61 protein-coding genes and 1 tRNA gene (1 of these 62 only partly in view) are annotated in these 54723 nt (G+C 73.8%); 34 read left to right on the top strand and 28 right to left on the bottom strand.

Annotation, left to right across the window (positions count from 1 at the left end; translation table 11 throughout):
- The 7 genes from KIK08_RS06365 to KIK08_RS06335 form a co-directional block, all read left to right on the top strand.
- Positions 1-732 carry the 3' portion of a lipopolysaccharide biosynthesis protein gene (locus KIK08_RS06365; RefSeq protein WP_214402055.1) on the top strand. Its footprint begins 567 nt before the window's first position, so only the last 732 of its 1299 coding nucleotides appear in the window; its start codon lies off the left edge, out of view; it ends in the stop codon at positions 730-732.
- Positions 722-1864 (top strand): glycosyltransferase family 4 protein, encoded by a 1143-nt coding sequence (locus KIK08_RS06360; RefSeq protein ID WP_308257445.1) that lies wholly within the window; start codon positions 722-724, stop codon positions 1862-1864. Before KIK08_RS06365 ends, KIK08_RS06360 begins: the two co-directional genes overlap by 11 nt.
- Positions 1861-2601, top strand: a complete 741-nt coding sequence (locus KIK08_RS06355; protein WP_214402054.1) for a class I SAM-dependent methyltransferase — start codon at positions 1861-1863, stop codon at positions 2599-2601. Before KIK08_RS06360 ends, KIK08_RS06355 begins: the two co-directional genes overlap by 4 nt.
- A 149-nt stretch (positions 2602-2750) precedes the next feature.
- Positions 2751-4412, top strand: coding sequence for an arabinofuranosyltransferase AftB family protein (locus KIK08_RS06350; protein ID WP_308257444.1), 1662 nt, complete (start codon positions 2751-2753; stop codon positions 4410-4412).
- Between the two features lie 58 nt (positions 4413-4470).
- Positions 4471-5319, top strand: a complete 849-nt coding sequence (locus KIK08_RS06345; RefSeq protein WP_214402053.1) for an ATP-grasp domain-containing protein — start codon at positions 4471-4473, stop codon at positions 5317-5319.
- A 44-nt stretch (positions 5320-5363) separates the two neighbouring features.
- Positions 5364-6017, top strand: a complete 654-nt coding sequence (locus KIK08_RS06340; RefSeq protein ID WP_214402052.1) for a nitroreductase family protein — start codon at positions 5364-5366, stop codon at positions 6015-6017.
- Positions 6018-6179: 162 nt separating this feature from the next.
- A complete protein-coding gene (locus KIK08_RS06335; RefSeq protein WP_214402051.1) occupies positions 6180-7619 on the top strand; it encodes an acyltransferase family protein in 1440 nt (479 codons plus the stop codon).
- A 104-nt stretch (positions 7620-7723) separates the two neighbouring features.
- On the opposite strand, the gene dprE2 is transcribed toward KIK08_RS06335, so the two are convergent.
- Together dprE2 and dprE1 are read right to left on the bottom strand one after the other, a co-directional pair.
- Positions 7724-8479 carry a decaprenylphospho-beta-D-erythro-pentofuranosid-2-ulose 2-reductase gene (gene dprE2 / locus KIK08_RS06330; RefSeq protein WP_214402050.1) on the bottom strand — a complete coding sequence of 252 codons (756 nt, stop codon included), beginning with the start codon at positions 8477-8479 and terminating at the stop codon, positions 7724-7726.
- Positions 8480-8516: 37 nt separating this feature from the next.
- Positions 8517-9875 carry a decaprenylphosphoryl-beta-D-ribose oxidase gene (gene dprE1, locus KIK08_RS06325; RefSeq protein ID WP_214402049.1) on the bottom strand — a complete coding sequence of 453 codons (1359 nt, stop codon included), beginning with the start codon at positions 9873-9875 and terminating at the stop codon, positions 8517-8519.
- A gap of 71 nt (positions 9876-9946) precedes the next feature.
- Between dprE1 and KIK08_RS06320 the strand changes: the two genes are divergently transcribed.
- Together KIK08_RS06320 and KIK08_RS06315 are read left to right on the top strand one after the other, a co-directional pair.
- Entirely contained in the window at positions 9947-10369 is a 423-nt protein-coding gene (locus tag KIK08_RS06320) for an uL11 family ribosomal protein (protein ID WP_214402048.1), read from the top strand.
- Between the two features lie 121 nt (positions 10370-10490).
- Positions 10491-11093, top strand: a complete 603-nt coding sequence (locus tag KIK08_RS06315; protein ID WP_214402047.1) for a DUF1707 SHOCT-like domain-containing protein — start codon at positions 10491-10493, stop codon at positions 11091-11093.
- A 22-nt stretch (positions 11094-11115) separates the two neighbouring features.
- Here the strand turns inward: KIK08_RS06315 and KIK08_RS06310 are convergent, their stop codons facing one another.
- Positions 11116-12792 (bottom strand): DUF885 domain-containing protein, encoded by a 1677-nt coding sequence (locus tag KIK08_RS06310; RefSeq protein ID WP_214402046.1) that lies wholly within the window; start codon positions 12790-12792, stop codon positions 11116-11118.
- Positions 12793-12886: 94 nt separating this feature from the next.
- On the opposite strand from KIK08_RS06310, the gene KIK08_RS06305 reads away from it, so the two are divergent.
- From KIK08_RS06305 to KIK08_RS06285, 5 genes are all read left to right on the top strand, one after another.
- Positions 12887-13270, top strand: a complete 384-nt coding sequence (locus KIK08_RS06305) for a GtrA family protein (RefSeq protein ID WP_214402068.1) — start codon at positions 12887-12889, stop codon at positions 13268-13270.
- A gap of 150 nt (positions 13271-13420) precedes the next feature.
- Positions 13421-14065 (top strand): ABC transporter permease, encoded by a 645-nt coding sequence (locus tag KIK08_RS06300; protein WP_214402045.1) that lies wholly within the window; start codon positions 13421-13423, stop codon positions 14063-14065.
- A complete protein-coding gene (locus KIK08_RS06295; RefSeq protein WP_214402044.1) occupies positions 14062-15249 on the top strand; it encodes an ABC transporter ATP-binding protein in 1188 nt (395 codons plus the stop codon). Before KIK08_RS06300 ends, KIK08_RS06295 begins: the two co-directional genes overlap by 4 nt.
- Positions 15246-16010 (top strand): ABC transporter permease, encoded by a 765-nt coding sequence (locus KIK08_RS06290; protein WP_214402043.1) that lies wholly within the window; start codon positions 15246-15248, stop codon positions 16008-16010. The genes KIK08_RS06295 and KIK08_RS06290 overlap by 4 nt, the downstream gene beginning before the upstream one ends.
- A gap of 20 nt (positions 16011-16030) precedes the next feature.
- Positions 16031-17026 carry a glycine betaine ABC transporter substrate-binding protein gene (locus KIK08_RS06285; protein WP_214402042.1) on the top strand — a complete coding sequence of 332 codons (996 nt, stop codon included), beginning with the start codon at positions 16031-16033 and terminating at the stop codon, positions 17024-17026.
- Positions 17027-17101: 75 nt separating this feature from the next.
- Here KIK08_RS06285 and glfT1 read toward each other — a convergent pair whose 3' ends face one another.
- The 3 genes from glfT1 to wzm are packed head-to-tail and all read right to left on the bottom strand — an operon-like array spanning position 17102 to position 19677.
- The gene (gene glfT1, locus KIK08_RS06280) at positions 17102-18034 is read right to left on the bottom strand and encodes a galactofuranosyltransferase GlfT1 (protein WP_308257442.1); all 933 of its coding nucleotides are present in this window, start codon (positions 18032-18034) and stop codon (positions 17102-17104) included.
- Positions 18031-18795 (bottom strand): galactan export ABC transporter ATP-binding subunit Wzt/RfbE, encoded by a 765-nt coding sequence (gene wzt, locus KIK08_RS06275; protein WP_214402041.1) that lies wholly within the window; start codon positions 18793-18795, stop codon positions 18031-18033. The genes glfT1 and wzt overlap by 4 nt, the downstream gene beginning before the upstream one ends.
- Before the next feature lie 18 nt (positions 18796-18813).
- On the bottom strand, positions 18814-19677 hold the full coding sequence (wzm, locus tag KIK08_RS06270) for a galactan export ABC transporter permease subunit Wzm/RfbD (RefSeq protein ID WP_214402066.1): 864 nt from the start codon (positions 19675-19677) through the stop codon (positions 18814-18816).
- Positions 19678-19887: 210 nt separating this feature from the next.
- Here wzm and KIK08_RS06265 point away from each other — a divergent pair, with 210 nt between their 5' ends.
- Positions 19888-21642 (top strand): bifunctional metallophosphatase/5'-nucleotidase, encoded by a 1755-nt coding sequence (locus KIK08_RS06265; protein WP_214402040.1) that lies wholly within the window; start codon positions 19888-19890, stop codon positions 21640-21642.
- A 100-nt stretch (positions 21643-21742) separates the two neighbouring features.
- On the opposite strand, the gene KIK08_RS06260 is transcribed toward KIK08_RS06265, so the two are convergent.
- Together KIK08_RS06260 and KIK08_RS06255 are read right to left on the bottom strand one after the other, a co-directional pair.
- Positions 21743-22309, bottom strand: a complete 567-nt coding sequence (locus tag KIK08_RS06260; protein WP_305849568.1) for a bacterial proteasome activator family protein — start codon at positions 22307-22309, stop codon at positions 21743-21745.
- Between the two features lie 112 nt (positions 22310-22421).
- Complete coding sequence (locus tag KIK08_RS06255; RefSeq protein ID WP_214402039.1) at positions 22422-23405, bottom strand: NAD(P)H-quinone oxidoreductase; 984 nt, start codon at positions 23403-23405, stop codon at positions 22422-22424.
- A gap of 139 nt (positions 23406-23544) precedes the next feature.
- Between KIK08_RS06255 and KIK08_RS06250 the strand changes: the two genes are divergently transcribed.
- From KIK08_RS06250 to KIK08_RS06240, 3 genes are all read left to right on the top strand, one after another.
- Complete coding sequence (locus KIK08_RS06250; protein ID WP_214402038.1) at positions 23545-24093, top strand: NfeD C-terminal domain-containing protein; 549 nt, start codon at positions 23545-23547, stop codon at positions 24091-24093.
- Positions 24094-24135: 42 nt separating this feature from the next.
- Positions 24136-25602 carry a flotillin family protein gene (locus KIK08_RS06245; protein WP_214402037.1) on the top strand — a complete coding sequence of 489 codons (1467 nt, stop codon included), beginning with the start codon at positions 24136-24138 and terminating at the stop codon, positions 25600-25602.
- Positions 25603-25709: 107 nt separating this feature from the next.
- Positions 25710-26354, top strand: coding sequence for a GNAT family N-acetyltransferase (locus KIK08_RS06240; protein ID WP_214402036.1), 645 nt, complete (start codon positions 25710-25712; stop codon positions 26352-26354).
- A 7-nt stretch (positions 26355-26361) separates the two neighbouring features.
- Here KIK08_RS06240 and ypfJ read toward each other — a convergent pair whose 3' ends face one another.
- Positions 26362-27300 (bottom strand): KPN_02809 family neutral zinc metallopeptidase, encoded by a 939-nt coding sequence (gene ypfJ / locus KIK08_RS06235; RefSeq protein ID WP_214402035.1) that lies wholly within the window; start codon positions 27298-27300, stop codon positions 26362-26364.
- A gap of 209 nt (positions 27301-27509) precedes the next feature.
- Between ypfJ and KIK08_RS06230 the strand changes: the two genes are divergently transcribed.
- Together KIK08_RS06230 and KIK08_RS06225 are read left to right on the top strand one after the other, a co-directional pair.
- Complete coding sequence (locus tag KIK08_RS06230) at positions 27510-27926, top strand: hypothetical protein (protein WP_214402034.1); 417 nt, start codon at positions 27510-27512, stop codon at positions 27924-27926.
- Positions 27927-27998: 72 nt separating this feature from the next.
- A tRNA-Ser gene (locus KIK08_RS06225) sits at positions 27999-28083 on the top strand.
- Between the two features lie 121 nt (positions 28084-28204).
- Here the strand turns inward: KIK08_RS06225 and KIK08_RS06220 are convergent.
- Together KIK08_RS06220 and KIK08_RS06215 are read right to left on the bottom strand one after the other, a co-directional pair.
- The gene (locus KIK08_RS06220) at positions 28205-28504 is read right to left on the bottom strand and encodes a hypothetical protein (protein WP_214402033.1); all 300 of its coding nucleotides are present in this window, start codon (positions 28502-28504) and stop codon (positions 28205-28207) included.
- 259 nt (positions 28505-28763) lie between these two features.
- Positions 28764-28952 carry a MerR family transcriptional regulator gene (locus KIK08_RS06215; protein WP_250556413.1) on the bottom strand — a complete coding sequence of 63 codons (189 nt, stop codon included), beginning with the start codon at positions 28950-28952 and terminating at the stop codon, positions 28764-28766.
- A gap of 126 nt (positions 28953-29078) precedes the next feature.
- On the opposite strand from KIK08_RS06215, the gene KIK08_RS06210 reads away from it, so the two are divergent.
- From KIK08_RS06210 to KIK08_RS06195, 4 genes are all read left to right on the top strand, one after another.
- Complete coding sequence (locus KIK08_RS06210; RefSeq protein WP_214402032.1) at positions 29079-29237, top strand: hypothetical protein; 159 nt, start codon at positions 29079-29081, stop codon at positions 29235-29237.
- A gap of 271 nt (positions 29238-29508) precedes the next feature.
- The gene (locus KIK08_RS06205; protein WP_214402031.1) at positions 29509-29703 is read left to right on the top strand and encodes a DUF4926 domain-containing protein; all 195 of its coding nucleotides are present in this window, start codon (positions 29509-29511) and stop codon (positions 29701-29703) included.
- Between the two features lie 16 nt (positions 29704-29719).
- On the top strand, positions 29720-30160 hold the full coding sequence (locus KIK08_RS06200) for a pyridoxamine 5'-phosphate oxidase family protein (protein WP_214402030.1): 441 nt from the start codon (positions 29720-29722) through the stop codon (positions 30158-30160).
- 152 nt (positions 30161-30312) lie between these two features.
- Complete coding sequence (locus KIK08_RS06195; protein ID WP_214402029.1) at positions 30313-30885, top strand: GNAT family N-acetyltransferase; 573 nt, start codon at positions 30313-30315, stop codon at positions 30883-30885.
- Here the strand turns inward: KIK08_RS06195 and KIK08_RS06190 are convergent.
- From KIK08_RS06190 to KIK08_RS06165, 6 genes are all read right to left on the bottom strand, one after another.
- Positions 30872-31174, bottom strand: coding sequence for a nucleoside triphosphate pyrophosphohydrolase family protein (locus KIK08_RS06190; RefSeq protein WP_214402028.1), 303 nt, complete (start codon positions 31172-31174; stop codon positions 30872-30874). The genes KIK08_RS06195 and KIK08_RS06190 overlap by 14 nt on opposite strands.
- Entirely contained in the window at positions 31161-32531 is a 1371-nt protein-coding gene (locus KIK08_RS06185; RefSeq protein WP_214402027.1) for a DJ-1/PfpI family protein, read from the bottom strand. Before KIK08_RS06185 ends, KIK08_RS06190 begins: the two co-directional genes overlap by 14 nt.
- A gap of 3 nt (positions 32532-32534) precedes the next feature.
- Positions 32535-32936: a hypothetical protein gene (locus tag KIK08_RS06180; protein ID WP_214402026.1), complete on the bottom strand. Its 402-nt coding sequence runs from the start codon at positions 32934-32936 to the stop codon at positions 32535-32537.
- Positions 32937-33048: 112 nt separating this feature from the next.
- Positions 33049-33708 carry a response regulator gene (locus KIK08_RS06175; protein WP_214402025.1) on the bottom strand — a complete coding sequence of 220 codons (660 nt, stop codon included), beginning with the start codon at positions 33706-33708 and terminating at the stop codon, positions 33049-33051.
- Complete coding sequence (locus tag KIK08_RS06170) at positions 33705-34799, bottom strand: sensor histidine kinase (RefSeq protein WP_214402024.1); 1095 nt, start codon at positions 34797-34799, stop codon at positions 33705-33707. Before KIK08_RS06170 ends, KIK08_RS06175 begins: the two co-directional genes overlap by 4 nt.
- A 33-nt stretch (positions 34800-34832) precedes the next feature.
- Positions 34833-35399: a CGNR zinc finger domain-containing protein gene (locus KIK08_RS06165; protein ID WP_214402023.1), complete on the bottom strand. Its 567-nt coding sequence runs from the start codon at positions 35397-35399 to the stop codon at positions 34833-34835.
- Between the two features lie 66 nt (positions 35400-35465).
- Here KIK08_RS06165 and KIK08_RS06160 point away from each other — a divergent pair, with 66 nt between their 5' ends.
- A complete protein-coding gene (locus KIK08_RS06160; protein ID WP_214402022.1) occupies positions 35466-36668 on the top strand; it encodes an MFS transporter in 1203 nt (400 codons plus the stop codon).
- On the opposite strand, the gene KIK08_RS06155 is transcribed toward KIK08_RS06160, so the two are convergent.
- Positions 36646-37017: a nuclear transport factor 2 family protein gene (locus tag KIK08_RS06155; RefSeq protein ID WP_214402021.1), complete on the bottom strand. Its 372-nt coding sequence runs from the start codon at positions 37015-37017 to the stop codon at positions 36646-36648. The two genes, KIK08_RS06160 and KIK08_RS06155, sit on opposite strands and share 23 nt — an antisense overlap.
- 116 nt (positions 37018-37133) lie before the next feature.
- Between KIK08_RS06155 and KIK08_RS06150 the strand changes: the two genes are divergently transcribed.
- Positions 37134-37520, top strand: coding sequence for a VOC family protein (locus KIK08_RS06150; protein ID WP_308257440.1), 387 nt, complete (start codon positions 37134-37136; stop codon positions 37518-37520).
- A gap of 131 nt (positions 37521-37651) precedes the next feature.
- Entirely contained in the window at positions 37652-38629 is a 978-nt protein-coding gene (locus KIK08_RS06145; protein ID WP_214402019.1) for an NAD(P)/FAD-dependent oxidoreductase, read from the top strand.
- Positions 38630-38631: 2 nt separating this feature from the next.
- On the opposite strand, the gene KIK08_RS06140 is transcribed toward KIK08_RS06145, so the two are convergent.
- On the bottom strand, positions 38632-39027 hold the full coding sequence (locus KIK08_RS06140; protein WP_214402018.1) for a group I truncated hemoglobin: 396 nt from the start codon (positions 39025-39027) through the stop codon (positions 38632-38634).
- A gap of 295 nt (positions 39028-39322) precedes the next feature.
- Between KIK08_RS06140 and KIK08_RS06135 the strand changes: the two genes are divergently transcribed.
- Positions 39323-40468 carry an MFS transporter gene (locus KIK08_RS06135; RefSeq protein WP_308257439.1) on the top strand — a complete coding sequence of 382 codons (1146 nt, stop codon included), beginning with the start codon at positions 39323-39325 and terminating at the stop codon, positions 40466-40468.
- A gap of 36 nt (positions 40469-40504) precedes the next feature.
- On the opposite strand, the gene KIK08_RS06130 is transcribed toward KIK08_RS06135, so the two are convergent.
- From KIK08_RS06130 to KIK08_RS06120, 3 genes are all read right to left on the bottom strand, one after another.
- Complete coding sequence (locus KIK08_RS06130) at positions 40505-41347, bottom strand: oxygenase MpaB family protein (RefSeq protein WP_308257438.1); 843 nt, start codon at positions 41345-41347, stop codon at positions 40505-40507.
- A 65-nt stretch (positions 41348-41412) separates the two neighbouring features.
- Positions 41413-41676, bottom strand: a complete 264-nt coding sequence (locus tag KIK08_RS06125) for a DUF8847 domain-containing protein (protein ID WP_250556438.1) — start codon at positions 41674-41676, stop codon at positions 41413-41415.
- A gap of 84 nt (positions 41677-41760) precedes the next feature.
- Positions 41761-43020, bottom strand: a complete 1260-nt coding sequence (locus KIK08_RS06120) for a M18 family aminopeptidase (protein ID WP_214402016.1) — start codon at positions 43018-43020, stop codon at positions 41761-41763.
- A 20-nt stretch (positions 43021-43040) separates the two neighbouring features.
- Between KIK08_RS06120 and KIK08_RS41560 the strand changes: the two genes are divergently transcribed.
- On the top strand, positions 43041-44543 hold the full coding sequence (locus KIK08_RS41560) for a GMC family oxidoreductase (protein WP_308257437.1): 1503 nt from the start codon (positions 43041-43043) through the stop codon (positions 44541-44543).
- Here the strand turns inward: KIK08_RS41560 and KIK08_RS06110 are convergent.
- A complete protein-coding gene (locus KIK08_RS06110; RefSeq protein ID WP_214402015.1) occupies positions 44533-45324 on the bottom strand; it encodes an arylamine N-acetyltransferase family protein in 792 nt (263 codons plus the stop codon). The genes KIK08_RS41560 and KIK08_RS06110 overlap by 11 nt on opposite strands.
- Before the next feature lie 49 nt (positions 45325-45373).
- Between KIK08_RS06110 and KIK08_RS06105 the strand changes: the two genes are divergently transcribed.
- Positions 45374-47407, top strand: a complete 2034-nt coding sequence (locus tag KIK08_RS06105) for a M3 family metallopeptidase (protein ID WP_214402014.1) — start codon at positions 45374-45376, stop codon at positions 47405-47407.
- Here KIK08_RS06105 and KIK08_RS06100 read toward each other — a convergent pair.
- A complete protein-coding gene (locus KIK08_RS06100; RefSeq protein ID WP_214402013.1) occupies positions 47404-47973 on the bottom strand; it encodes a dihydrofolate reductase family protein in 570 nt (189 codons plus the stop codon). The two genes, KIK08_RS06105 and KIK08_RS06100, sit on opposite strands and share 4 nt — an antisense overlap.
- 78 nt (positions 47974-48051) lie before the next feature.
- On the opposite strand from KIK08_RS06100, the gene KIK08_RS06095 reads away from it, so the two are divergent.
- On the top strand, positions 48052-48636 hold the full coding sequence (locus KIK08_RS06095) for a TetR/AcrR family transcriptional regulator (RefSeq protein WP_214402012.1): 585 nt from the start codon (positions 48052-48054) through the stop codon (positions 48634-48636).
- Here the strand turns inward: KIK08_RS06095 and KIK08_RS06090 are convergent.
- On the bottom strand, positions 48623-49375 hold the full coding sequence (locus tag KIK08_RS06090; RefSeq protein ID WP_214402011.1) for a maleylpyruvate isomerase family mycothiol-dependent enzyme: 753 nt from the start codon (positions 49373-49375) through the stop codon (positions 48623-48625). The genes KIK08_RS06095 and KIK08_RS06090 overlap by 14 nt on opposite strands.
- Before the next feature lie 93 nt (positions 49376-49468).
- A complete protein-coding gene (locus tag KIK08_RS06085; protein ID WP_214402010.1) occupies positions 49469-50749 on the bottom strand; it encodes a glycoside hydrolase family 16 protein in 1281 nt (426 codons plus the stop codon).
- A gap of 681 nt (positions 50750-51430) precedes the next feature.
- Between KIK08_RS06085 and KIK08_RS06080 the strand changes: the two genes are divergently transcribed.
- From KIK08_RS06080 to deoC, 3 genes are all read left to right on the top strand, one after another.
- On the top strand, positions 51431-52093 hold the full coding sequence (locus KIK08_RS06080) for a response regulator transcription factor (protein WP_308257436.1): 663 nt from the start codon (positions 51431-51433) through the stop codon (positions 52091-52093).
- Positions 52094-52237: 144 nt separating this feature from the next.
- A complete protein-coding gene (locus KIK08_RS06075) occupies positions 52238-52513 on the top strand; it encodes a GlsB/YeaQ/YmgE family stress response membrane protein (RefSeq protein WP_214402008.1) in 276 nt (91 codons plus the stop codon).
- A gap of 97 nt (positions 52514-52610) precedes the next feature.
- Entirely contained in the window at positions 52611-53288 is a 678-nt protein-coding gene (deoC, locus tag KIK08_RS06070) for a deoxyribose-phosphate aldolase (protein WP_308257435.1), read from the top strand.
- A gap of 37 nt (positions 53289-53325) precedes the next feature.
- Here the strand turns inward: deoC and KIK08_RS06065 are convergent, their stop codons facing one another.
- Both KIK08_RS06065 and KIK08_RS06060 read right to left on the bottom strand, forming a co-directional pair.
- Complete coding sequence (locus tag KIK08_RS06065) at positions 53326-54285, bottom strand: helix-turn-helix transcriptional regulator (RefSeq protein ID WP_214402007.1); 960 nt, start codon at positions 54283-54285, stop codon at positions 53326-53328.
- A gap of 40 nt (positions 54286-54325) precedes the next feature.
- Positions 54326-54723 (bottom strand): DinB family protein (locus KIK08_RS06060; RefSeq protein ID WP_491063176.1); only part of this gene is annotated, 398 nt, incomplete at its 5' end.

The raw sequence follows: 54723 nt of genomic DNA, 5'->3' as shown, positions 1-54723 counted from the left end.
GCGCTCTCGCACGCGCCGCAGCTGGTCTCGCTGCTGCGCAGGCGCACCCGCGCCACCACCGAGCCCGACCCGGCCGCCGGCTGGCAGACCCCGCGCGCCGTGTGGTCCGCGGTCGCCCCGCTGCTGCTCGGCTCGGTGTGCGCGCAGCTGCTGCTCAACGGCATCCCGGTGATCGCGCCGGTGCTCGCCGAGACCCCCGCCGAGGCGACCGCGGCCGGTCAGCTGCTGGCCGCGTTCACGCTCAGCCGCATCCCGCTGTTCCTGGTGGTGCCGCTGCAGAGCGCGCTGCTGCCGATGCTCACCGCCGCCCTGCACGGCGGCGACCGGGCCAAGCTGGTGCGGATGATGCGGCTGCTGGCGCTGAGCCTGGTCGTGCTCGGCGCGGCGGCCGTGGGCGTCGGCTGGCTGGCCGGCCCGTGGCTCGTCGGGCTCATCTTCGGCCCCGAGTACGTGCTCGGCGGCATGCACGTGGCCCTGCTGGCGCTCGGGGTCGCGGCCTATATCGTGCTGGTCCTGGTCACCCAGGTGCTGGTCGCCTCGGTGCGCCACCGCCTGGTGGCCTGGAGCTGGTTGTCCGGGCTGGTCGTCGCGGCCGTGGTGCTGGCCGTCGTGCCGGACCTGCTGCTGCGCGCCGAACTGGCCTTCCTGCTGGGCTCGGTGACCGGCTGGGTGGTCGGAACCGCGCTGGTGCTCAGCGAACGACGGGAGCGAGTGTTGCAGAGTGTCGCCTGACCCCGCCCGCGACGACCTCGTCATCGCGCTGACGTACTACGCCCCGTACGTGTCCGGGCTGACGAACATGGCCCGCGACCTCGCCGAGGGCATGGCCGCGCGTGGACGCCGGGTCACGGTCGTGACCAACCGCTTCGACTCCTCGCTGCCCCGCCGCGAGGAGATCAACGGGGTGCGCGTGCTGCGCGCGCCGGTGATCGCCCGGCTCGGCCGCGGGGTGATCAGCCCGCAGTTCGTCCGGCTGGCCCGCACCACGATGGCCCGGGCGAAGGTCGGCGCGCTGCAGCTGCCGATGCTGGAGGCCGGCGCGATCGCCGCCGGGATGCCGACGCCGATCGTGTCGACCTACCACTGCGACGTCACCCTGCCGCCGGGCCTGATCAACGTGGCCCAGCGGACGGTCGTCGACGCGTCCAACCGCTACGCCATGCGCAACTCCGCGATCGTCGCCGTCACCAGCGAGGACTACGCCCGCAACAGCCGCATGTGGACGGCCATCGAGCCGGCGATGGCGGTCGTCGCGCCGCCCTGCCCGCCGCCGCCGCCCGGTGCGCCGTCCTACCGCGAGACCGACGGCCTGCACGTCGGGTTCCTCGGCCGGATCGTGCGCGAGAAGGGCCTGGAGTACCTGGTCCGCGGTTTCCGTGCGCTGCCCGACGACGACGCCCGGCTGCTCATCGGCGGCGACTTCACCCACGTCGCCGGCGGCAGCGTCGTCGACCAGGTGCGCGCGGCCATCGGCGACGACCCGCGCATCCGGCTGATGGGCTTCGTGCCCGAGGAGCGCATCGGCGACTTCTACGCCTCCCTCGACGTGTTCACGCTGCCCTCGGTCAACGCGTTCGAGGCGTTCGGCATCGTGCAGGCCGTGGCGATGCTGGCCGGGGTCCCGGTGCTGTCCAGCGACATCCCCGGCGTGCGCCAGCCCGTCGCGCAGACGGGCTTCGGCACCGTCGTCCCGCCGGCCGACCCGGCGGCCATCACCCGGGCCCTGCAGGGCCTGCAGACCAACCCGCCCGACCGCGAGGCCGGCCGCAAGGCGGCGCACCAGGCGTTCTCGGTGTCCACCGTGCTGGACGCCTACGAGGTCCTGCTGGACAAGGCGGCCCACCAGCGAAAGGCGCGCCGATGACGACGTCGGAGTTCGAGTTCGAGGCCGCCCAGGGCGAGCCCGACCACTACGACGAGTCCTACTACGACGGCAACGGGCAGGCCGGCGACCGGCCCGCGCTGCGCTGGTACGTGCGGATGGTCCGGCGCTACATCGGCGCCGGGCCGTACCTGGACTTCGGCTGCGGCACCGGGCACCTGCTGCGCAGGCTGGCGATGCACGGATCGGCGTCCGGGTTCGAGATCTCGCCGTACTCGGCCGGGCTCTCGCGCGAGACCGCCCCGGGCTCGCCGGTGCACACCGAGCTCGACGACATCCCCACCGGCGTCTTCCGCGGCCTGACCGCCATCCACGTCCTCGAGCACCTCGACGACGACACCGCCACCGAGGTGCTGGCCTGCTGGCGGCGCATCCTGGTGCCGGGCGGCAAGGCGCTGGTCGTCATGCCCGACCCGGCCGGCAAGGCGCGCGGCCTGGCCGGGCCGGGGTGGACCGGCTACCAGGACCCCACGCACATCAACCTCAAGCCGCACGCCGAGTGGAAGGCCTTCATCCAGGCCCGCGGCTTCCGGGTGCTGCGCGAGGGCAGCGACGGGCTGTGGAACGTGCCCTACGGCAAGCTCCCGAAGCTGCTCGACGCCCTCGTGCACGCGGTGCCCTCGCTGACCCAGTTCCTGGCCGGGCGGCTGTTCCTGCGCCCCGGCTCGGGCGAGTCGTCGGTCTTCGTGATCGAGCGCGTCGACCCCGGTCCGACCTGATGCGCTAGGGGTCCGCCATCAGCTCCGCCACCGACTCGGCACCCCCCGGCTCCGCGCCGCCGGTCGACGGGGAACGCGCCACCCGGCTGCCGATCCCGCGCTCGCCGTGGGACCGGTTCGTCATCGGCATCACGCTGGCCGGGTTCGCGGTGCTGGTCTGGAACCGGCGCTGGGTCAGCGACGACGGGCTGATCGTGCTGCGCACGGTGCGCAACCTGCTCGCCGGCGACGGCCCGGTCTACAACGCGGGCGAGCGCGTCGAGGCCAACACCTCCACCCTGTGGACCGGCCTGCTCGCGCTGCCCGGCCTGGTGCCCGGCGTGTCGCTGAACTGGGCGGCGGTGGTGCTCGGCCTGCTGCTGTCGGTGCTGGGGCTGGGTATGGGCATGGACGGCGCCCGCCGGCTGGCCGGTGGCCGCCGCCGGATCGTGCCGCTGGGCGCGATGGTCGTGGTGGCGCTGCCGCCGTTCTGGGACTTCGGCACGTCCGGCCTGGAGACCGGGCTGATCGTGGGCTGGCTCGGGCTGACCTGGTGGCTGCTGGTGCGCAGGCTGGAGGCGCTGCGCCGGGCCGTCGAGGACGGTGGCGGGCCCACCGGCCGGGCGTGGCCGGCCGCCGTCGTGCTCGGGCTGGCCCCGCTCGTCCGCCCCGACCTGGCGCTGTTCGGGCTGCTCGCGGCGGCGGTGCTGGTGCTGCTGGAGCGGCGCGGGGGAGTGCCGCGGCTGGTCGGGCTGGCCGCCGCCGCGGCCGTCGTCCCGCTGGCCTACGAGGTCTTCCGGGCCGGCTACTACGGGCTGCTGGTGCCCTCCACCGCGCTGGCCAAGGAGGCCGGTGACCCGCGGTGGGGGCAGGGCCTGATCTACCTCGACGACCTCGCCGGCACCTACGCGCTGTGGGTGCCGCTGGCCGCGCTGCTGGTCGGCGCGGTGCTGCTGGTCGCCCGCCGGCCCACCGGCGACCCCCGGCTGCGGGTGGCCACGGCCGCGGTGGCCGTCGCCCCGGTGCTGGCCGGCCTGCTGCTGGCGCTCTACGTGACCCGCGTCGGCGGCGACTTCATGCACGGGCGGATGCTGCTGCCCGCGCTGTTCTCGCTGGTCCTGCCGGTGCTCGTGGTGCCGCTGATCTGGCGCACCGTGCTGCCGGTCGCCGTGGTCGGGACCTGGGCGGTGGTCTGCGTGCTCGGCCTGCGACCCGGCTACGAGGACCTGGGCCCCGGCTTGATCGCCAACGAGCGCCTGTACTACGTGCGGCTGCTCGGCGTGCCGTACCCGGTCGCCACCGGCGACTACGTCACCCACCCGATGGTCCCCGAGGGGGTGGCCGCGCTGGCGGCCACCGACCGGCCCTCGCTCGCGCTGGCCGCGCCCCGGCCCGACGGCGAGCTGGAGTGGCGCCTGCTGCCCGAGCCGGCCGGCGCCCGCGACACCATCGCCTGGCTCAACCTGGGCGTGGCCGGCGAGCTGGCCCCCCTCGACGTCCGCGTCCTCGACGGCGTCGGCCTGGTCAACCCGGTGGCCGCGCACGCCACCGGCCTGCCCGACGGGCGCATCGGCCACGACAAGGACCTCCCACCGGCCTGGTACGTGGCCGAGGCCGGGGTCGTCGACGACGGCGGCTTCGCGCCGGCCGAGCAGCTGGCCGCGGCCCGCGCCGCGCTGGCCTGCCCCGCCACCGTCGAGGTGCTCGACTCCGTGCGCGCCCCGCTGACCGCCGAGCGGTTCTGGCGGAACCTCACCGGTGCATGGGAGCGCACCTCCTACCGCTACGACCGCGAGCCCACCGTCGCCGCCACCTGCGCCGCGGCGGAGTAGCGCGGGCTGCGCGAAGCCTCAGCCCGGACCGGGGGCCCTTACCCGTAGCGTCCCCCACGTGATCGGTTCACTGGCCTGGGTGACCACCGCCGCCGCTCGCGGCACCGACGAGGACGAGCCGTTGGCGCTGGCCGGCACCGGGGTGCGCGTCGAGGTCGTCGACTGGGACGACCCCGACGTCCGGTGGGAGTCCTTCGACCGCGTCGTGCTGCGCTCCACGTGGGACTACCCGCAGCGCCTCGACGAGTTCCTCGGCTGGCTCGACCGCGTCGAGGCGGTGACCGAGGTGCGCAACCCCGCCGCCGTCGTGCGCTGGAACCTCGACAAGCACTACCTGGCCGAGCTCGCCGACGCCGGCGTGCCGGTGATCCCCACGACGTTCGTCGAGCCGGGCGGGCCCGTCGCGCTCGCCGCCGACGACGTGGTGGTCAAGCCGGCGGTCGGGGCCGGGAGCCGGGACGTGGGCGCCTACCGGGCCGTCGAGCACGACCTGGCCCTCGACCACGTCGAGCGGCTGCGCGCCCGCGGCGGGTCGGTGCTCGTCCAGCCGAAGGTGGCCTCCGTCGAGGCGGAGGGGGAGTGGGGGCTGCTGTTCTTCGGGGGCCGGTTCAGCCACGCCGCGAACAAGCGGATCACGCTGGCGCCCGCGGGCGAGGTCGGCGACCTGTACGTCGCCGAGGAGCTGTTCGCGCACGAGGCCGACGCGGCCCAGGTCGCCGCCGCGCGGGCGGCCGTCGACGTGGTCGCCGCCCGCTTCGGCACGCCCGCCTACGCCCGCGTCGACCTCGTCCGCGACGACGACGGCCGGCACCGCGTCCTGGAGCTGGAGCTGGTGGAACCCTCGCTGTTCCTGCCGCAGGCGGACGCGGGTGCCGCGGCGCGGCTCGCCGCGGCGCTGGTGTCCTGATCGACACCCTGGTTTCCCGATCCACCGCGTGAGAGGTTCGGGGGATGACCGACACCGTCCTGCCGCTCGCCCCCGACGAGCTGCTCACCACCACCCGATCGGTGCGCAAGCGCCTCGACTTCGACCGGCCCGTCCCGCTGGAGCTGGTCAAGGAGTCGATCGAGGTCTCGCTGCAGGCGCCCACGGGCAGCAACGCGCAGGGCTGGCACTGGGTCGTCGTCACCGACGCGGAGAAGCGCGCGCAGATCGGCGAGTACTACCGGCGCTCGTTCTACGCCTACCGCAACTCCCCGGCATCCGCGGCCCGCACCTCGGCGCTGAGCGAGGAGCGCCAGGTCGTGCAGGCCAGGGTCAGCGACTCGGCGTCCTACCTCGCCGACCGCATGGGTGAGGTCCCCGTGCACGTCATCGCCTGCATCACCGCGGGGGAGGACCTGCCGGCCGGCAACCAGGCGGGGCTGTGGGGCTCGCTGCTGCCGGCCGCGTGGAGCTTCCAGCTGGCCGCCAGGGCCCGCGGGCTGGGCAGCGCCTGGACCACCCTGCACCTGAACTACGAGAAGGAGATCTCCGAGCTGCTCGGCATCCCGCCGAAGGTGCGCCAGGGCGTCCTGCTGCCCACCGCGTACTTCACCGGGGAGACGTTCAAGCCCGCCCCGCGCGAACCGCTGGAGAACGTCCTGCACGTCGACGGCTGGTAGGCCGACCTGCCGTAGCGGTCCGTCGCCGACGGGCGACGGACCGGTCCGGCCCACCGGTTCGATCGGGTGAGCCCGATCGACCAGCAGTGAGCAGGTGTGGCATCCCGGTACGTTCGGCCCAGCAATCGCACCGCCGAACAGCCCTGACTCGTTGCGCCGTTCGTGAGAGCAGCTGGTCAGGGCACCGGAACCACGACGGCAGGGAACGCGCGCGGCGAGCTGCGCGGGCTGACCGGGCTGCGCATCGTCGCGGCCGCCTGGGTGGTGCTGTTCCACTTCCACTTCACCCCGCTGCCCGGCGTCGCCGAGGTCGTCTCGGTGCTCGGCCCGCTGATCACCGCGGGCGCGCTCGGCGTCGACCTGTTCTTCGTGCTGAGCGGGTTCGTGATCGCCTACACCTACCTGGACAAGCTCGGCCCGCGGCTGCGCGCCGGGGCGACCGTCCGGTTCGTGTGGGCCAGGGCCAGCCGCATGTGGCCGCTCTACGCCCTGGTCTTCCACGTGTTCGGCATCTGGCTGGTCGCCCGGCTGGTCATCGGCCAGGACCCCGACATCGCGTTCCAGGCCGTGCAGCCCCAGGTCGACCTCGGCGAGTGGGTCGAGCAGCTGTTCATGGCCCAGATGTGGACCAGCCCGTACCTCGACGGCGCCTCCTGGGTCGGCTCGACCTGGTCGATCAGCGCCGAGTGGCTGGCGTACCTGCTGTTCCCGGTCGCCGCGCTGGGCTTCTTCCGGATGCGCAACCTGCCCCTTCCGGTGCTCGCCGCGGCCACGCTGCTGGTGATGTCCCCGCTGGCCGGCGCCTACCTGCTGCTGGGCACCCCGTACTACCCGTTCAGCTGGCTGACCCGGATCCTCTGCGGCTTCGGCGCCGGGGTACTGACCTACCTGACCGTGCGCAGGCTCCGCTCCACCGAAGGCGCCCGCCGCACCGCGTCCGCGCTGGCCGTCGCCCTGCCGGTGGTGCTCGCCGGCGGGCTGCTGCTCGGCGACCGGATCGCCCCCGGCCGCGGCGGCGCGGTCGTCGCGCTGTTCCCGCTGCTCGTCGCGGCCGTGGCGGTGGCGGACCGGGGGCCGGCCATGGTGCTGTCGACGCGCTGGGCCGTGCACGGCGGGCACCTGTCCTACGCGCTGTACCTGGTGCACATCCCGATGCTGGAGCTGTACTGGCTGGCCCTTCGCCGCTTCGGCTGGCTCGCCCCCGACACGGTCCTCGCGCACGTCGTCGGCGTCGCGGTCGTGCTGGCCACGGTCCCGGTGGCGGCGCTGGCGTTCCGGCTGGTCGAGGAGCCCGCCCGACGGCGGATGCGGGCGATGCTGCCGGCCGCGCCCCCCGCGGGCGGCAACCGCGAGCGCACGCAGCCCACCCTGGCACCCATCGAGGTCCCGACCGCCGAGCGCCCCTCCGCCGACACGGTCGGCCGGCACGCGTCCGGCCGCGAGGTCGTCGAGCGCGACCTGCTGACCTCGGCGGCCCCGCGGCACGCCGCCGGCCCCGACCGGCGCGCGACCCTGGTCAGCGCGCTGATCGCGGCGAGCAACCAGCGCCCCACCGCCCTCGACGGCTACCCCCGCCCCACCCGCCTCCAAACCGGCGCCTGACCTCCCCCTCCCCGCGCGCCCCGTAGTTCAGGAAAGCCACGATGCTGCCCTCTGCGGGCAGCATCGTGGCTTTCCTGAACCAGCCGGACGGCGCGGCGCGGGGGTCAGATGGGCAGGCGGCGGAAGACCGGGCGGGGGATGTGCCGCAGCACGGTCATCACCAGCCGCAGCGGCGCCGGCGCCCACACCAGCTCCTTGCGGTTGCGCACCGCGTCCACCACGACCTGCGCCACGGCCTCGGGGGTCGTGGACAGCGGGGCCGGCTTGTGGCCCTCGGTCATCTTCGTGTGCACGAACCCGGGCCGCACGATCGTCACGACCACGCCGTGCGGGCGCAGTGCCTCGGTCAGCCCGGTGTAGAACGCGTCCAGCCCGGCCTTGGTGGAGCCGTAGACGAAGTTGGAGCGGCGGGCGCGCTCGCCGGCCACCGACGACAGCGCCACGATCGAGCCGTAGCCCTGCTCCTTCATCCGCTCGCCCAGCTCCACCCCGACCGACACCGCCGCGGTGTAGTTGACCTGGGCCAGCTCGACCGCGGTCGCCGAGTCGGTCCAGGCCTTCTCGTTGTCGCCGAGCAGGCCGAACGCGACGACCGCGATGTCGATGTCGCCGCCGGCCCACGCCTTGCGCAGGACATCGCCGTGGGTGTCGGGGGCGGTGGCGTCGAACTCGACGGTCTCCACCGCGCAGCCGCGCTCCTCCAGCCGCGCCTTCGCGGCGTCGAGGCGCTCGGACGGGCGGCCGGCCAGCACCACCCGAACGGGGCGATCGGTGGAGAAGGCCTCGACGACCGCCAGGCCGATCTCGGAGGTGCCGCCCAGCAGCAGGATGCTCTGCGGGTTGCCCAGGGCGTCGATCATCGTGGAGTGCTCCGCTCGTGGGGGGTGGGGCCGGCGCTCAGGCCAGCTCGAGGCGCCGCGACATGTCCGAGGTGAACACGCGGTTCGGGTCGACGGCGTCGCGGATCTTGCGCCACTCGTCGAACCGGGGGTAGCCGCGGCGGAAGGTCTCCGCGTCGGTGCGGGACTCCTTGGCCAGGTAGAGCCGGCCGCCTGCGCCCAGCACCAGCTCGTCGAGCTCGGCGCAGAACCGGTCGAGGCCGCGGACCACCGGGAAGTCGACGGTGATGGTCCAGCCGGGCATCGGGAACGACAGCGGCGCCGCGTTGCCCTCGCCGAACCGCTTGAGCACGTTGAGCCCGGAGGCGTGCGGCGAGTGCGCGATCCTCTCCACGACCCGGCGGAACGTCGGCTCCTCGCCGAAGGGCACCACGAACTGGTACTGCAGGAACCCGCGCGAGCCGTAGAGCCGGTTCCAGTCGCCGAACAGGTCGAGCACCTGGTAGAAGGTCGAGATGTTCTGCACGGCGCCGCGTTGGCGCTTGGGCGCCTTGCGGTACCAGAGCTCGCTGAACGCGCGCAGCGTGTAGCGGTTGGCCAGCCCGTTCGGGAACACGTCCGGGACGGTCAGCAGCTGCGGGGCGTCGAACTTCAGCGGTTCGCCGCGGTGCTTGGCCGGCAGTTGGTCGACAGTGGCCAGCGAGCCGCGGGTCAGCACGGCCCGGCCCAGCGCCGCCCCGGTGGTCGTGGTGTCGAACCAGGCCGCCGAGTAGCCGTAGGTGTCGTCGGAGCCGTCGGTGAGCAGCCCCATCAGCTCGTCGAGGTCGGCGGTGCGGTCGGTGTCGACCACGAAGTACGCCGATTCGGTGCGGTGCAGCTGTACCGTGGCCCGCACGACGACACCGGTCAGGCCCATGCCGCCGACGGTGGCCCAGAACAGCTCGGACTCGGGGCCGTCGGGGGTGAGCTCGCGGACCGCGCCGTCGGCGGTGACCAGCAGCATGGACCGGACGTGGTTGCCGAAGCTGCCCTTGGTGTGGTGGTTCTTGCCGTGCACGTCGGCGCCGATGGCGCCGCCGATGGTGACCTGCCGGGTGCCGGGCAGCACCGGTACCCACAGCCCGTGCGGCAGCGCGGCGCGCATCAGGGTGTCCAGGCTGACCCCGGCGTCGACGTCGGCCAACCCGGTGTCGGGGTCGATCGAGTGCACGGCGGCCAGCTCGGTCATGTCCAGGACGAGCCCGCCGGCGTTCTGCGCGGGGTCGCCGTAGGAGCGGCCGAGACCGCGGGCGATCACCCCGCGCGGCCCGACCCCGGCGATCGCGCGTGCCACGTCCTCGACGGTGCGCGGCCGGCGCACGGTGGCCACGGTGGGCGCGGTGCGACCCCAGCCGCGCAGGCTCGTCGTCTCTGGCACGTCGCCGAGGCTACTCGCGGCCGGGAAATGCCCTGGACCCTCCACCCGGTGCCACCCCGAGGGTCGGGGGCATGCCACCGAAGAGATCGATCCACCAGGTCACGCTGCAGCTCACGGCCGGTGCGGCGGCCGTGGCGGAGCTCGGGAAGATGCTCGGCCAGACCGGCGTCAACCTGGTCGAGATCAAGCGCCGCTACGACGAGCTGACGGCCGCGCAGCGCGGCGACGTGGTGCCCGTCCGGGTCACCGTGTTCGACGACCGCTCGTTCGCCCTGCAGCTGCGCACGCCGCCGACGTCGTTCCTGATCCGGCGCGCCCTCGGGGCGGCGGGATCGGCGCGCCCGGGCCACGACACCGCCGGCACGCTCACGTCCGCGCAGCTGCGCGCGGTCGCCGAGCGCAAGCTCCCGGACCTGAACACCGACGACCTCGACAAGGCCGTCCGCATCGTCGCCGGCACCGCCCGCTCCATGGGCGTCCGCGTCCAGGGCTGACGCACCCCCGTCGAGAACGAACTTGTCGTGATCGACAAGCCCTGTTGATCACGACAAGTTCGTTCTCGACGGTTTGCGGACCGGCCGGGCACGGACCGCGCTCGGCACTATTGTCGACCGGGTGACAGTGCAGCCCCCGGACCCGGCGCGTCCACCCGGCATCCGGATCTCCGACGCCGACCGCGAGCGCGCCGCGGAGCGGCTGCACCAGGCGCTGGCCGAGGGCCGGATCACCGTCCAGGAGTTGGAGGACCGGCTCTCCGCGGTGTACGCGGCGAAGTACGAGGCCGACCTCGTCCCGCCGCTGATCGACCTGCCCGGCGGGCAGATCGCGGCCCGGCCCACCGCCGTGCCGGTGCCGGCGGCGAACGCCGAGCCGGTGGTGCTGCGGGCGGGCATGTCCACGATCAAGCGCACCGGGGCCTGGTCGGTGCCGCCGAAGCTGCGGGTGCAGACCGGGATGGGGTCGGTGGTGCTCGACTTCGTCGAGGCCGACAACCCGCACCCGGTCGTCGAGGTCGAGCTGGAGCTGGGCGCGGGGTCGGCCAAGCTGATCGTGCCCGACGAGGCCACCGCCAACGTCGACGGCGTCGTCGCGACGATGGGGTCGGTGAAGAGCAAGCTGCCCTCCACCCCGAGGGCGGGCGCCCCGCACTTCATCGTCACCGGCCGGGCCGCGATGGGCTCGGTCACCGTGCGCAAGCGGTTCCGGTGGGGCGGCTGAGCCGCCCCACCGGGGCGCTCGCTCAGAGCTTCGCCAGCTCGTCGGTGAGGTCGTCGAGGCCGAGGCTGCCCAGCGACAGCGCGGCCGCGTGCCAGGCCTTGAGGTCGAAGTCGGCGCCGCGGGCGGCGCGCGCCGCGTCGCGCCCGGCCAGCCAGGCCCGCTCCCCGAGCTTGTAGCTGATCGCCTGCCCCGGCCAGCCCAGGTAGCGCACGATCTCGCTGTCCAGGAACGCCGGGGGCCGGCCGCTGTACGCGCCGAAGAACTCGCGGGCGATCTGCGGGGTCCAGGTCTCGCCGGCGTGCAGCGGCGAGTCGGCCGGCACCTTCAGCCCCAGGTGCATGCCGATGTCGATGACGACGCGCACCGCGCGCATCTGCTGGGCGTCGAGGTAGCCGATCCGGGCGCCGGGCACCGTCAGGTAGCCCAGCTCGTCCATCAGCCGCTCGGCGTAGAGCGCCCAGCCCTCGACGTTGCCCGAGGTGGACCCGATCGACGTCTGGAACGTCGAGAGCTGGTCGGCGAGGTGGGTCCACTGGGCCAGCTGCAGGTGGTGGCCCGGGACGCCCTCGTGGTACCAGGTGCTGACGAGCATCCAGAGCGGGAACCGGGTCTCGCCGAGGGTGGGCAGCCAGGTCCGGCCCGGGCGGGTGAAGCCCAGCGCCGGGCGCGTGTAGTACGGGGCGGCGGCGCTGCCCGTCGGCGCGATCATCGCCTCGACCACGCGCACCGGCTCCGGGATGTCGAAGTGGGTGCCGTCCAGGTCGGCGATGGCGGTGTCCATCATCTCCTGCAGCCAGGCCCGCACCTCCGCGACGCCCTCGATCGCCGGACCGTTCTCGTCGAGGTGGCGCATCGCCGCGGCGGGGTCGGCCCCGGGCAGCACGGCGTCGACCTCGCGGCGCATCTCGGCGTCGATGCGCCGGTGCTCGTCCCACGCCCAGGCGTAGGCCTCGTCGAGGTCGAGGTCCGCGCCGGTGCTGTAGCGGGCGCCCAACCGGTAGCGCTCGGCGCCGACGGCGTCCGGCGTGCCCTCGGCGGCCGGGAGGTACGTCGTGGCCAGGTACTCCCGCAGCTCCGCCACCGACGCCTGGGCGGTGGCCGCGGCGTCGGCCAGCTCCGAGCGGAGCGAGTCCGGGACGTCGGTGGGCGCCTCGGCGGCGAAGGTCGGGAACCAGGCGCTCGCCGCCCACTCGTCCAGCTGCTCGACCGCGGTCCGCACCTGGCGCGGCGCGGCGTGCAGCCCGCGCCGCGACCCCTCGGCAAGCGACTGCGCGTAGCCGGCGAACGCCTGCGGCACCCGGGCCAGCCGGCGGGCCACCGCAGCCCAGTCCTCGACGGTGGTCTTCGGCATCAGCACGAACAGCTGCCGGACCTGCTGGTGCGGGCCGCCGATGTTGCGCACCGAGCGCAGGGGCTCCCCGGCCCCGTCGAGCGCCAGCTCCGCCTCCAGCCGCTCGCGCAGGAGCCGGGCGCAGCGGCGGTCGTCGTCGTCGGCGACGGTCGCGGACGGCAGCCGGTCGAGGATGTCGCGGGCGAGCGCGGCGAACGCCTCGTGGCCGGCCGGGGAGAGGTCGGGGACGCGGTCGTCGCCGGGATGGGTGCCCAGCGCGGTCGCGACGGAGGTGTCCAGATCGGCGAGGCGGCTGACGTACTCGTCGGCGAGGGTGCGCACGCCGGGTTGATCGGTGGGGGTGGTCACCGGCCCGATCGTGCCCCACCCCGGCCGCTCCCGTCGCCCTCCCGCCGATACCCTCGTGCGCGTGACCGCGACCGAGCCGGAGGCGCCCGCCCGGATGGGCCTGGTGGCGCAGCTGAGCCGTTTCGTCGCGATCGGCGCGTTCTCGGCGCTGGTCGACTTCGGCGCCTACCACCTGCTGCTGTCGCTGGGAACCTGGGTGCACGCCGCCAAGGCGATCAGCTTCATCCTCGGCACCACAACGGCCTACCTGCTCAACCGCCGGTTCACGTTCTCGGCGAGCGGCGGCGGCCGGGCCCGGTTCGCCGGCTTCCTGCTGCTCTACGGCACCACCTTCGCGATCAACATCGGGGTGAACGCCGTCATGCTCGCCGTGCTGCCGGAGGTCGACCTCAAGATCAGCCTCGCCTGGGTGATCGCCCAGGGCACCGCCACCGCGATCAACTTCGTGATGCTGCGCACGGTGGTCTTCCGCGACTGACCGGCCAGGTCAGCGCGCTCACCGGCGGCGCGACGGCGGCTGCTCGGCCGCCCCGGTACCCCCGATCGTGGCTCGCCAGTTCTTGCTGGACGTCGCGCAGCGTGCCACCCTCCTGCCCAATCGCAGTCGATCAGGGGGTGTCGGGGGCGCGTGGACTTCGTCGACTACCTGGGTAGCCGTTGGGACAACCTGCTCGAACTGGGCGTGGAGCACGCGCTGGTCACGGCGCTCGCGGTGGTCATCGCCACCGTCATCGGGGTCGGGCTGGGGCTGCTCACCTACGACCGCCCGCGGCTGCGCCAATTGGTCATCGCCACCTGCTCGGTCTTCCTGACCATCCCGTCGCTGGCGCTGTTCGGGCTGTTCATCAGCTGGCTCGGGCTGGGCACCACACCGGTGGTCACCGCGCTGGTCATGTACTCGCTGCTGCCCATCGTGGCCAACACGATCGTCGGCCTGCGCGGCGTCGACCCGGCGGTCGTCGAGTCGGCCCAGGGCATGGGGATGAGCCGGCTGCAGCGGCTGTTCCGCATCGAGCTCCCGCTGGCCTGGCCGGTGATCCTCACCGGGATGCGCGTCTCCACCCTGCTCGCGCTGGGCATCGTGGCGATCGGCGCCTACATCCTGGGCCCCGGGCTGGGCAACGACATCTTCGCCGGGCTGTCGCGGATCAGCAGCCCGAACGCGCTGAACCTGGTGCTCGGCGGCACGCTCGGGGTGATCGTCCTGGCGATCCTGTTCGACCTGCTGTTCGTCCTGCTCAACCGGCTGACCACGGCGAAGGGCATCCGATGACAGGTCCGACCAAGATCCGGCTCGACGCGCTCACGAAGCGGTTCCCCGGGCAGAGCAGGCCCGCCGTCGAGGAGCTCTCCATGCAGATCCCGGAGGGCGAGATCGTGATCTTCGTGGGGCCGTCGGGCTGCGGCAAGACGACCACCATGAAGATGATCAACCGGCTGATCGAGCCGACCTCCGGGCGGATCTTCCTCGACGACGAGGACGTCACCCGCGTCGACCCCGACAAGCTGCGCAGGCGCATGGGCTACGTCATCCAGCAGATCGGGCTGTTCCCGCACCAGACGATCGCGCAGAACATCGCCACCGTGCCCAAGCTGCTCGGCTGGGACCGCAAGCGCGTCGACGCCCGGGTCGACGAGCTCATCGGCCTGGTCGGCATGGACCCCGCCGACTACCGCGACCGCTACCCCAAGCAGCTCTCCGGCGGGCAGCGACAGCGGATCGGCGTGGCCAGGGCGATGAGCGCCGACCCCGACGTGATGCTGATGGACGAGCCGTTCGGCGCCATCGACCCGATCACCCGCGACCGCCTGCAGAACGAGTTCCTCCGGCTGCAGGCCGAGATCAAGAAGACCATCGTGTTCGTCACCCACGACATCGACGAGGCGATCAAGATGGGCGACCGGATCGCGATCCTGCGGGAGGGCTCGCGGATCGCCCAGTTCGACACGCCGGAGCGGATCCTGGTCGACCCGGCCGACGAGTTCGTCGCCGACTTCATCGGCCGCGGCGCCTCGCTCAAGCGGCTGAGCCTGAGCCGCGTGCGCGACATCGAGCTGGGCGACTGGCCCACCGTCGCCGACGGCACCGAGCTCGCCGATGCCCGCCGCCTGCTGGCCGAGTCGGACAAGGGGTCGCTGCTGCTGCTCGACCGGCAGGGCGTGCCGCGGGGCTGGCTCACCGGCGACCACCTGCGCGCCGCCACCGGACCGGTCACGGCGGGCGACGGCCTCCCGCTGGCCACCGTCCGCCCGGGCGCCACGCTCAGCGACACCCTGAACGAGATGCTCACGGCCCGGTACAGCACCGCCGTCGTGGTCGACGACGACAACCGCTACGCCGGCGTCGTGGAGATCGACACGATCAACGAGGCCATCCGCGGGATGCAGACCGCCGAGCGGCAGCGGCTGCGCGGGCAGGCCCTCGCGGAGGCGGACCCGGTGGAGCCGACGCGATGACGATCGCGATCGAGCAGCTCGACGTCGGCCTGCCGACGCGCCGTTCGCTGCGCGGTTGGCTCGTCACCCCGGCCGTGCTGGCCGCGGTGCTGCTCGGGCTGTGGGCCTACGTCGCCTCCACCGAGCTCGACAGCATCGAGGAGCGCAGGGTCAACCTGCCGTTCATCGTGCAGGCGGCCGGCGAGCACATCGGGCTCACGCTCGTCTCGACGCTGTTCGTGCTGGTCATCGCGGTCCCGGTGGGCATAGCGCTGACCCGCCCGGCGCTGCGCCGGATCACCCCGGCCGCGGTCGCGGTGTTCAACATCGGGCAGGCCGTGCCCTCGATCGGGGTGCTGGTCCTGCTGGCGATCGGCTGGGGGATCGGCTTCTGGCCCGCGGTGGTGGCGCTGGTCGCGTACTCGGCGCTTCCGGTGCTGCGCAACACCATGATCGGGCTGCAGCAGGTCGACGAGGCCGTCATCGAGGCCGGTCGCGGCATGGGCATGAGCAAGGCCCAGGTGCTGCGCCGCATCGAGCTGCCGCTGGCCGTTCCGGTGATCCTCACCGGGCTGCGCACCGCGCTGGTGGTCAACGTCGGCACCGCGACGCTCGCCGCGCTCGTCGACGCGGGCGGCTTCGGCGGGATCATCATCACCGGCCTGGTGCAGAACCGGCAGCTCGTGACGATCGTCGGCAGCGTGCTCACCGCCGTGCTGGCGCTGCTCATCGACTACCTCGGCCGCGTCGCCGAGGAGGTGCTCCGGCCGAAGGGGCTGTAGCACCGACGAGGGGAGTTGCGATGCATCCGAGAACGAGGCCCAGCAGAACGAGAACGGGCCGGGCCGCTGCCGTCCTGGCCGCGGCGGCGCTGGTCGTCACCGCGTGCGGTGGCGGCGGCAGCGGTGGTCAGGTCGGCGGCGGGGGCGAGGGCTCGCTGGCCGCGGTGGGCCTGGACGGCGCGAGCTTCACCGTCGGCTCCAAGGAGTTCACCGAGCAGATCATCCTGGGCGAGATCGCCGTCCAGGCGCTGGAGGCGGCGGGCGCCGACCCGGCGGCGCTGGCCACCATCACCGGCTCCACCAACGTGCGCACCGCGCTGACGTCGGGCCAGCTCGACATGTACTGGGAGTACACGGGCACCGGCTGGTCGACCCACCAGCAGAAGGAGGTGGCCGACGCCCCGCGCGACGAGAAGGAGCTCTACGACGCGGTCAAGCAGGCCGACGCGGCCAACGGCATCGCCTGGCTCGACGCGGCCCCGCTGAACAACGCCTACGCGCTGGCGATCAGCAAGGCCAAGAGCGACGAGCTGGGCATCACCACGATGTCCCAGATGGCCGAGCTGATCAACTCCAACCCGGCGCAGGGCAAGATCTGCGCGGCCGCGGAGTTCATCACCCGCGACGACGGCCTGCCCGGCGTCGCGCGGACCTACGGCTTCACGGTCGCGCCCGACGGCGTCGCCGAGCTGGAGCTCTCGCTGATCCCGCCGGAGACCGCGAAGGCCGAGGCGTGCACGTTCGGCGAGGTCACCGTGACCGACGGCGCGGTCTCGGCGAACGACCTGGTGGTGCTGGAGGACGACAAGAGCACCTTCGTCGACTACAACCTGGCGATGACCGTGCGCCAGGAGGTGCTCGACGCGAACCCGAAGCTGGCCGAGGTGTTCAACCCGATCGCGGCCAAGCTGACCTCCGAGGTGATGCGCGGGCTCAACGAGCGCGTCGACGTCGAGGGCGAGCTGCCCGACGAGGTCGCCGAGCAGTGGCTCTCCGAGAACGGCTTCACCGGCTGACCCGCGTTCCGTCGAGAACGAAGTTGTCGTGATCAACAGGGCTTGTCGATCACCACAACTTCGTTCTCGACGGGGTCAGGCGCGGTGGAAGCGCTCGGCCTTGCCCTGGCGCAGCAGCCGCAGCCACTGCGCGAACTGCCGCGGGCTGCGCTTGGTGATCAGGAAGTACCAGGCGAACCGCGGGTACTCCAGCAGTCCCACCTTGCGCATCCCCGCCTGCGAGATCAGGTAGCCGCGGTTGCGGTAGGTGTAGTACCGCTTGACCGGGTCGTCGGGGTCGCGGGCGTGCAGCCGCCCGCGCAGCATCGGCTTGTCGTCCTCGTTGCCCGTCGGGTGCAGGTAGGCGGCCTGCAGCGCGGTGCCGAACGCCAGCCCCGAGCGCACCAGCCGCCGGTGCATCTCCACCTCGTCGCCACGGACGAACAGCCGCAGGTCGGGCACGCCGACGACGTCGAAGGTGCTGGCCCGGAACAGCGCCCCGTTGAACAGCGCGGCGATCTGGGGTAGCAGGACGTCGTCGGCGCCGTGCTCGGTGTCGGCGCGCAGCGCCGCCCGGGAGCGGTGCCAGGTGAGCCCGCGGCGCACCGGGAAGGCGAGCCGGTCGGGCTCGTCCTTGTCGGCCACGATGGGCGACACGGCGGCCAGCTCGCGCCGCTCGGCGACGTCGACCAGCGTGGCCAGGACGCTGTCGTCGGCGGCGTGGCCGTCGTCGTCGCCGAGCCAGATCCAGTCGGCGCCCATCGCCAGCGCGTGCAGGATGCCCAGTGCGAACCCGCCGGCGCCGCCGAGGTTGTTCCACGACGGGATCCAGGTGGTCGGCAGCCCGCAGGAGTCGACGACCTCGCGCGCGGGCTGGTCGGGACCGTTGTCCACGACGATCAGGTGCGCGATGGGGTGGGTCTGCTTGGCCAGCGCGGCCAGCGAGTCGACCAGGACGTCGGAGCGGTACCGGGTGACGACGACGGCCACGACCGAACCGGGGGGCAACGGTGCCCTCGACTCGTTCACCGGGCGTCGATCTCGGCCAGCACGTCTCTCCCCTTGTAGTGGGCCAGCACGTCGCGAAGCGGCCCGTGCTCGCGGATGGTGCCGCGGTCCATCCAGATCGCGGTGTCGCACAGGTCGGCCAGGAACTCGTCGGAGTGCGAGGCGAAGACCAGGATGCCGGAGCGCTCGACCAGTTCGTGCAGCCGGTTGCGGGCCTTGGCCAGGAACTCCGCGTCGACGGCTCCGATTCCCTCGTCGAGCAGCAGGATCTCCGGGTCGATGCTGGTCACCACGCCGAGGGCGAGCCGGACGCGCATGCCCGTCGAGTAGGTGCGCAGCGGCATCGACAGGTAGTCGCCCAGCTCGGTGAACGCGGCGATGTCGTCGACCTTGGCTTCCATCTGCTTGCGGGTCATGCCCAGGAACAGCCCGCGGATGAGGATGTTCTCCAGCCCGGAGATCTCCGGGTCCATGCCGACGGCCAGGTCGAACACGGGGGCGACCTTGCCGACGACCCGGGCCCGGCCGCGGATGGGCTCGTAGATGCCCGACATCAGCCGCAGCAGCGTGGACTTGCCGGCGCCGTTGTGGCCGACCAGCGCCACCCGCTCGCCCTTGCGCAGCGAGATGGTGATGTCGCGCAGGGCCTCGATGACCGGGACCTTCGAGTCGGTGCCGATCGCCCCGCCGGCCCGGCCGAGCACGGCCTTCTTCAGGGAGCGGGTCTTGGCGTCGAAGACGGGGAAGTCGACGTCGGCGCCTTCGATGTCGATGCTGACCATGGTCGTCCTCAGCCGTCCTCAGACCCAGTACGCGACGCGGGAGCGGTAGTTGCGCATGCAGACCAGGGCTGTCGCGCAGCCCACGACGGTGATGGCACCGACGACGTACCAGTGGTGCCAGGCGATCGGCAGCCCGAGCAGCGGCTGGCGGATGATCTCCACGTAGTGCAGCACCGGGTTGAGCTCGATGTAGGCCGCGAGCGGGTTCGACCGGAACCGCTCGTAGGACCAGACGATCGGGGTCATGAAGAACAGCAGCTGGGTGATGCTGGCGATGATCGGCGGGATGTCGCGGAACCGGGTGGCGATGATCCCGGCCAGCACCGCGATCCAGGCGCCGTTGAGCACCAGCACCGCGAACGCCGGGATCGCCAGCAGCACCGTCCAGCTCAGCGACTGCGGGAAGACGATCATCAGGATCGCCCAGACGACCAGGTTGTGCAGGAAGAACAGCGTCTGCCGCCAGACCAGCCGGTAGACGTGCAGGCTCAGCGGCGCCGGCAGGAACCGGATGAGTCCCTCGTTGGCGATGAAGACCTCGCTGCCCTCGAGGATGCAGCCGTTGACGAAGTTCCAGATCAGCAGGCCGGTGGCCACGTAGGGCAGGAAGGTCGCGATGTCCTCGCCGAACAGGGCGCCGTAGAGGATGCCCATCGCGGTGGCGATGACGCCCATGCTGATGCTGATCCACAGCGGGCCCAGCACCGAGCGCCGGTAGCGCTGCTTGATGTCCTGCCAACCGAGGTAGCCCCACAGCGGGCGCTGCTTCCAACCCTGCCCGAGGTCGTTGAAGGCACGCCGCCAGCTGCGCGGACCGGCCGCCTCGACGAGGGCCGTGCGCTCGGACGTCGAGTCCTGCGCCCGGTCGTCACCGGCGGTCATCGTCTGCGCCACCCGGCGAGGGTACCTGCGCGATCCGACGCCCCCGTGGGCGGTGTTGGGTGACCGTTCGGCGGCGGTTCGACGCTGCGTCGGGCCGATGCGCGCCGGTCTCGGGATACTGCTGACCCCGACACGCTTCGTGAGGAGACCATCGACGTGCCTCATCCCTCCGTGCGCCGCGGTGCGCTGGGTGCCGTGACCGCGGTCACCATGAGTGTGACAGCGGTGCTGGCGGCCTCACCGGCGGCGGCAGCCGTCCCGGACGAGCCCTTCACCCTGACGATCCTGCACAACAACGACGGCGAGTCGCAGCTGCTCGGCGCGCCGGCCGACCCGAACTTCGGCGGCATCGCCCGGTTCGTCGCGCTGGCCAGGTCGCTGCAGGCCGCCGCCACCGCCGCCCCGAACAGCGGTGTGGTCACCCTGTCCTCCGGCGACAACTACCTGGCCGGCCCCCAGTTCGCGGCCAGCCAGGCCAAGGGCGTGCCCTTCTACGACTCGATCGGCCTGGACGCCGTCGGCTACGACGCGCTGGCCATCGGCAACCACGAGTTCGACTTCGGCCCCGACACCCTGGCCGACTTCATCTCCGGCTTCGACTCCGGCGTGCCGTTCCTGTCCAGCAACCTCGACGTGTCGGCCGAGCCGCGGCTCGCGGAGCTGGCCGAGGAGGGCCGCATCGCGCCCAGCACCGTCGTCGAGGAGGCCGGGCAGCGCATCGGCATCGTCGGGGCCACCACCCCGGCGCTCGCCTCGATCTCCAGCCCGCGTGACGTCGTCGTCGGGCAGGACGTGCTCGGCTCCGTGCAGAAGGCCGTCGACGAGCTCACCGCCGACGGCGTCGACAAGGTCGTGCTGATCTCGCACCTGCAGAGCGTCGGCGAGGACCGCCAGCTCATCGCGCAGCTGCGCGACGTCGACGTGGCCATCGCCGGCGGCGGCGACGAGCTGCTGGCCAACCCGGGCAACCCGCTGGTCCCCGGCGACGCCGTGTCGGTCGACCCGACCACCGGCCAGCCGTTCGGCTACCCGATCCAGGTGGCCGATTCGACCGGGCGCACCGTCCCGGTGGTGACCACCGCGGGCGACTACAAGTACATCGGCCGGCTCACCGTCACCTTCGACGGCGACGGCGCCGTGACCGCCGTCGACCCGGGCTCCGGCCCGGTGCGCGTCTCCGGCGTCGAGGCCGACGCCGTCGCCCCCGACCCGGCCGTGCAGGCCGACGTCGTCGACCCCGTCACCGCGTTCAACGCCGACCTGGCCGCCACCGTCCTCGCGCAGAGCGAGGTCGCACTGGAGGGCCGCCGCGAGCCGGGCGTGCGCACCCAGGAGACCAACCTCGGCAACCTCCTCGCCGACGCGCTCCTCGACGCAGGCCAGGACGGCGCCGAGGAGTTCGGCGTCACCCCGCCCCAGGTGGCGCTGCAGAACGGCGGCGGAATCCGGAACAACTCGCTGATCCCGGCGGGCCCGGTCACCGAGCTCGACACCTTCTCCGTCGCGCCGTTCGCCAACTTCGTGGCCGTGGTGCCGGACGTGCCGCGCGCGCAGTTCAAGGAGCTGCTGGAGAACGCCGTCTCGCAGATCCCGGTGGCCGACGGCCGGTTCGCCCAGGTCGCCGGGTTCCGGTTCACCTACGACCCGGCCGGCGCCGCCCAGGTGACCGCCGAGGACGGCACGGTGACCACCCCCGGCACCCGGGTGACCGAGGTCGTCCTGGACGACGGCACCCCGATCGTCACCGCGGGCGCGGTCGTCGAGGGCCCGGGCGTCTCCGTCGCCACCAACGACTTCTCCGCCCGCGGCGGCGACGTCTACCCGTTCCGCGGCCTGCCCTTCACCTCGGTCGGGGTGAGCTACCAGCAGGCACTGGCCGCCTACATCGCCGACGACCTCGCCGGCGCCATCACCGCCGCCGCCTACCCGGAAGCCGGCTCCGGCCGCATCACCGCCGCCGGCTGACCCCGCGCCCGGAGTTCAGGAAAGCCACGATGCTGCCCTCTGCGGGCAGCATCGTGGCTTTCCTGAACTCGGGTGACCGCGCGAGTCGGGCCGGCGGCGGCTAGAGGTACTGGCCGGTGCCGCGGCCGGGGATCTCCGGGCCCGGCTGCGGCGTCGCCCCCGGCGGCAGCCCGCGCCGCATCTGCTCCAGCTGCGCCCGCGCCGCCATCTGCTGGGCGAACAGCGCGGTCTGGATGCCGTGGAACAGGCCCTCCAGCCAGCCGACCAGTTGGGCCTGGGCGATCCGCAGCTCGGCGTCGGAGGGGATGGTGTCGTTGGTGAACGGCAGGCTGAGCCGCTCCAGCTCCTCGCGCAGCTCGGGGGCCAGGCCGTCCTCGAGCTCCTTGATGGAGTTCTCGTGGATCTCCTTGAGTCGCGCGCGGGAGGCCTCGTCGAGCGGGGCCGCCCGGACCTCCTCCAGCAGCTGCTTGATCATCGTGCCGATCCGCATGACCTTGGCGGGTTGCTCGACCATCGTCCCGACGCCCTCCTCGCCGTCGTTGTCCTCGCCCGACTGCGGCACCTGGGCCATGCCCACCGGCCGCCCGTCCGGCCCGACCACCAGCACCTGGTGCTGCTGCTCGCCGTTGTCGGCCGGGCCACCTGCGGTGCTCTGTTCCGGTCCCATGCTCTCCACGTTCCCCGATCGGCCCGCCCGTACAGCGGTGCTCCGTCGCGATCTCGGACTCGACCCGCGTCTGGCCGTCCACCGTAGCGGGATCGGCCGGACCGGGTCGCGGTTACCTGACCAGCAGAAGTTTGCCCACGACGCCGCCGGCGTCGAGCATGGCGTGGGCCTTGCCGGCCTCGGCAAGCGGCACGCTGGCGTGCACCACCGGTCGCACGAGCCCGTCGGCGATCAGCGGCCAGACCTGCTCGCGGGTGCCGGCGACGACCGCGGCCTTGCCGTTCGGCCCGTCCAGGGGACGCCCGCGCAGGCCCATCGCGGTGACGCTGGCCCGCTTGGCCAGCAGGGCCCCCAGGTTCAGCTCGGCCTTCGCGCCGCCCTGCATCCCGATGACCATCAGCCGGCCGTCCGGGGCCAGCGCGTCGACGTTGGCGGCCAGGGCCTTGGCGCCCATGTTGTCGAGGATGACGTCGGCGCCCCGGCCGTCGGTCTCCTCCTTCAGCCGGGCGGTGACGTCGTCGTGGTAGTCGATGACGATGTCGGCGCCCAGGTCGCGGCAGCGCTGCATCCGCTCGGGGTTGCCGGCCGTCGCGGCGACCCTGGCCCCGAGGGCCTTCGCGACCTGGATGGCGTGCGTGCCGATGCCGCTGGTGCCGCCGTGTACGAGGAACGTCTCGCCCGCGGCGAGGCGGGCCTGGCGCACCACGTTCGACCAGACCGTGCACGCCACCTCGGGCAGGCTCCCGGCGGTGACGACGTCGACCCCGTCGGGGACGGGCAGCAGCTGCCCGGCCGGCACCACGGCCTTCTCCGCGTAGCCGCCGCCGGCGAGCAGCGCGCACACCTCCTGGCCGACGGTCCAGCCGGTGACGCCCTCGCCGAGCGCCTCGATCCGCCCGGAGCACTCCAGGCCGATCGTCGACGACGTCCCGGGCGGCGGCGGGTAGTTGCCCTGGCGCTGCAGCAGGTCGGCGCGGTTGACCGCGCTGGCCGCCACGTCGACGAGCACCTCGCCCGGCCCGGGCTCCGGGTCGGGCACCTCCGTCCACTCCAGGACCTCGGGTCCGCCCGGTTCCCGCGCAGTGATCGCATGCATGCCCCGACGCTAGTCGCCGCCGGGTCCGCCCGCCGCGATCGCCGCGGGCGGTGAAATGCTGAAACGCGCTAAAGGCGGGCTGAAGCGGAGGGCGCTACTGATAGGGTCGGTGCCAGGATCTCCAGGGGGGTGGTCCGTCATGATGACGGGGACGGTCGTCTTCCTCGTCATCGGTGCGATCGGCGTCGTCATTCTCGCCCTCGGTCTGCTCGGCGGCCAGCTCGGCGGAATCGTCAGCGCCGAGTTCGACGCCACCGTCTCCACGGAAGCGGTCGCCGGTTTCATCGGCGTGTTCGGGTTCGGCGCCGCGGTCACCAGCGTCCTGATCGGAGCGGACAGCCCGGGCGCGCTGGCGGTGTCGGGCGGTGTCGGGCTGGTGGCCGCGCTCCCGGCGACGTTCCTGATCGCCCGGTTGGCCCGCGCCGCCCGCGACATGGCCACCGACGACACCCCGCAGCGCTCCGACCTGATCGGCACCAACGGCGTCGTGATCAGCCCGATCCCGGCCGGCGGGTACGGCGAGGTGCGGGTGCACCTCGGCGGCCACCGCCTCAAGCTCAACGCCCGCGCGGACGCGCCGATGGCCATCGGCACGCCGGTCCTCGTCATCGAGGCGCCGAGCGACACCAGCGTCGTCGTCATCGACGCGCCGGGCGCGCATTTCCCGGTCACCGGATCGCACCCGTGACCGGCTGAGCCCGAATCCGTCCACGTCGAAGGGGGAAACGACATGGAACTGTTCGTCCCGGTCGGTGGCGCAGTGCTGCTGGTCTTCCTGCTGGTGATGTTCGTGCTGTCGCGGATCAAGGTGGCCCGTTCGAACGAGGCCTTCATCGTCACCGGTCGCAAGGGCCGCTCCACGAAGGGTGCCGACGGCACGACGTCGACGGACCTGTCCGGTCAGAAGGTCGTCATGGGCGCCTCGGTGTTCGTGTTGCCGGTGGTGCAGAAGCTGCAGGTGCTCGACCTGTCCAGCCGGCGCATCCACGTCGAGATCCAGGGCGCGGTCAGCAAGCAGGGCATCCGCACCAACCTGCACGGCGTGGCGATCGTCAAGATCGGCGGGACGGCCGAGGCCATCCGCGCCGCCGCGCAGCGCTTCCTGCACCAGCAGAAGGAGATCGAGGGCTTCACCCGCGAGGTGCTCGCCGGGGCGCTGCGCTCGATCGTCGGTCGGCTCACCGTCGAGGAGATCATCCGCGACCGCGCCGCGTTCGCCTCGGCCGTCGCCGAGGAGGCCGAGCACTCGATGACCAACCAGGGCCTGGTGCTGGACACGTTCCAGCTCCAGGACATCAGTGCCGACGGCAGCTACCTGCACGACCTGGGCCGGGCCGAGGCCGCCCGGGTGGTCAAGGACGCCATGATCGCCGAGGCGAAGGCCCGCCAGGCCGGTGAGAAGGAGCGGCTGCTCGCCGAGGAGGCCATCGCCGAGGCCAACCGGAACCTCTCGCTCAAGCAGGCCTCCATCCAGGCCGAGATCGACGCGGCCAAGGCCCGCTCGGCCGCGGCCGGCCCGCTCGCCCAGGCCGAGCGCGACCAGGCCATCCTCTCCGAGCAGCAGAAGGTGGCCGAGCGCAACGCCGAGCTGAAGGAGCGCCAGCTCACCACCGAGGTCCGCAAGCCGGCCGACGCCGCCCGGTACAAGGTCGAGCAGGAGGCCGAGGCGGCCCGCAACGCCGCCGTCTTCGCCGCCGACGCCCAGCGCCAGGCCACCATCGCCGCCGCGCAGGCGAAGTCGGAGCAGGACCGGCTGCTGGGCGAGGGCGAGCAGCGGCGCCGCACCAGCATCGCCGACGCCGTCGAGCGCGAGGGCGTGGCCGAGGCCGCCGCGATGCTGGCCCGCGGCCAGGCCGACGCCGAGGCCCGCAGGCTCAAGGCCGAGGCGTTCGCCCGCTACGGCGAGGCCGCCGTGCTGGACCTGCTGGTGCAGGTGCTGCCGAAGGTGGTCGAGGCGGCCAGCCGGCCGCTCAGCGAGATCGACAAGATGACCGTCATCTCCACCGACGGCGCCAGCTCGCTCACCAGGTCCGTGGCCAGCAACGTCGCCCAGGGCCTCCAGTTGGGCAGCGACCTGACCGGCGTCGACCTCGCCGGGCTGCTCGGCAAGCTCGGGGCGACCGCGGCCGCCCCGGTCGACGCGAAGCCGGCCAGGTCGGTGTCCAACGGCGGCCCCGTGGAGAGCACCGTCGACTGACCCCGGCCCGGGGTTCGGGAGAGCCGGCATCGTGGCTCCCCCGAACCCCGGATCCGGGCGCAATCCCGGTGGCCGTGGCGGTCGGGGTTGCGGCAGGCTGCCGGGGCATGGACCACCCGGAACCATGGCCCCTGCGCGACCTGGTGCTGCGCACCCCGCGGCTGGAGCTGCGCCCCGACGACGACGAGGGCCTGCGCGAGCTCGTCGGGGTCGCGTACGCGGGGGTGCACGACCCGGCGACCATGCCGTTCCTGGTCGCCTGGACCGACGCCGACCGGCGCTACCTGGGCCGCGGCATGCTGCAGCACTTCTGGGGCGAGCGGGCGCGGCTCGACCCGGCGGCATGGACGCTGAACTTCCTGGTCCGGCACAAGGGCCGGGTGATCGGTGTGCAGGGCCTCACCGGGCGCGACTTCGCCGTCCTGCGCACCGTCGACACCGGCTCCTGGATCGGCCGCGCCCACCAGCGCGACGGCATCGGCACCGAGATGCGCGCCGCGGTGCTCCAGTTCGCCTTCGACCACCTCGGGGCCACCGAGGCGACGTCCGGCGCGTTCACCGACAACACCGCGTCGCTGAGGGTCTCGGAGAAGCTGGGCTACCGGCGCGACGGCGTGAAGCGGCACGTGCGCCGCGACGCGGCGGCGACCGAGGTCCTGCTGCGGCTGGAGCCCGACGGGTTCGTCCGGCCCGACTGGACGCTGCGGGTCGAGGGCCTCGAGGCCTGCCGCGGCCTGCTCGGCGCAGGCTGAGGCCCGCTCAGCCCAGGTCGACCCCGCGGGCGAAGGTGTCGCACCGCGCCGGGTCGCCGGTCTCGTAGCCGGTGGAGTACCACTTCTCCCGCTGCGCGGAGCTGCCGTGGGTGAACTGGCTCTCGTCGACCCGGCCGCCGCCGAGGTTGCTCTGGATGTAGTCGTCGCCGATGCGCTCCGCGGTGTCGATGGCCGCGGCGACGTCCTCCTGGGTGACGTCGGTGATCAGCGGCCGGCCCGTTCGCGTGGGCACCGACGTGGCGTGGTTGGCCCAGACGCCGGCGTAGCAGTCGGCCTGCAGCTCCAGGCGCACCGAGCCGGAGGTCGGGCCGCTCTCGCCGCCCTGCACGCGGGAGGAGGTGCCGAGCAGGTTCTGGATGTGGTGGCCGTACTCGTGGGCGATCACGTACGCCCGCGCGAACGGGCCGCCCTGGGCGCCGAAGCGGGTCTCCAGCTCCTGGAAGAAGGTGAGGTCGATGTAGACCTCGGCGTCGGCGGGGCAGTAGAACGGCCCGACGTCGGAGGTGGCGCCGCCGCAGCCGCCGGTGTTGACGCTGCCGCTGAAGAAGTTGGTGCGCGGCGGGGTGTAGGTCTGGCCCGAGGCGGCGAACGCGTCGGTCCAGTAGCCGTCCAGCGAGTTGACCACGGCCACGACCTCGCAGTCGAGCTGGGTGTTGGCCTGCTCGCCGGTGCGGCACGCCGAGGCCACCGCGGAGGTGTCGGCCTGCTGGCCCTGTTCGAGCCCGCCCAGCCCGGGGATGCCGCCGGGCACGCTGAACCCGCCGCCGCCTCCGCCGAGCTGCGCGATCACGAAGTAGATGATCAGCCCGACGATGCCGAGGCCACCGCCGCCGAGCGCGACCCGACCACCGACGCCCCCGCCCCCGCTGCCCCGCAGGTCGTCGATGCTCGACGTGTTCAGGTCAGCGCCCTCGTCGAACCGCATGCTGCCTCCCTCGCTCGGCGAGATCCCACCACACCGGACCCCGGTCGGCCCGCTCCGCCACGGTCACGACGAGTTCACCTTTCCCTGCCGGGGTGGTTTCCATGCCGCGCCGACGCCGTACCGCCACCTAACGTGGGCGGATCGGCGGATGCCGCGGCGAGTTCCCCGAACGAGCCCCACGTGTCGGTGCCGACTGGGAGCATGGGTGCGTGCCCGACGAGGACGAGGTCAACAGCAGGCTGCGCAAGCTCGCCGTCGACCATGCCGAGACGCGCTGGCTGGCGCTGCGGCTGGACGACGACGTCAAGGGGATCCGCACGGACATCCGCGACATCAAGGCCACCCAGGCCGAACACACGGCCATCCTGGGCGGACACACGGCCATCCTGGGCGAACACTCAGCGGTCCTGGCCGGACACACCGCGGTCTTGGCCGAACACTCCGCGGTCCTGGGCGAACACTCCGCGGTCTTGGCCGAACACTCCGCCATCCTGGCCGAACACTCCGCCAAGCACTCCGAGCACACGGCGCGGTTCGATTCGCTCGACAGCCAGATGCGCTCGTTGACCCAGCTCGTCGGGCAGGTCCTGGAGCGACTGCCCGAGCAGCCGGACGACGCCTCCTGACCCACGGCGAGTAGGCGCCGCCCGCCGGATGGTCCGTACCCCACCGGGAGGCGGAGAGGTACGGTGCACGGCGGAAGCGTGGCAGAGCGGCCGAATGCACTCGCCTTGAAAGCGAGAGTCCCGAAAGGGTCCGGGGGTTCGAATCCCTCCGCTTCCGCTCGCTGACCAGCAGTTATCCAGCGATCGGCTGGTAGTCGGCACATCGGGGTTGCCGGCCGGGTCTCGGTTCGGGTCTCAGTGGGCCGACGATCCAGTGGCAGGGTGCGCGTGGGCACCGGTCAACGGCGGCGCCTGCGGGGCGGCGGAGGCCCGGCGGCCCCGACCACCGCCATGATGGCCATCAGCAGGGCAAAACCTCCGAGGTAGCCCGCCAGGTAGAGCACGTTGCCGATCGTCAGCCCGGTGAAGCCTCCACCGAGCGCGAACCCCAGCACGATGATGAGCAACCCGAGAGCCGCCCACCACCACGAGGATCGATCTTTGTCCGCGGACTGGTCACCGACGATGACGGCCAGGACGAGGACCAGGGCGCCGATCACGCCCAGCGCGAGGGCCAGTGGTTTCAGGCCGGGAGCCACGTCCCCTGCCGCGGCTTCGGCGAGGACACTCGACTCTCCGACGCTCAGCAATGCCACCATGCGGGCACCTACCGGGGCTGTCGGGACGGACGCAGCGTTTGCGGGACAACTTTCCTGACAACAACCTGGCGAATGGCTGCGGCCGAGTCAATCGGCCAGTGGGATGGGGTGTCACCCGGCGCAGTCCAGATGTAAGCAGAGCCGTTTCGTGGGCGAAAACCCCAGGTCAAGCTATGTAGGCAAGGCCGATTACCGATAGCTAGTCGCCCTGCCGGTCCTCTTCCCGCTTCCGGAGCTGCTCCCGGACGTCCTCTTCGATCCAGCGGGCCTGACCGCCAGCGGTGACGAACGCAGGCGTGACCCACTTCCGCCGACGCCAGTCCTGGATGGTCCGAGGCGCCACACCCAGCCGACGGGACAGCTCGCCCGTGGTCAGGTAGCGCTCCATCTGATCAACGTAAGTGCTGGTCCTGCGCTCAGGGGTGTTGTTCGCGCCCTACGTACCTAACCGCGTGAACTGCTAGTCTCTCGTTGTCTGCGGAGTCTGCGTAGATGTCCGATTTGGGAGGGCAGCGTGGAGGTCCAGCACCGCACAGTCAGGACGTGCCGATGCACCAAGCGGATCTGGTGGCACGCGGGCAAGGGGGAGTGGCTGCACGCCGAGACGAACGACCCGAAGTGCAACCCGTTCCTCGCGGCGTCGGTGACGGCCAGGCCGAAGGCGGAGCAGTGACGGTCAGGTGGGCGGACGCGGTGATCGTGCTGTCCGAGTGTGGGGACCTGCCTCGGCGGATGCTGGAGACCCACATCCCGGTTCGGGAGGCCGGCGGCCTGTACTGCGAGTCCTGCACGGCTGACGAGCGTGTGCCGTGGCCGTGTCGGGTCCGCAGCCTGGCCCTGGACGCGTTCGTGTTGCAGCGGGAGATCCCGTCAGGGGCTGTGGTGGTCGAAGGTAGAGACGACTCGGCGCTGTAAGCCTCCACACCGATCTCGGGGGTCATCCGATGATTCGCCTGCTCGACACGGTGCGGCTCACGACCGACCGTTATGCCACCGACGGCGCCCGGCGCGGCGACATCGGCTGCGTGGTCGAGATCTACGACGACGGGGCCTTCGAAATCGAGTTCTCGGACGACGACGGCGTCGCGCCGGCGCTGTTCGCCGCGCAGCCCGACGAGGTCGAGCCGGCACCCCAGTAGGCGCTAGCCTGCGGCCATGTCCCTGGCGATGACGCCCGCCGAGCGCGAGGCCTTCCTCGCCGAAGTGCACGTCGCGGTCGTGACCGTGGCCGACGACGGCGGTCGGGGTCCCCTGGCCGTCCCGCTCTGGTACGACTACCGGCCCGGCGGCGAGATCGTGCTGGTGACCGACCGCGACAGCCGCAAGGTGCGGTTGGTCCGCGAGGCGGGCCGGGTCACCGTCTGCGTGCAGACGCAGGGGATGCCTTACCGGTACGCCTCCGTCGAGGGTCCGGTCACCGCGGTCGAGGACGCCGTCTCCGTCGAGCAGCGCCGCGAGCTCGCTCGCCGCTACCTGGGCGACGAGGGCGCCGAGGGCTACATCGCGGCCACCCGGGACGCCACCGATCGCATGTGCGCGATCCGCATCCGTCCCGAGCACTGGCTCACCCGCGATTACACGAAGGCCGGGACGTAGTGCGGTGGCCACGACCGTTCACCGGTCGTCGCTCGCCGGCCCGGCGCGGCGGGGTCGACGCCGTCTTCGCAGGGTCCCTGTAGTCCTCGCAGGTGCTGTGCACTCTGCGCCGACCACACCGCCCCTGCGAAGACACGGGGCAGGGTGGGGCCGTGCACCTGAAACCCACCTACCCGGTCGAGACCGCGCGCCTCGAGCTGCGCCCGCTCGCGCACACCGACATCGACGAGCTGCTGACCTACCGCGGTCGCGCGGACGTGTGCCGCTTCCTGCCCTTCGAGCCGATGACCCGCGACGTGCTGCGGGCTCGCATCGACGCCGACCTCGGTCGTCCGTGGATCACGGACGAAGGCCAGTCGTTGACCCTGGGCGTGCGGGTGCGCGACTCGGGTCGGCTCGTCGGCGACGTCGTGCTGTTCTTCCGCAGCCGCGAGGACGCCACCGGGGAGATCGGCTACGTCTTCCACCCCGACGTCGGCGGGCGGGGCTACGCGCGCGAGGCGTGCTCGGCGCTGCTGGACCTGGCGTTCCACCAGCTCGGGCTGCACCGGGTGTTCGCCCGCCTCGACAGCCGCAACGAGGCATCGGCCCGGCTGGCCGCGCGCCTGGGGATGCGGCGGGAGGCGCACTTCGTGCGCAGCGTGTGGGCGAAGGGCGAGTGGGTGGACCAGCTCGTCTTCGCGGTGCTCGCCGAGGAGTGGGCGGGCGCGGTCACCCCCGGTTGAGCCACTTCTCCCGCACTGCGCGCTGGACGTCGATGCCGTGGTGGTGGGCGATGAGCAGCGCGTGGCACAGGACGTCGGCGACCTCGGCGGCGAACCGGGCGTCGAGCTCGGCGCCGGTCAGGCCCTTCGTCCGCGCCTGCCCCTCCCGCATGAGGTGCGCCTGGGTGAGCTCCCCGACCTCCTCGTGCAGCTTGAGCAGGTGCCAGTCGCCGCTGCGGTCGATCCCGAAGCGCTCGGCGTAGCGGGCGGAGACCGCCTCCACGCGCGCCGTGAGCTCATGGAGGTCCACCGGGGGAGGGTCGCACCCCGTGCTCGGCCGCGGCGCGGCGCCGCCGGAGGATGCTCATCACCCCGACGGCGCCGCCCACCCCGACCAGGGCGAGCAGGAGGGGCACGGCGGTCACCCCCCACGGCCACGCGGGCCCCTCCAGCTCCAGCCCGCCGGTCGGGAGTTCGAGGACCTTCGCCGTCCACCGCGCCGTGGCGACGTCGGTGGTGCGGGCGAGGTCGATGATCGCGGCGTCGAACGGGAAGCCCGGCGCCGAGTGCGGGTACTCCGGCTCCGGGGCGCCGGCGGTCGGCGCGATCGGCCGGGCCGCGGCCGCGGCGGCTCCGGGGACGATCAGTCGGTCCAGGTCGGCGGCGGCGCCGGCCACGTCGTCGCGGGGCAGGAACAGCAGGCCGTGGCGGGAACGCACCGGGGCGCCGTCGGCGCTGACCGCGAGCGTGCGGGTGGCCAGCGACTGGCCGCCGTAGGGGTCGAACGCCGCGGCCAGCTCGATCTCGCCGGTGCCCTCGACCAGCGCGACGCCGATCGTCGGCGGGAGCCAGCGCCACCCGGCGTTGACGATCGCCGCCGGGTCGGGGAAGGCGACCTGGGTGGTCACCGGCGGGTCCGCCCGGAAGTGGCGCCACCCGACGGCGGTCGCCGCGTCGTCCGCGGCGGCGGGGCCGAGCAGCCGCTCGACCACGTGCAGGGTGCCGTCGATGCTGGCGAGGATGCCGGCCGTGGTGACGACGTCGCCGTCGTCGACGAACCGCTGCCCGCGCACCCAGTCGACGTCCGGGTAGGCGGACTCGTAGCGGGGGAAGCGCAGCCAGTGCGCGGTGGCCGGGCGGCCGTCGAGCAGGCCGGCCGAGGCGAGCACGCCGGAGCCGTTGCAGACGCCCAGCAGCATCGCGCCGTCGGCGTCCTGGGTGCGCAGCCAGTCGGTGACCGGCGCCGTGCTCGGCTCGCCGACGTCGGGCAGGGCGGGCACGACCACCAGGTCGGCCGCCCCGCCGAGGCGCGCGGCCAGCTCGTCGAAGGTGAGGTCGGGGACGAGGTCGAGGCCGCCGGTCAGCGGCACCGGCGCCCGCCGCGGGGCGACCGTGTAGACGTTGAAGCGGCCGGTCGAGGCGAGGACCTCGTAGGGGGCCAGCACGTCGGAGACGATCGCCCCGCGCTCGCCCACGACGACGACGGCGGTCGGCTTGGCGGGGTCGTGGGCGATGGGCGCGGCGGCCGGGACGGGGCGGTCGGGCCCCGGCTCGTACGGGGCGGCGAACGCCGCGGGCACCGCCACCGCCGCCCCCAGGGCGGGGAGCAGCAGGGCGGCGAGCACCACGGCCAGGACGCGGGCGGTGCGGCGCAGGGTGGTCCGCACGGCTCAGTGCCAGTACTCGGACCGGCGCCACAGCATGGCCACCAGCATCAGCGGGAACATGACCACGTGCCCGGCGACCATGAGCGCCGCCCCGGACAGGCCGCCCAGGTAGTAGGGCACCAGCAGGGCCAGGAACGGCAGGTACATGACCGCGCACATCTCCACGATCGGCGCCCACCGGTGCCGGCGCACCGCCATCCACGCCGCCATCGCGACGGTCATGTTCGTGGCCATCACGACGGCGTGCACGTCCTCGCGGGCCACCCAGTCGGCCGGCCACAGCGGCGCGAGCAGCACCATCCCGATGATCATCGCGGCGACCATCTCGACGTAGTGCCCGACGAAGCGCAGGAGCTTGCGGTGGGTGGGGCGGGTCGCGTGTGCGGCGGTGTCGGCGAGTGTCATGGGGGCTGCCCTCCGGTGGGTGCGTCGTCCACCGAAGGGTCGTCGGCGAGGGCGCTCCGGCCATGTGCCGGAGGTCATGGCCCCCGGTCACCTCGTGGCGTGACCGCCGCGCTCAGAGCAGGTCGAGGGCGCGGGCGCGCAGGGCGGCCTGGGTGCGGTCGCGGGCGCCGAGCTTGGACAGCACGTTGGTCACGTGGTTCTTCACCGTGCCCTCGGCGAGGAACAGCTCCCCGGCGATCTCCCGGTTGCTGCGCCCGTCGGCCAGCAGCCGCAGCACCTCCAGCTCCCGCTCCGACAGCGGCACGACCAGCGGCTGCGGGCGCGGGACCGGCTCGGGATCGGGCAGCTGGGCGAAGCGGGCCACCACCTTCGCCGCGACCGACGGCTGCAGCACCGACTCGCCGCGCGCCGCGGCCAGCACGGCCTCGACCAGCCGCGCCGACGACACGTCCTTGAGCAGGTAGCCGACCGCCCCGGCGCGCAGCGCGGCGAAGACGTCCTCGTCGTCGTCGAAGGTGGTCAGCGCGATCACCCGCACGTCGGGCTGCTCGACGCGCAGCCGCCGGGTGGCGCCGACGCCGTCGAGCACCGGCATGCGCAGGTCCATCAGCACGACGTCGGGGGCGAGCTCGGCGGCCCGGCGCAGCGCTTCGTCGCCGTCGCCCGCCTCGCCGACCACCTCGATCTGCCCGCCGGCGGCGAGCAGCGTGGCCAGCGCCTCGCGGAACAGCGCCTGGTCGTCGACCAGCAGCACCCGCACGGGCCGGGTCACCCGGGCACCTCCATCGTCAGCGTGCAGCCCTCGTCGGGCGCGGCGTCCAGGGTGAGGCGCCCGCCCAGCTGCGCCGCCCGCTCCCGCAGCCCGACCAGCCCGAAGCCCTCGACCGGGCCCGTCGCCGCGCCGACGCCGTCGTCGTGGACCTCGACCCGCACGACGTCGTCGGCGAACTCCAGGACGAGCCCGGCGCGGGTCGCCCGGGAATGCTTCCGGACGTTCGTCAGCCCCTCCTGGGCGGCCCGGTAGAGGGCCTCGCGGGCCTCGTCGGGCAGGGGGCGTTCGTCCCCGGAGACCGTGAGCCCGGTGGGGACGCCGGCCGCGGCGGTCTCCTCGGCCAGCGCCCGCAGCGCCTCGGGCAGCGGCGGCGTGCTGCGGGGCTCGCGCAGGGCGCTGACCGAGCGGCGCACGTCGGCGAGCGCGGTCTCGGCCTGCTCCTGGGCCTTGGCCAGCACGTCGTCGGCCTTGCCCGGGTCGGTGGGCAGCACCGCGCGGGCCGCCTTGACCTGCATCTGGACCACGGTCAGCGAGTGCCCGAGGCCGTCGTGGATGTCGCGGGCCACCCGGTTGCGCTCCTGGGCGGTGGCCAGCCGCTCGGCCTGGGCGGCGTAGTCGCGCAGCCGCTCGTGCGTCTGCGCCAGCTCGCGGCGGGTCTGCTGCTCGCGCAGCAGCAACTCGGTGATGACCGCGCCGAACAGCACCGACATCAGCGTGCCCAGCCCTTCGCGCGGCAGGGTGTGCACCGGCATGCCGAGGTGCACGAACGGGGTCGTGGCGATGACCACCGCGGTGACCGGGACGGGCAGCCGCAGCACGACGCACTGGCTGACCAGCAGCACCAGCAGCAGCGTCGACCCGACGCCCGCGTCGTAGGTGAACGTCACGAACGCCAGCGGGAGCTGGACCGCGACGTAGGCCAGCGACCATGCGATGTGCCCGCGCCGCTGCACGCGGTCGAACAGCAGCAGGCTGATCGCGGCGAAGACGGCGCCGTAGGCGATCGCCGGGACGCGTTCGGGATCGCCCAGGCAGCCCACCACGATCGTGAGGTAGGCGCCGGCGGTCAGCGCCGCGAGGGCCCGCTGCACGGGGACAACTCTGGGTGCTGCGCGGCGCTCCGGTCAAACGGCGTCCCCGCCGGCGCGCCGGCGGGCGCGGTGGTTGGCCACGTTGACGCGGTTGCCGCAGACGTCGGGCTCGCAGTAGCGGCGGCGCCCGGCCCGGCTGGTGTCGACGAACGCCCCGGCGCAGGTCGGGGCGGCGCACCGACGGAACCGGTCGGGTCCGAGGGTGCGCAGCACGCCGAGCATGCCGGTTCCGGTCAGCAGGGCCAGCTCGTCGGCGATCCCGGCGCCCGGGCGGCTGCGCGCCGACCACTGCCAGCGTCCGTCGTGCCGGACCAGGGCGGGTCCGGTGCCGCAGCGCGCGACCAGCTCGTTCGCGCCGTCGGCGACGGTCGCGGGGTCGTCCACGAGGGAGCGCAGCACCGTCCGGAGCGCCTGCACAGCGGTGACGTCGCGGTCGGTCGGCGGGGTGGGCGGTGCCAGGTCGTGCGCGGCGAGGAAGCGCGCGAGCGCGTCGGGGTCGGCGATCAGGTCGCCGGTGCTGACCATCACCTCGGGCGCGGTGTTGACCAGATCGGTGGCGACGCGCGCCCCGGAGGCGTGGTCGTCGAGTCGGACCAGCACGATCGACTCCGATCTGTAAGGCTTGCAGCTCAGTTTAAGCCTTTCAGGCGGGGGAAGTCCACCGCCATGACCACCGCACAGCGGACGGACCGGCCACTGCGCCCGCTCACGGTCCTGCTCGGCCTGCTGGCGCTCGCCCTGAACCTGCGCGCGGCGCTGGCCGGCTACCCGCCCCTGCTGGAGACCGCCCGCGCCGACCTGGGGGTCAGTTCGGCCACGGCCGGCCTGGCGCAGACCGGGTCCGTGCTCATGATGGCGGCGGGCTCGCTGGCCGGCGCCGCCGTCGGCGACCGCGTCGGCCGGGAACGGGCGCTGGCCGGCGCCGTCGCCCTGGTCGCGGCCGGCAGCCTGGTGCGCGGCGTGCCGCGGCTGCCCGCCCTGGTCGCCGGCAGCCTGCTGGTCGGGTTCGGCATCGGCGTCGCGGGCGTGCTGCTGGCCGGGGTGGTCAAGCAGCGCCTCGCGGCCCGGGCCGGCGCGGTGACCGGCGGCTACGTCGTGGCCATGATGGTCGGTTCGACGGCCGCAGGCGCCGCGGCCGTGCCGGTGGCCGTGTGGTCGGGCGGCTGGTCGTTCTCGCTCGCGGTCTGGGCGGTGCCGGCCCTGCTGGCCGTGGCGGCCTGGATGCCCGTCGCCCGCCGCGCCGGCCCGGGAGAGCGCGCGGCGCGCACCCGGCTCCCGTGGCGCGACCCGTTCGCCCGGCTCGCCGCCGCCTACCTCGCCGGCTCGTCGCTGCTGGTCTACGGCTGGCTGACCTGGCTGTCGCCGTACTACGAGAGCCGGGGCTGGTCGCCGGCGGCGGCCGGGCTGCTGGTGGCCGTGTGGAGCATCGCCCACATCCCCTCGGCGCTGGCCGTGCCCGCGCTGGCCGAGCGGCGCAGGCGCTGGCGGTTCTGGGCCGGCGCCACCCTCGCCACGACCACCGTCGGGACCCTCGGCGTGCTGCTGCTCCCGGAACCACCGGTCGTCGGGCCGTGGCCGTGGGTCGTGCTGATCGGGTTGGGCGCCGGCGCCGGCTTCCCGCTGGGCCTGGCCGTCATCGCGTGGCGGACGCCGGACGGCGCGGCCAGCGCCGCGGTCAGCGGGGTGGCGATGGGCGTCGGCTACACCGTCGCCGGTGTCGGGCCGCTGCTGATGGGCGCGCTCATCGACCTGACCGGCGGCTTCGGGGCCGCCGTCGGCGTGCTGCTGGCGGCGGCCGCGCTGCAGGCAGTGGCCGTCCACCGGATCGGCGACGAGGACGCCGGGATCAGCGGTGCTCGTCCTCGGTGAGCGGGACGACCCAGGCGCGGCGCTCGGCGATCCGGCCGTCGCGGATCACGAAGACCTCCGCCATCGACATCCGCACCGGCTCGCCGGACGCCTGCGGCGCCGACCCGCGCAGCTCGGCCATCACGGTGTCGCCCTCCTCGACCATCCGCACGACCTCCAGCGTCGGCGGGCCGACCCACCCCGGCCCCTCGATGGCCTCGTCGTAGGCCCGCTTGCCGGTGAGGTGGAAGTGCCCGAAGACCGTCCACCCGATGTCCTCGGTGAGGCAGGACAGGATCTTCTCGTGGTCGTTGGCGCGGAAGCCGTCGAGGTAGGTCTGCACGAGCCGCTTGTTGGGGGAGTCGCTCATCGGGTCCTCTCCTGGCGTCCACCCCGGGCGCCTCACGGGGAGGTCGGAGCGGCCGGGCCGTCCCCGACGTCCAATTGCGTGGCGCCGGTCACGTCGCGCGGTCGATGATCCGGCCCGTGACCGCCCGCATCTCGCACACGTCCTTCGACGCCCGCGACTCCTACTCGCAGTCCGTGTTCTGGGGCCGGGTGCTCGGCTTCACCGAGGACCCCGACGACCCGAACCTGCCCGGCCACGAGGAGTGCATGATCTTCTCGGCGGACCGCGGCCAGCGGATCCTGTTCATCGAGGTCCCCGACGCCAAGCAGGTCAAGAACCGGGTGCACCTCGACCTCGTCCCGGTCGAGGGCACCCGCGACGAGGAGCTGGCCCGGCTGCTGGAGCTGGGCGCCACCGTCGTCGACGACCGCCGTCGACCGGACGGCGGCTGGGTCGTGCTGGCCGATCCGGAGGGCAACGAGTTCTGCATCCTGCGCTCGGAGGCCGAGCGCAACGCCGCCTGACCGTCGAGAACGAAGTTGTCGCGATTGTGGACCGGTCCACACGACAGCAACGTCGTTCTCGACGGGATGACGGTTTGCCAGAGCGGCAACGGAACTTGTCAACGCGCGACGTGTGGGCGCACTGTCGTGGCATGACGACGACACAGCGGTACGACGTGGTGGTGATCGGTGGCGGGCCGGCCGGGCTGGCCGGGGCGGTGGCGCTGGCCCGCTCGCGCAGATCGGTCCTGGTGGTCGACGACGGCACCCCGCGCAACGCCCCCGCCGACGGCGTGCACAACTACCTCGGCCGGGAAGGCACCCCGCCCGGCGAGCTGCTGGCCATCGGCCGGGCCGAGCTGGCGTCCTACGGCGGCGCCCTGCGGCAGGCCCGGGTCGACGCCGCCGAGGCGCTGCCCGACGGCGGCTTCCGGGTCGCGCTCGACGGCGGCGACCAGGTCGACGCGCGCCGGCTGCTCGTCACGACCGGCCTGACCGACGAACTCCCCGACGTGCCGGGGCTGGCGCAGCGGTGGGGCCGCGACGTCCTGCACTGCCCGTACTGCCACGGCTGGGAGGTGCGCGACCGGGCCATCGGCGTGCTCGCCTGCGGGCCGATGGCCGTGCACCAGACGTCGCTGATGCGCCAGCTGAGCGAGGACGTCACCGTGTTCCTGCACCAGCAGCCCCCGCTCGCCGACGACCAGGCCGAGGAGCTGGCGGCCCGCGGCGTCCGGGTGGTCGAGGGCGAGGTCGCCGGCCTGGAGGTGGTCGACGACCGGCTGACCGGCGTGCGGCTCGGCTCCGGGGAGGTCGTCGCAGTCGAGGCGCTGGCCGTGCAGCCGCGGTTCGTCGCGCGCGGCGGGGTCGCCGAGTCGCTCGGCCTGGCCACCACCGACCTGCTGTTCGGCGAGCACTCCATCGGCAGCCGGGTCGAGGCCGACCCGACCGGCGCCACCGCGGTGCCCGGCGTCTACGTCGCCGGCAACGTCACCGACCCGATGGCGCAGGTCGTGGCGAGCGCGGCGGCCGGGATGCGGGCCGGTTCGGTGATCAACGCCGACCTGGTCGCCGAGGAGACCCGGTCGGCCGTGGCCGCGCACCGCGAGCGGAGCGCCGCCCGCGTCTGAGCTCAGGCCCCGAGCGCCGTCGGCGGCGTGGGCGCGGTGACGACGTCGGGGCGCAGCGCGGCCAGCCGCCCGCCGATCCGGGCCAGCACCGAGGTCGGCGCGCCCAGCCCGGCCAGGGTGTCGACCAGGTGCCGGGTCACGGCGTCGAAGTCCTGGTCGGTGATCCCCAGGCCGCGGTGCGCGGCGGCCATGTCGCTGCCGCTGTAGACCTCGGGACCGCCGATGGCCGCGGCGATGAACGCGCGCTGGTGCGCCTTGAGCCGGGCCATGTCGAGGTCGACGAAGTACTCGGACAGGACCGGGTCGTCGCGCAGCCGCACGTACAGCTCGTCGACAGCGGCGCGCACCGCCGGGGCGCCGCCGACCGAGTCGAAGGCGCTCATCGCGTCCTCGCTCACCGCGGGATCCCGACCCGCGGGCCGGGTGGTGTCGCCGTGGTCGTCCGATCGGCGCGGCCGGACGACGTTCCCCTCACGAGGGGGTGGACCGCCATGTGCGGAGACTACGGGTCACGGCCTGCCAGCGTCCGGTGCCCGTCCGTGAGTGACCAACAGTTGGCCTGTTCTCGCCGCGATGTCCGCGGTAAATCCGTTTGCGCTGCGGCGACGGTCAATTAGGGTCCGGCGCATGCCTGGTTGACGTTCCCTACCGCCCCCGGCCCGGCCGCTGGCCCGACGCATGCTCGGGTGGGCGGTGCTGGCCGATTCCGTCCCGATCTACCCGCTGTACGCGCTGCTGTTCGTCGACAGCGGGTTGTCCGACCTGCAGATCTCGCTGCTGTTCGCGATCTGGTCGGCGGTCGGGGTGCTCGTCGAGGTGCCCTCGGGCGTCGTCGCCGACCGGTTCTCCCGCCGCGGCTGTCTCGTCGCGGGCGACATCATCCGCGCCGTCGGGTTCGCGGCCTGGGTGCTGCTGCCCGAGTTCGCCGGGTTCGCGGCCGGTTTCGTGCTCTGGGGGATCGGCTCCTCACTGGTGTCCGGCGCGCAGGAGGCCCTCCTCTACGACGGCCTGGTGGCCGCGGGCGCGCGGGAGCACTACGCCGCCGTCAACGGCCGGGTCAGCGCGGCCGAGCTGACGTCCCAGCTGCCGGCGGCCGCGGCGGGCACGGCGCTGTTCTCCCTCGGCGGCTACCAGCTGGCCGGGTGGGTGAGCGTCGGCGTGGCGCTGCTCGCCGCGCTGCTCGCGAGCCGCATCCCCGAGGCACCGCGCACCGACGAGGACGACGACGAGGGCGAGGAACTCGGCTACCTGGCCACCCTCAAGGTGGGCCTCTCCGAGGCCGCGGCCCGCGACGGCGCGCGCGCCGTGCTGGTGGCGGTGATGGCCGTGGCCGCCTTCGACTCCGTCGAGGAGTACTTCCCGCTCGCCCTGGCCTCCTGGGGGGTGCCGGTGGCCTGGGTGCCGGTCGTCGACCTGCCGATCGTGCTGGCCGGGGTGCTCGGCGCGAGTGCGGCCGGGCTGGTCAACCGGCTCGGCGCCGGCGCGCTCGGGGCGCTGCTCGCGGTGGCGATGCTGCTGTTCGGCGCGGCCGGGCTGCTCGCGCAGCCGGTCGTCGGGGTGGCCGCCACCGCCGCGTTCTACGGCATCTACCGGGCGGTCGTCGTGGTCTGCGACGCCCGCCTGCAGGACCGGATCGCCAGCCACTCGCGGGCCACCGTGACGTCGGTGGCCGGGCTGGGCACCGACGTCGTCTCGTTCGCGATCTACGCGGCCTGGGTGGTCGGCGAGGTGCCCGCGCTCGCCGCGCTGGGCCTGCTGGTCGCGGCCGCCCTGCCGCGGCTGCTGCGGAGCCGGCCGGGCGCCCCCACGCCCGGGCCCGGCTCCGCTGCCCGGCGGTGACATGCCGGGCGGCGGGTAGCGAGGCCCCCGGGCTCGCTAGCCGCCAACAATACGAGCGACGGACCGCGGCTCTGATACATCGTCCACCGACCGCACCAACCGCCGGGCGCGCTCGATCCCCGGCGGCGCCGGGACGTCGGGCAGGACGTCGGTGGCGGTGCGGAGCGCGCGCAGCGTCGCCGTCGCGGCCAGGTCGGTCGTGGGCAGGCCGGGTAGCCCGTACATCCGCCGGCCCCAGCGCGGCAGCGTCGCGAGCGAGACCAGCGCCACCGTCGGGATGGCCAGCTTGATCAGGGCGGGTGCGTGCCCCTTCGGCGCGAACAGGTTGCCGACCGCCATCCGCGCCTCGTCGGTGAGCGCCAGCCGCGGGCGCATCCGCTGCAGGTAGGCGGCCATCTCCGCGCGCGAGGTGGGCGCGTCGTCCAGGCCGATCACCCGCGCCGCCCGCACGCTCTCCGCGAGGTAGCGGTCGGCGCCCGCGCCGTCGAGGATGCCGGCGCGCAGCGCCACCTGCGCGTAGGAGTCGACCTCGGTGCTGTGCACCCAGCGCAGGTACTCCGGCTCGTCCAGCCGGAACGAGCGGCCGGTGTCCGGGTCGTGCCCGCGCAGCGAGCCGTGCAGCCTGCGCACCCGCGCCGCCGCGTCCTCGACCTCGGCGGTGGTGCCGAACGTGCGGATGCTGACGAACTCCACCGTGCGCTGGAACCGCGCCCAGCCCTTGGCCGGGTCGAACAGCGCCGAGTTCTGGTAGGTGCCGCGCATCACCCGCGGGTGCAGCGACTGCAGCAGCAGCGCCCGCAGCCCGCCGACCCACATCAGCGGCTCCAGGTGCACCCGCCAGGTGACCGAGTCCGGCCCGAACAGCCCGTTGTCCTCCACCGGCCACCTCCGACGACGTCGCCTCCAGGACAACACCGTTCGGCCGGACGCGCGAGCCGAGCGCCTCAGCTCGCGCGCAGCCGGTACTCCCCGCCGTGCCCGGCGACCTCGGTCAGGTCGTAGTAGTGCACGATCTTGGGGCCCTCGTGCAGGTGCACGTACCGGATGCAGGACGGCACGGGCTCGGCCGCGGGACGGGTCTGCACGCGACCGTCGAGCGGACCGCCGACGAACCAGTAGACGTCGCGCCGGCCCGGACGCCACACCTCGTCGTCGGTGACCGTGACTCGCCTGTCGGGCGGCTCGGCGTGCGCGCGATCCGGGGGCACGCCGACCACGGTAGGTGAATCGGGCCGTTCCGAAAACCCGCAGCGCCGGGCGCGCCGTGATCGAGCCGTGATCGACCTGCCCGATCAGATCGGGTCGGTGAGGAACGCGGTGGCCGCGGCGGCCAGGTGCGCCGGGTCGTCGACGCCGCACAGCTCGCGGGCCGAGTGCATGCTCAGCACCGGGATCCCGACGTCGACGGTGCGGATGCCCAACCGGGTGGCCAGCAGCGGGCCGACCGTCGAACCGCAGGGCACCGTGTTGCGCCCCACGAACACCTGCGTCGGGACGCCGGCGTCGCGGCAGGCCCGGTGCCAGGCCGCGGCGCCGGGCGCGTCCGTGGCGTAGCGCTGGTTCGCGTTGACCTTCAGCGCCGGGCCGTCGTTGGGCAGCGTGCGGTGCGTCGGCTCGTGCAGGTGCAGGTAGTTCGGATGGGCGGCGTGCGTCACGTCCACCGACAGGCAGCGCGAGCGGGCGAACGCGGCCGCGCGGGCGTCGTGGCCGCCGGCCAGCGCGGTCAGCACGTTCTCCAGCAGCGGACCGGAGGCGCCGGTCGCCGAGCCGCTGCCGATCTCCTCGTGATCGAAGCCGACCAGCACCGGGATCACGTCGGTCGCGTGCTCGGCCGCGGCCAGCAGCGCGTGCAGCCCGGCGTGCACCGACGACAGGTTGTCCAGCCGGGGCGCGGCCAGCAGCTCGAACCGCTCGCCCAGCCGGGCCGGCGGGGTGAGGTCGTACACGACGAGGTCGTGCGCGGCGACCTCCGCCGCGGCGACGCCCGCCTCCGCGGCCAGGAACTCGACCAGCTCGCCCTCGACCGGCGCGCCCAGGCCCCAGATCGGCAGCAGGTGCTGCTGCGCGTCCAGCTTCAGGCCCTGGTTGACCTGCCGGTCGAGGTGGATCGCCAACTGCGGCACCCGCAGCAGCGGCCGGGCCACGTCGACCAGCGCGATGCTGCCGTCGTAGAGCGCCAACCGGCCCGCGACGCCGAGGTCGCGGTCGAGCCAGGAGTTCCACAGCGCGCCGCCGTAGACCTCGACGGCCACCTGCCGCCAGCCGGCCACGCCGACGTCCGGGTTCGGCTTGATGCGCAGGGTCGGCGAGTCGGTGTGCGCCGCCATGATCCGCAGCGGGCTGCCCGGCCCCGCCGACTCCGGCACGTACCAGGCCGCGAACGTGCCGTCGCGGACCAGGAAGCGCCCGCCCGGTTCCGTCGACCACGGCGCCGACTCCGCCTGTTCGGTGAAGCCCGCCGCGGCCAGCCTGCGGACCGCCTCGGCGACGGCGTGGTACGGGGTGGGCGAGTCGACGATGAAGTCGGCCAGGTCCTGCGCGAGATCGTCCATCGGCTGCAATCCTCCCCCACGTGGACCACCGCGGCGGCTACGACACCCTCGTCATCGGCGGGGGCTCGGCCGGGTGCGCCCTGGCCGGGCGCCTGCCCGGGCGGGTGCTGCTGCTCGAGGCCGGCCCCGCGGACGTGCCACCCGACGTCCGCGACGCCGGCTCGCTGGCCGCGACCTCGCCCACCCACCCCCGGAACTGGGCCTACGCCGCCGAGCTGCGCCCCGGCTCGCCCGCCGTGGTGCCGCGGGGCCGCGGCCTGGGCGGCTCCGGCGCGATCAACGGCGCCAACTGGGTCTGGGCGACCCCCGCCGACACCCGCGACTGGGCCCAACCCGGATGGTCCTGGCCCGACCTCGTCGCCGCCTACCACCGCGCCGAAACCGACCTGGACCACGCCGTCCCCGCCCCGCCCGGAGTTCAGGAAAGCCACGTTGCTGTACCCACAGGGCAGCATCGTGGCTTTCCTGAACCGGGACGGTGGGGGCACGGGAGCGCGGGGCCGGTGCCGGTGCGGCGGGCCGGCGGGGACCTGCTGCACCCGGCGACCGAGCGGTTCCTGCGGGCGGCCGCGGCGCTGGGGTTCCCGCCCGAACCCGACAAGAACGCGGGCGCGCCGCCGGGGGTCGGGCTGATCCCGTGCAACGCCGTCGACGGCGTGCGGGCCGACCCGGCCACCGCCTACCTGCGCGCCGCACCGGGCGTGACGGTGCGGGGGAACGCGTCGGTCGCCCAGATCCTGTTCGACGGCGACCGCGCCCGCGGCGTCGAACTGGTCGACGGCAGCACCGTCGAGGCCGGTGAGGTCGTGCTGTGCGCGGGTGCCGTCGGGTCGGCGCAGCTGCTGATGCTGTCGGGCATCGGTCCGGCCGACGAGCTGCGGGCCGCGGGCGTCCGGGTCCGGCTCGACCTCCCGGTCGGCCGCGACTGGTCCGACCACCCGGCGGTGTACGTGCCGTTCGCCGACACCGACCCGCCCGCGCACCCGCACGCGCCGGGCAGCCAGGCCGGCCTCGACCTCGACTGCGGCGCCGATCCGGCGGGCGACGGCGAGGTGCTGCTGTTCGTGCGCCCGTTCGTGCCGGGCGGCCCGCTGCACCTGATGTGCGCGCTGCAGGTCCCGGACAGTCGCGGCTCCATCGCGCTGGTCTCGCCCGACCCGCGCGAGCGCCCGCTGATCCGCTACGGCTACCTGCGCACCGAGCACGACCGCCGCCGGCTGCGCCACGTCATCCGCACCGCGGCCGATCTGCTGCGGGCCGGGTCGGGCGCGCGGGTCGCGCCCGGTGGCGACGTGCTGGGCACCGACCGCGCGTTGGACGGCTGGATCGCCGCGAACCTGACGACGGCCGTGCACCTGAGCGGCAGCGCGGCGATGGGCCGGGTCGTCGACCCCCAGCTGCGGGTCATGGGGCACGAGGGGCTGCGGGTGGCCGACACCTCGGTGCTGCCGGCCGTCCCGCGCCGCGGCACCGCCGCCACGGCCGTCGCGATCGGGGAGCGCGCGGCGCGGCTCATGGGGTGAGCGGGGGGCCGGTCTTCCACTCCCGGCCGCCCAGGTCGATGCCGAAGCGGTCGACGAGCACGGCGCGTTCCTCGTCGGGGTCGAGGGTGCGTTCGGTCTGCCGGTCGCCCTCGGTCTCCTTGAGCACGCCGTTGACCACGGAGATGCGGCCGTGCTCGGTGGCCAGCGCGGCGAGTCGGCGGTTCACGAAGTGCGAGTGCGGGTCGTTCTCCTGGTAGCGGCAGCGGGGCAGGAACTCGGCCAGCTCGCGCGGGCGCAGCGTCCAGGCCCACTCGCGCTCCCAGTGCCCCTGGTGGGTGCGCCGGAACGCCCACCACAGCTCGCCGTCGCGGTGGACCTGGGTGTCGCCGTGCGTGCCGGGCTCCAGCGGCACCGGCGCGGTCCACGAGGCCCCGTTGCCGACGTCGGCCAGGTACGGTCCGTCGTCGGTGCGCACGAGCAGCCGCAGGTGTTCGAAGTCGGGGCCGTGCCCGCCGTCCGGGCCGACGTCGAACGCCGAGCACAGCGTGACGTCGAAGCCCAGCTCGCGCAGCAGGACGGCGAACAGCCCGTTGAGCTCGTAGCAGAACCCGCCCCGGCCGCGGGTGACGACCTTGTCGAAGAGCCGGTCGGTGTCGAGCGAGAGCGGCACGCCGAGGTGGATGTCGTAGTCCTCGAACGGGACGGCCCGCGGGTGCGCGGCGTGCAGGGCGGCCAGGTCGGCGAGGGTGGTGCCGCGCGGGCGGTCGGCCCCGATCCGGGCCAGGTAGGCGTCCGGGTCGATGGAACCGTCGGTGGTCATGCGGCCAGTCTTCGACCTCGACCCGGGTGCAGGTCAAGGTCCGCGACATATGCTCGGGCGGGTGAGCACGAACCCGTTCCTCGTCCCCAGCCCGCTGCCGTTCGGTTACCCCGACTTCGCCGCGATCCGCGAGGAGCACTTCGCGCCGGCGTTCGAGGCCGGGATGGCCGAGCAGCGCGCCGAGGTCGAGGCGGTCACCGCCGACCCCGCGGCGGCGACCTTCGAGAACACGATCGTGGCGCTGGAGCGGTCGGGTCGGACGCTGCAGCGCGTCTCGGCGGTGTTCTTCACGCTGGTCGCCTCATGCAGCACCGAGGGCATCCGGGCGATCGAGGCCCAGATGGCACCGTGCCTGGCCGCGCACCGCGACGCCATCACCCTCGACCCGGCGCTGTTCGCCCGGATCGAGGCCCTGTTCACCGCCCGCGACGAGCTCGGCCTCGACCCGGAGTCCCTCCGCCTCCTGGAGCGCTACCACCGCGACGCCGTGCGCGCGGGTGCCCGCCTCGGCCCCGCCGAGCAGGCGCGGCTGCGGGAGCTGAACGCCGAGCTGTCGGCGTTGTCGACGGAGTTCGGGAGCAAGCTGCTGGCCGGGGCGAACGACGCCGCCGTGCACGTCACCGACGTCGCCGAGCTCGACGGCCTGTCCGCGGACGCGATCTCGGCCGCGGCGACGGCCGCGAAGGCCCGCGGGCTGGACGGCTACCTGATCACGATGGTGCTGCCGACCGGCCAGCCCGTACTGGCGTCGCTGGCGAACCGGGCGTTGCGCGAGCGGGTGCACACGGCGTCGGTCACGCGCGGTGCCCGCGGCGACGCGAACGACACCACCGCCATCGTGCGGCGCATGGTCGCGCTCCGGGCCGAGCGGGCCCGCCTGCTGGGCCACCCGCACCACGCGTCGTGGTCGGTGGAGCCGGCCACCGCCGGCACGGTCGAGGCGATGGACGCGATGCTCGACCGGCTCGCCCCGGTGGCCGCGGCCAACGCCGCCACCGAGGCCGAGGAGCTGGCCGCCGCCGCGGGCCACCCGATCGAGCCGTGGGACCGCGCCTTCTACGCCGAGCGCGTGCGCCGGGAGCGCTTCGACCTCGACGGCGAGGCGCTGCGCCCGTACTTCGAGCTCGACCGGGTGCTGCGCGACGGCGTCTTCCGGGCCGCCGGGCTGCTCTACGGGCTGCGCTTCGCCGAGCGCACCGACCTGCCGCTGTACCACCCCGACGTGCGCGTCTTCGACGTGCACGACGAGGCGGGGCAGCTGGGGCTGTTCGTGTTCGACCCCTACGCCCGCGACTCCAAGCGCGGCGGGGCGTGGATGAACTCCTTCGTGTCGCAGTCGCACCTGCTGGGCACGCGGCCGGTGGTGCTGAACACGCTGAACATCGCCAAGCCGGCCGACGGCGAGCCGACGCTGCTCACCCTGGACAACGTGCGCACGGCGTTCCACGAGTTCGGCCACGCGCTGCACGGGCTGTTCTCCGACGTGCGCTTCCCGACGTTCTCCGGCACGAGCGTGCCCCGCGACTTCGTGGAGTACCCGTCGCAGGTCAACGAGATGTGGCTGGACCACCCGGAGATCCTGCCCGGCTACGCCCGCCACCACGCCACCGACGAGCCGCTCGACCCGGCGCTGGTGGCCCGGCTGGCCGAATCGCGGGCCTACGGCGAGGGCTTCGCCACCACCGAGTACCTGGCCGCCACCCTGCTCGACCAGGCGTGGCACCGGCTCGCGCCCGACGAGGTGCCCGACGACGTGCTGGCGTTCGAGGCGGCCGCGATCGAGGCCGTCGGGCTGGCGGTGCCCAGCGCCCCGCCGCGCTACCGCACGACCTACTTCAACCACGTCTTCGGCGGCGGGTACAGCGCGGCCTACTACTCCTACATCTGGAGCGAGGTGCTCGACGCCGACACCGTGGAGTGGTTCGCCGACAACGGCGGGCTCGACCGGGCCACCGGTGAGCGATTCCGCCGGGGGCTGCTGGCGGTGGGCGGGTCGGTGGACCCGATGCAGGCCTACCGCGGGTTCCGCGGCCGCGACCCGGAGATCGGCCCGCTGCTGGCCCGCCGGTTCGGGAAGGTCTAGCCGCGCACGTACTCGTTCACCACCACCCCCGACTCGAACGGCCGACTCGCCACCTGGGTGAGGGTGCGCGGGTCGTAGGGACGGTCGGCGAACAGCGGGATGCCCGATCCGAGCAGCAGCGGGTTGACCTTGAACACGAACCGGTCGATCTCGTCGACCAGCTGGCTGGCCAGCTGGCCCCCTCCGGTGAGCCAGATGCCGCCGCCCGGTTCGGCCTTCAGCTCGCGCACGAGCCGCACCGGGTCGCGGTCGGTCAGCACGATGTCGTCGGGGACGTCGCGGGCCTGCCGCGAGAACACGTACTGACGCAGGTGCTGGTAGGGGCTCTCCACGCCGTGGGGCAGGCCGGCCGCGTAGGTCTTCCAGCCCATCAGCGCGGTGTCGAACCGGCTGTTGTCGGCCTTGAGCCCGACCATCTCCAGGCCGGGGGTCGGCACCGTGTCGACCCACTCGCGGAAGATCCAGTCGATGTGGTCGCCCTGCACGGGGAACGCGTCGAAGGTGTCGTCGGGGGCGGCGATGTAGCCGTCGAGGCTGACGGCGACGAAGTAGGTGAGCTCTCGCACGGGATCTCCAATCACGATGCCTGTAGTGGTTGCGAGGAAACTACAACAGGCATAGTGGTTTGCGCTACCCTCGGCGCCGTGGTCCGCAACGACGAACGCCGCAAGCAGCTCGCCGACGCCGGGCTGGCCGTGCTGGCCAGGGACGGCGCGCGCGGGCTCACCCACCGCGCGGTCGACGTCGAGGCCGGCGTGCCCGCCGGCACCGCCTCCAACTACTTCCGCAGCCGCCAGGCCCTGGTCACCGGCCTGTTCGCGCGGATAGGCGAGCGCCTCGCCCCCGACCCGGACGTGCACGCCGGGCTGGCCGCCCGCGCGCCGTCGCGGGAGCTGTTCGCCGACTACATCCGCGACATCGTCGTCCGGCTCACCGCCGAGCGGGACGTCACGCTGGCCCTGTTCGAGCTGCGCCTGGAGTCCGCCCGCCGCCCCGAGCTGCGCGAGGTCGTGGGGGAGTGGCTGCGCACCGGGTTCGCCGCCGACGTGGAGTTCAACCGGGCCGCCGGCCTGCCCGGCGGCGCGGCCGAGGTCGCGCTGTTCCACTACGCGATCGACGGGCTGCTCCTCGACCGGCTGACCACGTCGATCGACGCGGACACGCCCACCGACGACGTGGTCGACCGGCTGGTCGACGGCCTGCTGCCGGAGTCGGTCAGCTCCAGGTGACGTGGGCGCCCTCGGCCCAGCGCGCGGCCACGGCGGCGTCCCCGTCGACCGGGACGGTCGGGAGCCGGTTCCACAGGAACAGGTAGAGCCGGGCGGCCGGGCCCCGCAGCACGGCGTCGGCCGGGCCGTCGCCGCGCCGGGGTGCCGCACCGTCCGGGCCGACCTCGACCGTCCAGCGCTCGGGCACGTCGTCCGGGGCCACGCCCAGCCGGTAGGGGACGTCGCTGCGCAACCGGCCGCGCCGGCCCATGAACGCCACCAGCAGCTCGTCGATCCCGTCCGCGGCGAACGCCGTCGGGTGCGCGGCGGCCGGGTCGGGGGCGCCCGCCGCGACGTCGGCGTCGGTGCGGTGCACGGCGGCCTCGTGGGCCTGCCGGCGCGCCCAGAACGCCAGCGGCGACGGGGCCACCAGGAAGGCCCCGGTGGGCCCGTCGGGCGCCGCCGCCCGCAGCGCGGTGACCAGGTCGGCGTTGCGCTCCCGGTACCAGGCGACCGGGTCGCCGTCCGGCTGGAGCAGGTCCTCCTCGGCGGTGTCGGGCTCGGCGTCGGGCTCGGCGTCGGGCTCGGCCCGCACGAACGACGCCGCCCAGGCGTGCACGCCGCCGGTGTGGGTCAGCAGGTGGCGGATGGTCCAGCCCGGGCACGTCGGCACGGGTGCGTCGAGCCCGGCGGCCGCGGCCGCGTCGGCCAGCGCCACGCCCTGGCGCTCCAGCTCGTCGATGTGCTCGTCGATCCGCACGGCCCCGATCCTGCCAGCCCCCGGAAACGGGCCGTCCCGCCCGGTGGGGAGCGCCGGGCGGGACGGTGGTGGTGTGGGAGTGGTACTGCGCCGCTACTCGTAGATCCGGACGAAGTCGACGTACATCTCGGTGGGCTCCGGGTCGCCGTCGTCGGGGAAGTAGTCCAGCTGGACGGTCAGGTGCATGTCGCCGGGCGGCATCTGGTCGTCGTCGGTGCTCTCGAACCACTTCTCGCCGTCGATGTAGCCGGTGATCCGGCCGTCGACCCACTCGACCGCGTAGTTGTGCCACTGCGTGATGTCGATCTGCTTGCGGTCGAAGACCTGGTTGTTGTCCTTGCCGTAGTGCAGGAAGAACATCACGTCGTCGGCGTCGCTGTTGGTCTCGGCGAAGTCGACCTCCCCGCCGACCGGCCAGTTCTCGGCGCTCGGCCACAGCAGCAGCACCGGGTGGTACTGCTTGTCGCCCTTCGGGAACCGGGCGCGCAGCTCCCACCTGCCGTACTCCTGGCCGTCGTCCCAGGCGATGCCGCCGGTGTCGCCGTCCTCGTCGCCGCGGATCACCAGGTTGCCGTCCTCGACGGTGACCTTCTCCGGGACCCGGCGGCCGTTGCCGTTGTGGCCCTCGCCGTCGTAGGCGTTGGCCCAGCCCGGGCCGAGGCCGTTGTCGAACTCGTCGCGCTCGACCAGCTTCCAGCCGAACTTGTTGGCGGCCGTGGTGCCCTCGTTGCGGGCCGGCTTGGCGGGCTCGGGCGCCGGCTCGGGCGCGGCCTCCTCGACCGGTGCCACCGCCGGGACCTCGGGCGCGGGCAGCTGCGGGACGACCGGCGGCGGGACGTCCGCGACCACGGGCGGGTCGTCGGCGGGGGCGTTGACGAACTGGCTGCTCAGGTCGGGCGCGGCGACCTGGTCCTGGTCCGCGGGCTGGATGAAGGTGGCCACCGACGTGGCCACCAGCATCACCGCGGCGCCGACGGCCAGCGGGGCCAGCCTGCGGCCCATCGACTTGGCCTGGCGGCGCTTGCGGCGGGGGCCGAGCTCGTCGGCGTCGTCGACCGCGGCCTCGACGGGCTCGGGGGCGTCCTGCTCGATCTCGGCGTCCTCGTCGGACCCGTCGGCCTCCACGCCGATCGGGTGCGGGGAGATCTCCTCGGTGACCTCACCGCGGTCGACCGCGCCGATGAGGGACGTGCCGATGACGGACGTGCCGTCCGGCTCGGCGGCGACGGGCATGCCGCGCACGGCGGTGGCCTCGTTGTCCGCCGGGCGCTCGGGGAGGCGGCGGACCGCGGTGGCGTCGTCGACCGGGGCGGGCGTGACACGCGCGATGGCCGCGGTGTCGGCGGTCGGGTACTGCGGCGTCCGGGGGGTCACGACCGGGGCGGCGGGGACCGCGGCCGGGATGGCAGCGGTCGCGCTGCCGCCCCCGGTCACCTGGTGGCGGGAGGTGCGCTCGGCAGGCTGCTCGGGAGCGCGGCGGGAGCGCCGCTCGACCTTGTGCCGCGAGGTGCGCTCGGCAGGCGTCTCGGGAGCGTGCCGCGAGGGCCGCTCGACCTTGTGCTGCGCGGTCCGCTCGGACGACCGGTTGGTGGCGGAGGTGCCTGAGGGGTCGACGCTGTGCCGACCGCCCGACCTGGACGTGCGGCCCTGCCGCTCTGCGGTGATTCGTGCGATCAGCTCGGTCGATGACTCCGTGCGACCACCCGCATCGGAGTGATTCCGGCGCATGGGGAGGAACCATAGGGAGGGTGACCGCAGGTGATCACCGAACCTGAGAGTCGAGGTTGCGCGGACGCGCCCACAGGTCGCTCGGACGCGCCAGATCGCAGGCAAACCGGACCAAAACCCCGCGAGCTAGCCCGATCGGCGTAGCAAAACTCTCAGCTCGCGACGAGCGGTCCCACTCGTACGGCGGACACCGGAAGGAGTGGACACGCTCCCGTTAGGCGATTGTTATCGCGCCCGATGTACGCCACAATCGCCGCGATGCTCCCCGCTGCTCCCCCGGGGGGTGCGTCCCCGTACTCGACGGCGCTGGGGCCGTCGCGTGTGTTCGTGCCCCCGAACGACCAAGTAGTGCTGGCGCTGCCCCCGACGGCCGCGTCGGCCTCCGTGCTGCGCAGCCTCCGGGCCGACGGCGTCAACGTCAGCCCCGTGGCCGACGGCATCGGCGTGCTCGACGTCGTGCGCGCCCGCGAGCCCGCGCTGCTCGTCCTCGACGTCGAGCTGCCCGGCCCCGACCAGGCCGGCGTCATCGCCGCGGTGCAGTCCGAGGCCCCCAACGTGACGGTCATCGCCATCACCCCGCGCGAGCGCCGGGCCGGGCTGCTGGTCCAGCTGCGCGGCGACCGCGACGACTACCTCCTGCGCCCCTTCGCCGTCGACGAACTGGCCGCCCGCATCCGGCTGCGGCTGCGCCTCGGGCCGGTCATCGAGAGCACCGTGCTGCGCCAGGGCGAGCTCGCCGTCGACACCGAGTTCGGCGAGGTCACCGTCGACGGGCAGTCGGTGTCGCTGTCGCCGACCGAGTACGCCCTGCTGATGGCCCTGCTGGCGGCGCCGGGCGACGTGGTCGCCCCCGACCGCCTCGCCCGCGAGGTCTGGTCCGAGCCCGCCTCGGCCAACCTCGTCCAGGTCTACATCTCCTACCTGCGGCGCAAGATCGGCCCGGAGCGCATCCGCACGGTCCGCGGCGAGGGTTACGTCCTGGAGGCCTGAGCCCCGATCGAGCGAACGGGCCGGGGCGTCCGGGTGACCGTTCGGGTGTCCGGGCCGTTCGGCACGTGCGCGGCGGGTCGTCGGGTGCTATCCCGGTTCCGGACGGGCGGCGCGGGGTGCCGCCCGCGACCTCAGGGAGTCCGCATGAGCATCACGGGCATCATCACCGCCATCGTCATCGGGGCCATCATCGGGGCCATCGGCCGGTTGGTCGTACCGGGCAAGCAGAACATCCCGATCTGGCTGACCATCGTCATCGGCATCGTCGCCGCCTTCATCGGGACCGCGCTGGCCCGGCTGTTCGGCGTCGCGCAGACATCGGGCATCGACTGGATCGAGCTGATCCTGCAGATCGTGGTGGCCGCGATCGGGGTCGCGGTCGTCGCCGGGATCTACGGCCGCCGCGGCGTCACCCGCTGACCGCCCGTTCCCGACCGGACACCGGGTCGCGCCGATGGCGCGGCCCGGTGTTCGCGTGTAGGCACACGGTGTCCGCCCACCGACAGGAGGCCGTTCCGTGACCGCGAGCTCGATCACCCGGGAGACCGTCGCCCGCCTCGTCGACCACACCCTGCTCAAGCCCGAGGCCACCGCGGCCGATGTCGCCGCCCTCTGCGCGGAGGCCGCCGACCTCGGCGCCTTCTCGGTGTGCGTGTCGCCGTCGCGGCTGCCGATCCCGCCGGGCGTGCTGGCGCCCGCGGTCAAGGTGGCCACCGTCTGCGGCTTCCCCTCCGGCGCCCACCACGACGCGGTCAAGGCGGCCGAGGCGGCGTCCTCGGTCGAGCACGGCGCCGACGAGGTCGACATGGTCGTCGACCTGGCGCTGGTCAAGGCGGGCGAGTGGGCGGCGGTGACCGCCCAGATCGCCGCCGTGCGGGCCGCCGTGCCGGCCCCCGCGCTGCTCAAGGTCATCATCGAGAGCGCGGCGCTGACCGACGAGGAGATCGTCGGCAGCTGCCGGGCGGCCGAACAGGCCGGCGCCGACTTCGTGAAGACCTCCACCGGGTTCCACCCCAGCGGCGGGGCCACCGAGCACGCCGTGCGGCTCATGGCCGAGACCGTCGGCGGGCGCCTCGGGGTCAAGGCCAGCGGCGGCATCCGCACGGCCGACGCCGCGGTGGCGATGATCCGCGCCGGCGCCACCCGGCTGGGCCTGTCCGGCACCCGCGCGGTCCTGGACGGCCTGCCCTCCTGACCGTCCGGCGTGCTCGACGCCGTCGACCCGTCGCGGGTCAGCCCCCGTAGGCCGCCACCAGGTCGCGGGCGGCGTCGAGCACCTCCGCCCGCAGCTCGACCGGCTCGACGATCTCGACCGCGCTGCCCAGCCCGAGCAGCGTGATCCGGGCCAGCTCGGCCGAGGGGAAGGCCACCTCCACGCCGGGCCGGTCGTCCGTGCCCGCCGCCACCACCGCGTCACCCAGCCGGCGGCCGTCGGTCATCCGCACCACCAGGTCGACGGCGTCCGGCGCCACCCGCAGCCGCACGCGCACCGTGTCCTGGGCCTCGAACCGGTCGCGCAGCGCCGTCCAGACGGTGGCCAGGTCGAGGTCGTCGGGGCGCACGGCCGGCTCGTCCAGCGCGGCCGCCGCGCCGACACGGTCGACCCGGTACAGCCGCGCGACCCCCCGGTGCGCGGCGACCAGGTACCAGACACCCGCCTTGACGACCAGGCCGTACGGGTCCAGCACGTACTCGGCGGCGCGGCCGTCGCCGTGCCGGTAGCCGACGCGCAGCCGCCGGTCGCCCCACACCGCGTCCTGGACGGTGCCGAGCAGCGGCGTCGGCGGGGCGGAGCGGTACCAGCCGGTGTGGTCGACGAGCACCCGCTGGCGGGCGCGCTGCGCGTCGGCGCGGTGCGAGGCCGGCACCGCCGCGATCAGCTTGTGCACGGCGCTGCTCAGCGCCGTGCCCAGGCCGAGGTCGTCGGGGATCGCGCGGCCGGTCAGCGCGACCAGCGCGCGCGACTCGGCGGCGGTGAGCCCGGTGATGTCGGTGCGGTAGCCGGGCAGCAGCCGGATGCCGCCGTTGTGGCCCTGCTCGGTGTACACCGGGACGCCGGCCGCGGACAGCGCCGCCACGTCGCGGTAGACGGTGCGGACGGAGATCTCCAGCTCGCGGGCCAGCTCCGGGGCCGTGGTCCGGGCCCGGGTCTGCAGGATCAGCAGCAGCGACAGCAGTCGTTGCGAGCGCATCGGGGCAGCCTGCCAGTCGTGTCGTCGGGGGAGCGGCCGGTCAGCGGGCGGGCCGGCCGGAGGACGCCCACGGCGCCCACGCCGGGTCGCGGCCGAGCCAGCCGGCGAGGCGCTCGTACGGGTCGGCGTCGGTGGCGACGGGCACCACCGGGCCGTACGGGACGCTCCCGCCGCGCGGCCGGGCCGGGACGAACTCCTCGGCGGCCGGCACCAGCGCGGCGGCGGGCGCCGCGTCGAGCTCGTCGACCCGCCCGACGGCGGTGGCCAGGTCCCAGGCGTGCGCGAGCAGTTCGAGGGAGTAGGCGACGGCCGCCTCCCGCCCGCCGACCGACCCGAACGGCGTGACCAGCCGCCGGTCGAGCACGGCGGCGTCGGCCCAGGCGCCGGCCAGCCGGTCGCGGTCGACGCGGACGCGCGGGGCCAGCACCGAGACCGCAC

Origin of the sequence: Pseudonocardia lacus (assembly GCF_018531445.1) — a bacterium.
Classification (GTDB): Bacteria; Actinomycetota; Actinomycetes; order Mycobacteriales; family Pseudonocardiaceae; genus Pseudonocardia; species Pseudonocardia lacus.
Note: the sequence above shows the minus strand (reverse complement) of the source record. Positions and strands in the feature narration are given on the sequence as shown.

Coding starts and splice junctions, on each gene's coding strand:
- KIK08_RS06240 (WP_214402036.1), top strand. CDS start 25,710: ATGGACCACCCGGAACCATGGCCCCTGCGCGACCTGGTGCTGCGCACC.
- KIK08_RS06305 (WP_214402068.1), top strand. CDS start 12,887: ATGGGCCTGGTGGCGCAGCTGAGCCGTTTCGTCGCGATCGGCGCGTTC.
- KIK08_RS06265 (WP_214402040.1), top strand. CDS start 19,888: ATGAGTGTGACAGCGGTGCTGGCGGCCTCACCGGCGGCGGCAGCCGTC.
- KIK08_RS06250 (WP_214402038.1), top strand. CDS start 23,545: ATGATGACGGGGACGGTCGTCTTCCTCGTCATCGGTGCGATCGGCGTC.
- KIK08_RS06075 (WP_214402008.1), top strand. CDS start 52,238: ATGAGCATCACGGGCATCATCACCGCCATCGTCATCGGGGCCATCATC.
- KIK08_RS06105 (WP_214402014.1), top strand. CDS start 45,374: ATGCTCGGGCGGGTGAGCACGAACCCGTTCCTCGTCCCCAGCCCGCTG.
- KIK08_RS06155 (WP_214402021.1), bottom strand. CDS start 37,017: ATGAGCGACTCCCCCAACAAGCGGCTCGTGCAGACCTACCTCGACGGC.
- KIK08_RS06215 (WP_250556413.1), bottom strand. CDS start 28,952: ATGGAGCGCTACCTGACCACGGGCGAGCTGTCCCGTCGGCTGGGTGTG.
- KIK08_RS06290 (WP_214402043.1), top strand. CDS start 15,246: ATGACGATCGCGATCGAGCAGCTCGACGTCGGCCTGCCGACGCGCCGT.
- KIK08_RS06145 (WP_214402019.1), top strand. CDS start 37,652: ATGACGACGACACAGCGGTACGACGTGGTGGTGATCGGTGGCGGGCCG.
- KIK08_RS06355 (WP_214402054.1), top strand. CDS start 1,861: ATGACGACGTCGGAGTTCGAGTTCGAGGCCGCCCAGGGCGAGCCCGAC.
- KIK08_RS06110 (WP_214402015.1), bottom strand. CDS start 45,324: ATGACCACCGACGGTTCCATCGACCCGGACGCCTACCTGGCCCGGATC.
- KIK08_RS06205 (WP_214402031.1), top strand. CDS start 29,509: ATGATTCGCCTGCTCGACACGGTGCGGCTCACGACCGACCGTTATGCC.
- wzt (WP_214402041.1), bottom strand. CDS start 18,795: ATGGTCAGCATCGACATCGAAGGCGCCGACGTCGACTTCCCCGTCTTC.
- KIK08_RS06200 (WP_214402030.1), top strand. CDS start 29,720: ATGTCCCTGGCGATGACGCCCGCCGAGCGCGAGGCCTTCCTCGCCGAA.
- KIK08_RS06245 (WP_214402037.1), top strand. CDS start 24,136: ATGGAACTGTTCGTCCCGGTCGGTGGCGCAGTGCTGCTGGTCTTCCTG.
- KIK08_RS06260 (WP_305849568.1), bottom strand. CDS start 22,309: ATGGGACCGGAACAGAGCACCGCAGGTGGCCCGGCCGACAACGGCGAG.
- KIK08_RS06160 (WP_214402022.1), top strand. CDS start 35,466: ATGACCACCGCACAGCGGACGGACCGGCCACTGCGCCCGCTCACGGTC.
- KIK08_RS06285 (WP_214402042.1), top strand. CDS start 16,031: ATGCATCCGAGAACGAGGCCCAGCAGAACGAGAACGGGCCGGGCCGCT.
- KIK08_RS06340 (WP_214402052.1), top strand. CDS start 5,364: ATGACCGACACCGTCCTGCCGCTCGCCCCCGACGAGCTGCTCACCACC.
- dprE2 (WP_214402050.1), bottom strand. CDS start 8,479: ATGATCGACGCCCTGGGCAACCCGCAGAGCATCCTGCTGCTGGGCGGC.
- wzm (WP_214402066.1), bottom strand. CDS start 19,677: ATGACCGCCGGTGACGACCGGGCGCAGGACTCGACGTCCGAGCGCACG.
- KIK08_RS06295 (WP_214402044.1), top strand. CDS start 14,062: ATGACAGGTCCGACCAAGATCCGGCTCGACGCGCTCACGAAGCGGTTC.
- KIK08_RS06320 (WP_214402048.1), top strand. CDS start 9,947: ATGCCACCGAAGAGATCGATCCACCAGGTCACGCTGCAGCTCACGGCC.
- KIK08_RS06255 (WP_214402039.1), bottom strand. CDS start 23,405: ATGCATGCGATCACTGCGCGGGAACCGGGCGGACCCGAGGTCCTGGAG.
- ypfJ (WP_214402035.1), bottom strand. CDS start 27,300: ATGCGGTTCGACGAGGGCGCTGACCTGAACACGTCGAGCATCGACGAC.
- KIK08_RS06180 (WP_214402026.1), bottom strand. CDS start 32,936: ATGACACTCGCCGACACCGCCGCACACGCGACCCGCCCCACCCACCGC.
- KIK08_RS06120 (WP_214402016.1), bottom strand. CDS start 43,020: ATGGACGATCTCGCGCAGGACCTGGCCGACTTCATCGTCGACTCGCCC.
- KIK08_RS06065 (WP_214402007.1), bottom strand. CDS start 54,285: ATGCGCTCGCAACGACTGCTGTCGCTGCTGCTGATCCTGCAGACCCGG.